The organism is Herbaspirillum sp. RV1423 (genome assembly GCF_000577615.1).
Classification (GTDB): domain Bacteria; phylum Pseudomonadota; class Gammaproteobacteria; order Burkholderiales; family Burkholderiaceae_D; genus Herbaspirillum.
In genome coordinates, this window is sequence record NZ_CBXX010000006.1 from 112,640 (window position 1) to 167,207 (window position 54,568).

Genomic DNA, 54,568 nt, shown 5'->3' on the forward strand with positions numbered 1-54,568 from the left:
CCGGGTTGCTGGATCGATGCCGATCCGACCAATGGCATCTTTCCCGACATCAGCCACATCACGCTGGGTTGGGGACGCGATTTTCTCGACGTTTCGCCGCTGCGCGGCGTGCTGATCGGCGGCGGCCAGCAAACCATGCAGGTGGCCGTGACGGTCATGCCCAAAGACGAAAAGCAGGAGCCTTTATTGACAGGCCAGTAGCCTGATCTGGCGGGAAGGACTGGATCGGCAAACAAATAAGCCCACCCGCGCCAAGGCGGATGGGCTTCGCCCCGAACGGGCGATCACCGGTTACAGGTAAACCACTTCCAATGTGGCGGAGCCATCGAGCGGGATGTTGTTGCCCGTAGGCAGATTGGAGGATTTGTCGAGTACGGCTTGCACGCTCAGGTCACCGGTAATTGTTTTGTAAGCTGCAGGAGTATTCGAGAGCCAACCCCATGATTTCATATCGCCGGCAAAATAGCTGCCGCTTCCTACCGCCGCACCGTTGGAGGCGACGGACCAGTTGTCAGTGTTTTTTTGCTTATAAAAAATAAGGGAGGCACGCTTGCTGTCGCCACGGACATTGTCCAGCTTGACGCTATAGATGCCGAGGTTTTTGCCGTCGAATTTTCCCAGACCAAAAGCGCCGGTATCGGTCAGACGCGAACTGATATTCTTGACAATGCCGGTAACGACGGAGCTTGAACGGTTGTCGGTCAGCCTGATCGCAATCTGAGTAGCCGCATCGCAGTTGAGGGAAAACGACAGCGTTTTCTCAGACAGGACAGTGGGGTTGGTGGCGTTAAGTTGGGACGCTGGAATGTTGCCGTAATCGACAATGCCGGCGCCGGCAAGCGAGGCGGTACAAGCCGCCGGTTTGATGACGCCCTTGACCTTCAGTTCGGCGGTGTCGGCGGCCCGGGCGCCAAAAGAAGCGGTCAGGGCAACGGTCAGCGTGGACAACAGAGCAATATTTTTCATGATCAAATCCTTGGATTGATGAAAGATTGTTGCCGTCACGTCTCGTCGTATGTGTGTAGGCAATGACGCTATTTTGAAGATTTATATCATTGATTGACATAAGAAAAGTCTCAAAAATAGCGGGCGGTTGCAAGAAAAAAACAAAAAAACTATAAAAATATTCTAGATGCGTTTGTGCCAATGCTAGAGAACAAGCCCCCGCGCTACCGATGCCAACATCATAAAGACCCGCGAGCCGTTGGCGACGCCTACGCACATAAGCGACCTGCGGCGAGCGAGGCGGACGTGCTGCCCGTGCTGAAAGGCATGGTCCAGTCTGTGTTCAGCGGCACCGATACGCCGCCGTAAGCGCATCTTGCCGTCTTGAAGAAAAGCCCGCCTTTTCTCAAAAGACGGGCTTTTCTCTGGTTGTACCGGGCCGGCGGATCAGAGATAGATGACTTCGATAGTGCTGGAGCCGTCCAATGGGACGTCATTGCTCAGATTCAGGTTTTCCGGCTTGTTCAGGACCGTGTCGATGTTGATCTTCGCGGTCAGTTGCTTGAACGCCACCGGCAGGTTGTTTGTGTCGCCGAACGAGAAGTATTCGCCGTCATGCTGGATGTTGACTGCGCCGCCGTACCAGGATTTGCCGCCGTCGGGCGAAAAAATATTGCGCACACTATTGCCGTCGGTCATGGTCGAGGCGTCGAATGACAAGGAATAGCCGCCGACCTGTTTCCCATTCACGGTGCCCAGGCCGTAGTTATACGGATCTGTCGCAGCACCGGTAATGCCCGGCACGCGCGAGGAGGCACGATTGTCGGTCAACTTGATCGCCATCTTTGTGGCGGCGTCGCAGTCGATTCGGAAATCGACTTGTTTGGTGACGAGTTTTTTGTATTGGCCTGCGGTCAATGACGCGGCCGGGATATCGCCGTAATCGACCACGCCGCCGCTGGAGAAATTCGGCTTGCAGGCGGCCGGCTTGATGACGCCCTTGACCTTCAGTTCGGCGGTGTCGGCGGCTTGGGCGCCAAAAGAAACTGTCAGGGCAAGAGCCAGCGTGGACAACAGAGCAATTTTTTTCATGATCGGATCCTTAAATTGATGAAAGATTGTTGCCGTCACGTCTCGTTGTGTGTGTGCAGGCAATGACGTTATTCTGAAGATTCGGAGTCTTGATTTATATGGGAAAATTCTCAAAAAAATGAGAATAAACTGCGTTCTGTTGGCCGCGTACAATCTCCGGGCATGAAAAAGGCCCGCTCTCAAGTACGAGAACAGGCCTTGGCCGACGGCGGTAAAAATTACAAATACTTGACTTCAATAGTGGTGGAGCCGTCCAGAGGGATATCTTGCGTCGTGGGCAAGTTTTCCGGCTTGTTGATCACCGCCTGCACGTTCAGGGCGACGGTGAATACCTTGCCGGCGCTCGGCGTGGTGCCGGAAGTGGCAAACGACATATAAGTCCCGGTGGTGTCGGCATAGGCTGTGTTGGTGCTCCATGTCGCGCCGGCATCTGTCGAGTGCAGGTTGGCTACCGTCACGCCGTCTATGGTGGTCGACGAATCGAACTTGATGGTGTATCCGCCGATATTCTTGCCGGCGACGCTGCCCAGGCCGAAGTTAAAACGTTCGGTGGAGCCCACGATTCCGGTTACCCGCGTTGCCGCGCGGTTGTCGGTGAACAGCAAAGCCACCTTCGTGTGTGCGTCGCAGGTCACGGTCATGGAGACCTGTTTCTCCGGCAGCGTGGTGTAGATGCCGGGCTTCAAGGTGGAGGCGGTCATTGTGCCGTAGTCGACCACGCCGCTGGCGGTCAATGTCGGCGTGCAGGCCGATGGCTTGATGACACCCTTGACCTTCAGTTCGGCGGTGTCGGCAGCCTGGGCGGCGGCGGAAAGCAGCAAGGAGGCAGCCAGGGCGGAAAGCAGGGTGATGTGTTTGTTCATGATCGTCCTCTCAAAAAGTTAAAAAAATGAATTTAAAACCTCTTGCTTCAGCGTCCTGTGTTTGCCTAGGCGGTAACGACATGTTCATATTTTGAATCTCAAATAAATATGAGGAAATACTTAAAAAAATTATTGTTGCGAAAGTGTTGAAATGCCTGCCATCAATTTCTATTTGGAAATTTCTTGCGTTCGACCGATGGAGGTGCGGCGGGGACGCAGGCGCGATGCCCGGACCGCCGGCATGCCGATGTCGCGACATATTCGTCGCCGTCAGTGACATGGAGGGCGAATGCATGCTCGGATGATGGCTGGGAATTTGATGCGCTTTCCTTGGGCAACGGTGCGGGAACCTGTTTGAGAGTTTTCTTATGGACCGGGGCGGGGGAACGGCGGCACAATTTGCGCCTTGCTATTCTTCATAACCTGACGACGCTCCCATGTTCCGATCTCTGCCCAGTACGATATTTTCTTTTTCCCGCGCCAAGGCAATGCGCGCCGTGGCGAAGCTGTTTGCCTTGCTGTTGTTGGCAGGGGCAAGTCATGTCGCGCTGGCGCAGTATTCTTGTTCAATCAATGGTCCGGGCTCGGTACAAGCCAATTTTCCTGCCACGGTCAGAGTCCCTCGGGATGCGCCTGTAGGGACGCTGTTGACGGGGTGGGTGGGAGTGTCGGCCGCGGATAACTGGCGTTGTTCTTTCCCACGAAACAACGCGGCGATTTTATGGTTGGATTTGGCCGTGGCCACCTCCAACAGAATCAATAATGGCGGTACAAACTATGCCTTGATCAACACCAATGTCGATGGAGTCGGCATTATTGTACGATTCACCGATACGACATCTTTGCAGGCTGGCACTCTTCCCTGGTCCACTCCTGGCACTCAGGAGACCTTCGTGGGGTCCGCCTTATATAACAATCAATCGCAACAGGGACGAGGTGTCTTTAGTGCCAATGCAGAGCCTAATACTCTCAACGCATCCAGGAGCGTGTCGTTGGCGCTGATTCGCAGCGGTACGCAATCCTTGGATGGAAAAAGCATGTCAAGCGGGACTGTCGGCCGATCAGGCATCCGGTTTCAGTTGTTGGTATCAAACAGTCCTATCGTTCCCGATGCCTCACAGCCTCTGAGATTTACCCACGACATTAACTATACCGGTGTTACTTTCATTGAAAGCACCTGCCAGACCCCAGACGTGACGTTCAACATGGGCTCGGTGCCGCTGAGCACCTTCCAGGGATCGGGCACACGTAACGGCAACTGGCAGAACCAGAATCTCAACATCAACAATTGCCCGGCCGGGCTGAACCGCGTCAGCGTCGTGCTGGCCACACCGTCCACCGGCTGGCTCGACAGCGTGAACAAAGTGTTCAAGCTGAATAATCCCAGCGATGTGGCCACGGCTCAGGGCATCGGCATCCAGTTGGGAATGGGCCCCACCCAGACCATTCCTTCCTACGACACGCAGATCCTCTTGAACAGCTATGGCTACAACAGCGCCACCGGCGGCAGCTTTGCGGTGCCGCTGTGGGCGCGCTACGTCAAGCCGGCGTCGTCGGCTACCGTCTCGCCGGGGCGTGCCAACGGGATGATGATCTTCACCATGGTGTACCAATAAGCTTGTCCCTGTAACTTCGCATAAGGAAGAGAGATGAAAGTGATCGCCGTATTGATCGCGGGCCTTGCTGCCGGCTTGTTGTCCAGCTTGGCATCGGCCGCCGATGTGACTGCTGTCCAGGCGTCGAAGCAAAGGCAGCATGTCGAGTTCCTGGACTCAGGTCGTTTCAGCGATTTGCCGTTTTCCGATGCGGTGCGCGTTGGCGGCCTGACTTATTTTTCCGGCGAGATCGGCGATGTCGGCGGCAACGGCAAGGTGGTCCCAGGAGGCATCCAGGCGGAAGCCAGGCAAGTCATGGAAAACCTCAAGGCATCGGTGGAAGCCAACGGCTACAAGATGAGCGACGTCGTCAAATGTACGGTTTTTCTTGCCGACATGGCGGAGTGGTCCGTCTTCAACGCCATTTATAAATCCTATTTCAGCAAGCCTTACCCGGCGCGCAGCGCTTTCGGCGCCAACGGCTTGGCGCTGGGCGCGCGTGTTGAAGTGGAATGCATCGCCGCGAAATAAAGTCAGGACGGAACAAACAGGGGAGGGGGACAGCATGGCAAAATCCCGCAGGCGTCAGGGTTGTCCGGGAAGGCTTGCGATTCAAGGCGTGCGGATGTGGTCGATCAACGCCATGGTTCTCTCATCCGGCGGCGGCGTCAGCAGGCTGACGATGATCAGCGCCACAATGCCTACCGGCACGCCGAACAGGCCGGCCGAGATCGGCGCGATGTGGAACCACTGGTTGGCCGCGTTGCCGCCGAAAGCCGGATGCGTGTGCAGCATGTAGTACACGCACATCACGAAGCCGGCGACGATACCGGCGATGGCGCCGGGCTGGTTGGCGCGCTTCCAGAAAATGCCGAACACCAGCGCCGGAAACAACGTTGACGCCGCCAGCGAAAACGCCACTCCCACCATCGACAGGATGTCGCCCGGTTTCAATGACGCCGCATAGGCCGCCAGCAGCGCCACCACCAGCAACAGCAGCTTGGAAATCGTCACGCGTTTTTGCGTCGATGCAGTCGGATCAATGACTTTGTAATACACGTCGTGCGAGAGCGCGTTGGAAATGGTCAGTAGCAAGCCGTCGGCGGTCGACAGCGCCGCCGCCAGTCCGCCAGCCGCCACCAGGCCCGAGATGAAATAGGGCAGGCCGGCGATTTCCGGCGTGGCCAGCACGATGATGTCGCCGTCGAGCGCGATCTCTCCGAGTTGCACCACGCTATCATGGTTCAGGTCGGTGATGCTGACCAGCGGATTGACCTTGTCGATGTTGGCCCAGTAGTAAACCCAATCGGGCAGGTGCGAATACGTGCTGCCGACCAGCGAGGTGTAGATGTCGTACTTCACCAGGATCGCCAGCGCCGGCACCGTGATGTAGATCAGCATGATGAAAAACAGCGTCCAGAACACCGACTTGCGCGCTTCATGCACCGACGGTGTGGTGTAGTAGCGCATCAGGATGTGCGGCAGCGCGGCGGTGCCGATCATCAGGCAAAACACCAGCGCAAGGAAATTGTTGCGCTTGATGTTGGCGGCGTCCTCGTCCTTGCCGGGGAAGGGTTCGGTCTGCGACACCGGCGGTTGCGCGCGAGCGAGGTTGTGGGCCTTGGCGTCGTTCCATTTGCGTTCGGCTTCTTCCACCGTCTTGGGATAGGCGCTCAGCGCGCGGCTGGCGCTCTTGATGTCGGCCAGCGAGGCGTGGACGTTGCGTTTGATTTCCTCGATGTGATGCTGGGCGTCGATGCGGCCTTCTTCCCATGATTGCGGCAGATTTTTCAGTTTCTTGTCGTAGTCGTCGGCGCGCGCCTGGAAGATGGCGCTGACTTCCTTTTCCTTGGGATCGTCGGCGATGCGTTTTTCGGCGGCGTGCAGCTTGGGCAGCACCGAGCCGTAGGCCACTTGCGGCACCGGCACGCTGGTGTGCTTGGCCGACAGCCATATCACTGGAATCAGATAGGCGAACAGGATGATGATGTACTGCGCCACCTGGGTCCAGGTGATCGCGCGCATGCCGCCGAGGAAGGAGCAGACCAGAATGCTCGCCAGCCCGAGGAAAATGCCGATCGAAAAATCGATGCCGGTAAAGCGCGATGTGATCAGCCCGACGCCATAGATTTGCGCCACCACATACGTGAACGAAATGATGATGGTGGCGATCACCGCCAGGATGCGCACGATGTTGCCGCTGTAGCGTCCGGCATAGCGCTCGGCGAGGAAATCGGCGATCGTGTATTGCCCGAACTTGCGCAGATAGGGCGCGATCAGCAGCGCCACCAGGCAATAGCCGCCGGTCCACCCCATGATGTAAGCGAGGCCGTCGAAGCCTTGCAGGTACAAGCCGCCGGCCAGGCTGATGAAGGTCGCCGCCGAAATCCAGTCGGCCGCCGTCGCCATGCCGTTGAACAGCGCCGGTACGCGCCGTCCGGCGACATAGTATTCCGGCACGTCGGAGGTGCGGCTGACCACGCCGATGCCGGCATACAGCGCGATCGTCACGAACATGAACAGGTAGCCGATCCAGGCGCGCGGCATGCCCTCGTGCTCGAGCACGGCCAGCACCAGCAGGAACAGGATGAAGCCGACCGTGTACCAGGAATAGTAGCGCGTCAGGCGCCGGGAAAAATTCTTGTTACTCTCCATGCGCCTGCTCGCCGGTCTGATGTTGAAATTGTCGTTCCGCGCGGCCCATCCATATCGTGTAGACCGTCACGATGGCGAGATAAACCAGCATGATTCCCTGCGCCGCCATGTAGAACGAGAGCGGCCAGCCGAACAGGTGGACGTGGTTCAGCTCGCGCGCGAAGAATACCGCGCCGAAGGTCACCACAAACCACAGGCCCAGCAGCGCCAACGTCAGGCGGCGTGTCTTGTCCCAGTAGCTGGATGGCGAGGGCGGGGTTGCGGATGCTGTCTTGTGTTCCATATCAGCCAATATCGTCGATGAAAATCTGGCGCGGGGTCATGTGCAGCGTCACACGGAACAGGCAGCCCGGCGCTTTGGGATCCATGCTGCGCGGATTGTTCAGTATCTCGACCGTGGCTTCGTGCTGTTGCGCGATCTCGCGCACGATGGCCAGTCCCAGGCCGCTGCCCGCGGTATGTGTGCCGAGGATGCGGTAAAAGCGTTCAAAGACGTGGCTGCGCTCGGTCGGCGCGATGCCCGGGCCGGTGTCTTCGACTTCCAGGAACGCTTGTCCGGTCTCTTCATCGGCGCGCGCGCGCACGGTCACGCTGCCCAGCGCGGGTGTGTAGTGCAGGGCGTTGTCGAGCAGATTGCTGAGCAGTTCGCGCAGCATGACAGGATTGCCCGAGATCATGATCGGATGGCCGGGTTGCTCGAAGCCGAGATCGATGCGCTGCGTGAACGACATCGGTACCCAGTCTTGCACCACGTTGCGTGCCAGTTCGGACAGTTCGATCGGCTGGAATGGCGACATCTCCGGCGTCTGGTTCTCGGCGCGCGCCAGCGACAGCAACTGATTGACCAGCCGCGTGGCTGATTCGGAACTCTTGGCGAGCTGTTCCAGCGAACGATGCACGTCGGCCTTGTCGGTCTGGCGCAAGGCCAGTTCGGATTGCATGCGCATGCCGGCCAGCGGCGTTTTCATCTGGTGCGCGGCGTCGGCGATGAAGCGTTTTTGCAGCGCGATGGTTTGCGACAGCCGCGCCAGCATGTCGTTGAGCGAACGCACCAGCGGCGAGATTTCTTCCGGCACCTGGCCGGAATCGATAGGACTGAGATCGTCCGGGCGGCGCGCGCGAATGCGCTGCTGCAATTCGGACAGCGGCGACAGGCCGCGCGACAGGGCGAACCAGACCAGCGCCAACGCCACCGGCAGGATCACGAACTGCGGCAGGATCACGCCCTTGATGATTTCATTGGCGAGCTGGGCGCGTTTTTCAAGCGTTTCGCCGACCTGCACCGTCGCCAGGCGCGGCTCGCGCGAAGAAGCCGCGCGCTGCTCGGAGGTGCGCCGCAGGTCGACTTGCGTATAGGCGATGCGTACGTCGTTGCCATGCAGGATGTCGTTGCGGAACTGTACCGCACCGATGGGCTTGTCTTCCTCGACCGGCGGTTGCGGCATGTCGCGATCGCCTTCGACGAACTCGCCGCGCGGACCGGTGATCTGGAAGTAGATATTGTCGATGTCGTCGGCGCGCAGCAGATCGCGCGCCGATACCGGCAGACGCGCCACCGTTTTGCCGTTGACTTCGGAGACTTGCTGGGCTAGCACGGTCACGCTGTCTTCCAGCGCACGGTCGAACGGCTGGTTGGCGATCGACTGCGCGATCAGATAAGTGATGGCGATGCTCATCGGCCACAGCAGCAGCAGCGGCGCCAGCATCCAGTCGAGGATCTCGCCGAACAGCGAGCGCTGGATCCGTTCTTCCGGCTGGGTGGCGATGGCGGCGCGGCGCTTGCCTTTGGCGGAGACTGCCGGCGCTTGCGGGGCGGCGGCATCGCCGACGTTGCCTGAGTTGTTTGTATCGCGTGCGTCAGGCATGGAAACCCCCCGTGCCCGCGCCAAGGAAACGCTCAAGCGTTGCTGGCAATGCCGACGCTCGCGATGGAGTCGGGCAGTTTTTCGAGGCAATAACCGAGGCCGCGCACGGTGGCGATGCGGATGCCGCCGACTTCGATTTTCTTGCGCAGGCGGTGGACATAGACTTCGATCGCATTATTGCTGACTTCCTCGCCCCATTCGCATAAATGATCCACTAGCTGTTCCTTGGAAACCAGCCGCCCGGTACGCTGCAATAATACTTCGAGCAGTCCCAGTTCGCGTGCGGAAAGATCGAGCATCTGCTCGCCGATGTAGGCGATGCGGCCGACCTGGTCGTAGCTCAGCGAGCCGTGGCGGATCACGGTCGGACCGCCGCCGGCGCCGCGCCGGGTCAGGGCACGCACGCGCGCTTCCAGTTCCGACAGCGCAAACGGCTTGGCCATGTAGTCGTCGGCGCCCAGGTCCAGGCCCTGTACGCGCTGTTCGACCGAATCGGCGGCGGTGAGGATCAATACCGGCAGGCGCGAGTTGCGCGCACGCAGGCGGCGCAGCACTTCCAGCCCGGACATCTTGGGCAGGCCGAGGTCGAGAATCAGCAGATCGAAGTCTTGCGTCGACAAGGCCGAATCAGCCTCGACGCCATTCTTGACGCAATCGGTGGCATATCCCGAATGACGCAACGAGCGCGTCAAACCATCGGCCAGGACACTGTCATCTTCTGCAAGCAGGATACGCATGGTTTATGATCCGCACGGGTAGGCGGCGCTGTCTCAAATTATTGTAGGAATATTGCGATATTTTTCTGCATATTCTACTAAATCGATCGCTATTGCAATGCATAATCAAGACTGCCTTGCGCTAACGCAAAATTCCGTCATATTGCCGATAAGCCCTTGATAAATCAGCGAAACGCCCGCATGTTGCCTAACTCTTGGTATAATTTTTCGAGTTGATTGTCTGAAAACTGCGATGACGCGCCTGTTTGCCCTATTGCTGATCTGTTTGCTGCCCGTGCAAGTCTTTGCAGGGATGCTGACGTACAAGACCGGCATCGATTCGGCAGCGCTGGAGTTGCAGGTGCAACAGGCCCAGCAACAGCAACTGCAACAACTCCTGGCGGAAGTTGCCGGTACCGATGCCGCCACTGCGGCAGCCGACGAGCAGCAAACCTTACCCGACCAGGCCGACCGCGACGACGACACCTCGTATGCGGACAGTGAAGATTTTTCCAATCACGCCGGCGTCGGCGATGAAACCGTGCTTAATCCGGCGCTGGTGTTTGTCGTCGATTCGGCCACCTTGGCGCCGGCGCTGCGTAGCGACGCCGCCAGTCAACCGCCTTTCCTTCCCCCCGCCGGCCGTCCGCCGCGGGTCTGATCCCTTCCTTGCCGTTCGCGGCAATTCCCGGTTCTCGCCCGTATTGCGGCGATAGCTGACGACGTGTGTGCTGTGCGCGTCTTGCTCATCGTCCCCGATCCGCGTGCCTGAACCGGCGCAGGCAGGAACACATATTTTCCATTGTTTTACGGCCGATGCGACCACCTTCGCATCACATTCCATCTCAGGAGATAGCATGAAAAAAGTATTTGTCGCGCTGATAGTGGCTGCGATGACCCTATCGGTTGGCATCAGCAGCGTCGAGGCCAAGCGTCTCGGCGGCGGCGGCTCGTTCGGCAAGCAGTCGTCGGGCGCCAGCCGTCAGGCGCAAAGCCCGATGCAGCAGAACCAGGCTGCGCCGGCCAAACCGGCGGCACCCGCAGCGGCGCCGGCCGCCACCGCACCGAAGCCTAGTCCATGGAAGGGCATTCTCGGCGGCGCATTGCTGGGTCTGGGTCTGGGCGCGTTGCTGTCGCACTTCGGTCTGGGCAGCGCCATGGCCAGCATGATCAGCACCATTCTGATGGTCGCGTTGCTGGCATTTGCCGCGATGTTCATCTACCGCATGTTCCGCCGCAAATCGGAAGGCAACAGCAATGAGCGTCCGGTCTACGCCGCCGCGCATGGCGCCGACCAGGGCAACGCCGGCAACCAGACTCCTGCCATCGGCTCGCTGCTGGAACCGGCGCAACCGCCGAAGGCGCTGCAAGGCGCGTCGTTTGGCGGCGGTGCTGCCGTGGCGGAACAATCGTCTTACGGCATTCCTGCGGACTTCGATACGGTCGGTTTTGTACGCAACGCCAAGACTTACTTCATCCGTTTGCAGGCCGCCTGGGACAAGGGCGACGCCAACGACATCCGCGAATTCACGACGCCGGAAATGTTCGGCGAACTGAAGCTGCAATTGCATGAACGCGGCGCCTCGGCCAATCACACCGATGTGGTCTCGCTGGATGCGGAGATGTTGGGCGTGGAAACCGTCGGCAACGACTACCTGGCAAGCGTGAAGTTCTTCGGCTTCATCAAGGAAGATCAGAATGCGTCGCCGACTCAGTTCAGCGAAATCTGGAACTTGTCGAAACCGGTCTCCGGCAACGGCGGCTGGGTATTGGCAGGCATTCAGCAATTGTCCTGATCGGCTGTTTGATTGAATTGGAAGCCGCTCTTCGGAGCGGCTTTTTTTACGTCTCCGGAACTCTTACGTCGGGTTGCGCGCTTGTCCTATGCCGCACGGCGGGCGATGGTCGCATGATGATGTTTTGTGTCAAGGAGAATGCCATGCAACGACAAGCTTCCGCCGTCTGGAACGGCAGCCTGAAGGACGGTAGCGGCGCGCTGAGCACCGAGAGCAAGACGCTGGACGCGACGCAATATTCGTTTACCGCGCGCTTTGAAAATGGCGTCGGCACCAATCCGGAAGAATTGATCGCCGCCGCGCATGCGGGCTGTTTCTCGATGGATCTGTCGAGCCGGCTCGGCAAGGCCGGCCTCGGGCCGGAGCGCATCGACACCAACGCCACGCTGACGCTGGAAAAAGTCGAAAACGGTTTTGCCATTACGGCCATCGTGCTGGAGGTCAAGGCCAAATTGCAGAATCCCGACCAGGCCAAGTTCGACGAAGCCGTCGATCAGGCCAAAAAGGGATGTCCGGTATCGAAAGTGTTGAAGGCCGACATCAGCGTACGGGCCAGCCTGGCATAGTCAGGAACGGAGTTGCCGCTCTTGCGGCGGCTCTTCCGCCCGAGGAATCGTTTGCTCCTCGCCGGCGCAGCCGCACGAGGTTTCGCCGCCTTGCCCCCGCAAGGGATAACGCAAGGCCAGCGGCACGGCGGCAATCGCCAATATCGCTGTGGTTGCGTCAAGCCAGTCCATGATCTGTACTCCGGTTATGCCGGCTTCCAGATCGCAACGTCGGTTGCGTTGACTTTCCTTGGCAACAAACCGGCGGCGAAAAACGTGTCGGCGATGCGCTGCTGTTCGCCCAATGCGTTCACCACTACCGCACGCACCTCATAGCTGCGGCGGCTGTTCGCCAGTTCGATCGTCGGTGCATCGAGCCCCCAGATTGGGGCCAGGAAAGCAGCCGCTTCCTTCGGGTTCTGGCGCACCCACAATCCGGTCTTTTTCAATTCGTCGAACACGATCGCCAACACTTCCGGATGCGCTTCCGCAAACGGCGTCGAGGCCAGGTAATAGCGTTGATAGTCGGCGATATTGCGGCCGTCGGAGAGGATGCGCACCGGCGTCTGCTTTTGCACGCCGGCGAGGAAAGGATCCCAGGTGACCCAGGCATCGACGCTGCCGCGTTCGAAGGCGGCACGGCCATCTGCGGGCGTGAGATAGGCGACGTCGATGTCGCTGAATTTCAGGCCGGCTTTTTCGAGTGTCGCGATCAACAGGTAATGTACGCCGGCGGCCTTGGTCACGGCAATTTTCTTGCGCTTCAGATCGGCGATCGTCTTGATCGGTGAATCATTGCGCACGATGACGGCTTGCGCCGACGGCGAGGGTGCTTCCTGCGCCAGATAAGTCAGTTTGGCGCCGGCGGCCTGGGCGAACACCGGGACGGTGTCGGCCACGTCGGCGCTGAGGTCGACGCCGCCGACGTTGAGCGCTTCCAGCAGTGGCAGGCCGCTGGAAAATTCGTGCCAGCCAATCTTGATGTTGAGCGGCGTCAGCCGCTTTTCCAGCGCGCCGTTGGCCTTGATGACGGTGAGCAGCGTGGAGGATTTCTGATAGCCGATGCGCACTTGCGCCGGTTTGCCGGTTTGCGCCTGGGCGGGTAGGCTCAATGCTGCTGCGGCGGCAGCGGTCAGGCGGAGAAAATGTCGGCGTTGCATGATGTCCTTTTCTTGTTCGTGTCCCGGCAGGACGCGCGCATAAACAAAGGCGCGGCGGTCCCCTTCGGGTCACACTCTACGGACGAAGTCCGGGAAAAAGAACGATTTTTTTCGCGCTAGCTTATTTGCCTGGCGCATGTGCGCGTATCGACGTCGTTGGCGTGCGTGATCGCGTCAAGGCAGGTGAAGTTCGAACTGGGCGCCGCCATCGGGATGATTGGCGAGCAGGGCTTCGCCCTTCTTGTCGCCCTTGTGATGCGCGCCGGCAATCGCCTTGCACAGATCCATGCCGAGGCCAGTGGAGGGTTTGGCTTCCTGCGTGCCGATGCCGGGGCCGTCGTCGCGCACGCTGAAAACGATACCGTTGCCGTCCTTGCGGCAGGCCAGTTCGATGCGTGAACGTGCGAAACGCGTGGCGTTTTGCAGTGCGGCTTCGAGCGCCAGGCCGACCAGGTTCTCATCGAAGAAGGCGACCAGCGGCATGTCGTTTTCATTGATGACGACATCCAGGCCTGACTGGTTGATTGTCAGATGGCGCAGCAAGCCCCGCAGGAAATCTTGCGGCGACAGCGCTTCGATCTGCGCTGTCAGGCCTTGCGAGGACGCTTTGTACAAGGTCAGGAAACCGATGAGTTTTTCTTGCAGGGTGAGGCAGGTCAGATGCGCGTGGCCGGCGCGCTCATCGGCGGAATCGGCCGCCAGCGCGCGCAGTTCGCCTTCGAGCACGCCGAGCGAATTCTTGATGTCGTGAACGATGATGGCGGCGAGTTTGGCGTCCATATTGTCAGTTTTTTTGAGCGGCTTTGGCCACTGTGTCGCGCAGGAATTTATGCATTTTGCTGACGCGGTCGTTGCCCGGGATCAGGCGGTCCAGGGTATTCAGGTAACGGTTGACGCGCTTGACATATTCCTGATTGATGCCGCGCTGGCTCATCCACAGCAGGTGCAACTGCGCAGCGGCCATCAGCACGCCGGTATTTTCCGGCATGCTGTGCAGGGCTTCTTCCAGTTTGACCAGCGATTCGTCCGGTTTGGCGCTGCGCATCAGGGCATTGGCTTCGGCGATGATCGTCATGCACTGCTTGACGGCGCCGTCCACCAGCGTGTCGGTCATCTCTTCCTTGCCGCAATCGGCCAGCACTTTGCGCGCCAGAGCCAGCAAGGTCTTGTTCTCGTGGTCGGATTTCACCGCTTCCGAAATCAGTTGCGCGCCTTCTTCGTCCCGGCCCATCGAGAAGGCGGCTTTGGCCAGCGCCAGTGTGGCCATTTCGGAGGGCGCGCCCTCGGCGGCGATTTTTGACGCTTCGAAAGCTTTCTCCGCGGCGTCGAGATTGCCGAGTTTGACGTGCGCTTGCGCGGCGACGGCCGATTGCGCCGAATTGAACATCTTCGATTCGGCATAGCGCCTCGGCGCAGTCGACAGCAACTGCAGCGCGGCGGCGGCGTCGCCGGTGTCGACATGGACCTGGGCCAGCGTCAGCAGGTCGCCGGGCTGGGCCGTCAACGAACCCTTGGTGTGCTTGAGCACCTTGTCGAAGGCTTCCTTGGCCTGTTCCAGGTCACCCACACGGTAAGCGGCATCGCCTACCATGCGGCTGCGTCGCGCCGAAGGGATGATGGCGGAGGAGCGCGACAAGGCTTCCAGCGCTTCGGCCTGGTTGCCTTTGGCTTCCTCGATCTGTGCCAGCAGGTCATAGGCTTCGATGTATTGCGAATTCTGCGCCAGCACGTTTTGCACCAGCACCTTGGCGGCGTCGAACTGACCCGCCGCGATATCGCAGCGCGCCATGCCGATCTTGGCCCATACCAGGTCGTCGCGCATCTCAAGCGCTTGCCCATAGACGGCGCGGGCTTCTTCGATGCGGCGCAATTCGATCAGCAGGTTGCCCTTGATCTTGAGGATGTCCACAATCCATTTTGGGGCGCTCTTGAGCACGTTGTCGCATTCGACAATGGCGCCGGCCTCATCTTTGCGCTTGAGCTTGTCGTTGATGGGCAGCAGGATATTCTGCTTTTCCAGCAGGCGGTCGATGCGTTCGGCCAGCTTGGACGCGGTCAGCGGCTTGAGCATGTAGGCGTCGGGCTGGAATTCGGCGGCGCTGGCAACCAGGTTGTAACCGCTTTCGGCAGTCACCATGACGAACATGGTCGTCGGCGGCAACAGGTTTTTCGTACGGAAAAACTCGAGCAACTGCTGGCCGTTGGTTTCCTTGTTCAGGTTGTAGTCGCACACGATCAGGTCGTAGGCGCTGGCCTCCACAAAGCGGATCGCTTCGTCGGGCGTGCCGGCCTGGTCGACTTTTGTGATGCCGAGTTGGCCCAGATGCATGCGGATGTTTTGGCGCATCGCGGGCATGTCATCGATGATGAGCGAACGCAGGCTGCTGATGCGGCTGAATGGAACCAAGGTCATAAAGGGAAGCAGAAAACTCGTAATATTACTAGATGGCAATGTATACCAGATACGCGGAATATCCGCCGGAAATCCTAGATATTCCACACAATGCGGCGATTACCGTTTCGACCCGCTGCTCCCCCGAAGGGGCGGGGCTCTCCGTTTGCCAGCAGGATTCGTACCTGCAACATCGTTATAATTGGCGCGGATACTAACAGAGTATTGTGAAAAGCTTGTTTGGATGTGCGATTCTTCCGTCATTGCTTGCATTTCCGACCACGACTTTGCCGCAAAAGCACAACAGACAAAAAAGAGCTTGCACGAACAACTGTTTTTTTATACAGTACTGTCTAGTTGATCTCTGCCTGACTCAAACGACCCCTTTGCTGAAAGAACCCTATGGACGACAAAAAACCCGCCAATAATTCCGAAAAGAGCAAAGCGCTTGCCGCTGCCCTTGCGCAGATCGAGAAGCAGTTCGGCAAAGGTTCGGTCATGCGTATGGAAGACGGTGCCGTCATCGAGGAAATCCAGGTTGTCTCGACCGGTTCCCTTGGCCTCGATATCGCGCTGGGCGTTGGCGGTTTGCCGCGCGGCCGCGTGATCGAAATCTACGGCCCCGAATCCTCCGGTAAAACCACGCTGACGCTGCAAGCTATTGCCGAAATGCAAAAACTCGGCGGCACGTGCGCCTTCATTGACGCGGAACATGCGCTGGATGTGACTTACGCGCAAAAGCTCGGCGTCAACCTGTCCGACTTGTTGATTTCCCAGCCAGATACTGGTGAACAGGCACTGGAAATCACCGATGCGCTGGTGCGTTCCGGCGGCGTAGACCTGATTGTAGTCGACTCGGTAGCAGCCTTGACCCCGCGCGCTGAAATCGAAGGCGACATGGGCGACTCCCTGCCCGGCCTGCAAGCCCGTCTGATGTCGCAAGCCCTGCGCAAGCTGACCGGCAGCATCAATCGCACCAACACGATGGTCATCTTCATTAACCAGATTCGCATGAAGATTGGCGTCATGTTCGGCAATCCGGAAACCACGACCGGTGGCAATGCGCTGAAATTCTACGCTTCCGTGCGTCTGGATATCCGTCGCACCGGTTCGATCAAGTCCGGTGACGAAGTCATCGGCAGCGAAACCAAGGTCAAGGTCGTCAAGAACAAGGTGGCGCCGCCATTCCGCGAAGCGCACTTCGATATTCTTTATGGAGAAGGCACGTCGCGCGAAGGTGAAATCCTCGATCTGGGCTCCGAAGCGAAGATCGTCGAGAAGTCTGGCGCCTGGTATAGCTACAACGGCGAACGCATCGGCCAGGGCAAGGATAATGCGCGTAATTTCCTGAAGGAGCGTCCGGAACTGGCACGCGAAATCGAAAACAAGGTGCGTGCTTCGCTAGGCGTGCCGGAACTGGTTGGCGCGCCTACCGCTGAAGCATCCTGATGTCGAACGTCCTCGCTTGCGCCGTATTTGTTGTACCGGCTTAAACCATGCCCAGGCCGCAACTCAGCCTGAAGGCGCGAGCGCTCAAATATCTCTCTTCACGTGAGCATAGTCGTCTGGAACTTGCGCGTAAGCTAACCCCTTACGCGCAAGATGACGACGATATCGAAGCCCTGCTCAATTGGCTGCAAGAATCCAAATTCCTTTCACAAGAGCGTTTTTCGGAATCGCTGGTGCATCGTCGCGCCGGACGTTACGGTAATAACCGCATCCTGTCCGAGTTGCAAAGCCACGGCATCAATGGCGAGGCGCTGGGCGACGTCAGGCAGGAACTGACGCAAGGCGAATCCGCACGTGCGCGCGAGGTGTTGCGGCGCAAATTCTCCGAGGCGCCGGCGGATCCGGCCACGCGCGCCAAGTGCATGCGCTTTCTTCAGCAGCGTGGTTTTTCCCATCGCGCGATCCAGGTAGCGGTCAAAACTGCCTGGAGCGATGAACATGATGGCCTCGACTGATCGGGGCCGATTCTTTGCCGGGTAACGTTCGGAAAAGCCATTCTCCTCAAAATAGTTGGTAGTCGGCGCTACTGCTGCCTAGCCGAGGCGAGCTGTGCTAAAATCTCGGGGTTTTTGCTGCGCCGCATTAGCGGCTGTCATGGTAATTTTTGCGATGACGACACGCAATGCGACAACGATTAATGTTGATCAAATGGCATTCTTTATGCCCAATGCACTTTCTGCACCTTCTACTAAGCAATTTGCCCGGTCGTACAGGCCATGCGCGTTCTCGTTCGGGGAAAACGCACAGCGGCGGATTCTTGTCTCCATTCGCGCCGTGCGGTATTGCCGCCAGCCGGATTTCAATCCAGTAAGTTTTATTTAATAGTGTCTTAAAGGGAAGCTCCCATGAAAATCCATGAGTATCAGGGCAAAGAAATCCTCCGCCAATTCGGCGTGACCGTTCCACGCGGCATTCCATGCCAGTCCGTTGAAGACGCTGTCAAGGCGGCTGAAACCCTGGGCGGTCCGGTCTGGGTCGTCAAGGCACAAATCCACGCGGGCGGCCGCGGCAAGGGCGGCGGCGTGAAAGTCGCCAAATCCCTGGAGCAAGTCAAGGAATATGCGAACCAGATCCTTGGTATGCAATTGATCACGCACCAAACCGGCCCTGAAGGCCAAAAAGTGCGTCGCTTGCTGATCGAAGAAGGCGCAGATATCAAGAAAGAACTGTACGTCAGTATGGTGACCGACCGCGTCAGCCAACGCGTGGTCCTGATGGCTTCCAGCGAAGGCGGCATGGACATCGAAGAAGTTGCGGAAAGCCACCCTGAACTGATCCACCAAATCGCCATCGATCCGGCCACCGGCCTGACCGACGCCGACGCCGACAGCATCGCCGCCAAGATCGGCGTACCAGCCGGTTCCATCGCCGATGCGCGCAAGCAACTGCAAGGCCTGTACAAGGCTTACTGGGAAACCGACGCATCGCTGGCCGAAATCAACCCCCTGATCCTGACCGGCGACGGCAAGGTCATCGCACTGGACGCCAAGTTCAACTTCGACTCCAACGCGCTGTTCCGCCATCCTGAAATCGTCGCTTACCGCGATCTGGACGAAGAAGACCCAGCCGAAATCGAAGCTTCCAAATTCGACCTGGCCTACATCTCTCTCGACGGCAACATCGGCTGTCTGGTCAACGGCGCCGGTCTGGCCATGGCGACCATGGACACCATCAAATTGTTCGGCGGCGAACCTGCCAACTTCCTGGATGTCGGCGGCGGCGCCACCACCGAGAAGGTTACCGAAGCATTCAAGATCATGCTGAAGAACCCTGAACTGAAAGCCATCCTGGTCAACATCTTCGGCGGCATCATGCGCTGCGACGTGATCGCTGAAGGCGTTATTGCTGCGTCCAAAGCCGTTTCCCTGAAAGTGCCGCTGGTCGTGCGCATGAAGGGCACCAACGAAGAGATCGGCAAGAAGCTGCTGGCCGACTCCGGCCTGCCGATCATTTCGGCGGACAGCATGGAAGAAGCTGCGCAAAAAGTTGTTGCTGCAGCCAACGGTAAATAATAGGACAAGGAATAGCTATGTCGATTCTGATCAATAAAGACACCAAAGTCATCACCCAGGGCATCACCGGCAAAACCGGCCAATTTCACACACGCATGTGCCGCGACTACGCGAATGGCAAGAACGCATTCGTTGCTGGCGTGAATCCGAAAAAGGCCGGTGAAGATTTCGAAGGCATTCCGATTTTCGCGAATGTTTCCGAAGCCAAGAAGGCAACCGGCGCCACCGTTTCCGTGATTTACGTTCCGCCTGCAGGCGCTGCTGCCGCAATCTGGGAAGCCGTTGAAGCCGACCTGGATCTGGCCATCTGCATCACCGAAGGCATTCCGGTCCGCGATATGCTGGAACTGAAAAACCGTATGGCCAAGGCCGGCAGCAAGACCTTGCTGCTGGGCCCTAACTGCCCGGGTCTGATTACACCGGACGAAATCAAGATCGGCATCATGCCTGGCCACATCCACAAAAAGGGCCGCATCGGCGTGGTGTCCCGTTCGGGCACACTGACCTACGAAGCCGTCGGTCAATTGACTGCACTGGGCCTGGGGCAATCGACGGCAGTCGGTATCGGCGGCGACCCGATCAACGGTCTGAAGCACATCGACATCATGAAGGCATTCAATGATGATCCTGATACCGACGCCGTCATCATGATCGGTGAAATCGGTGGTCCCGACGAAGCAAACGCTTCCTACTGGATCAAGGACAACATGAAGAAGCCGGTGGTCGGTTTCATCGCCGGCGTGACTGCGCCTCCAGGCAAGCGCATGGGCCACGCCGGTGCGCTGATTTCCGGCGGCGCCGACACGGCGGAAGCCAAGCTGGCGATCATGGAAGAGTGTGGCATCAAGGTCACTCGCAACCCCTCCGAAATGGGGCGTTTGCTGAAGTCGGTGCTGTAATTCATCTGTCGCAACAGCAATACAGCAACACGAGCGGCAGGATGGGAAGTTATTTGTCCGGACATCGGCAGAACTTCCCTGCCTGACCGGTGACATAACAATATGGGGAGCTCCGGCTCCCCATATTGCTTTAGAGGCTGTTGCAAAATTAACCTGGCGTTGTTGTGCCTCCTTGCCGTACTCCTCCTTGTACCGTCTGCGTCGGCATCCCTGCCGAACTTAATTTTGTAAAAGCCTCTTGGTGTCCATCAATCACGGGGGAAATAAATGGATTTTCTGATGGAATTGAACTGGCTGGCTGTCGGCCAGATCATCCTGATCGATATTTTACTCGGCGGCGACAATGCCATCGTCATCGCATTGGCATGCCGCAATTTGCCCGATAACCTGCGCATGCGCGGCATCCTGTGGGGTACTTTCGGCGCCATCGGCATTCGCATTGTGCTGATCGCCTTTGCCGTGACCTTGCTGCAGATGCCATTCATCAAGCTGGCCGGCGGCGTGCTGCTGTTCTGGATCGGCACCAAGCTGCTCAGCGACAATGACGAACACGGCGATATCAGCGGCAGCGACAAGCTGTTGTCGGCGATCAAGACCATCATTGTCGCCGACCTGGTGATGAGCCTGGACAACGTCATCGCCATTGCCAGCGCGGCCGAGCAGGCTGGAGAGCATCAACTGCTGCTGGTGATTTTCGGCATCCTGGTCAGCATTCCGATCATCGTCTGGGGCAGCACGCTGGTGCTCAGGCTGATGGAAAAAGTCCCTATGATCATCACGCTGGGTGCGGCCTTGCTCGGTTACCTGGCAGGCGGCATGTTGATTTCGGATGTTGCGATCCGGGACTGGGTGCAAACCTATCTGCCGTATCATGAATTCGTCGTGCCAGGCATGCAGTTGCATCTCAGTTTGCCGGGCGTGGTCGGCGCTGTGGGCGTTGTCATCGTCGGTACTTGGGTTGCGCGTAAGGCGCAAAAACAGGAGGCTTGAAGGACGATGGTGCAGGCAAGGCGGCAAAAGCAATCAGCGCCTTCCTGCAACTTATAAAAATGTTCACAAATTCGTCATTGGCGAATATGATCTCAGCGGGGAGTCCGGCGTTGCCTACGAGAAAATAGCAGTCATGGCCAGATAACCAGGCAACGCGCCCGAAAACGCGATTTTTTTGTAATAGGAAAACAATATGCAAGCAACAAGGCTGGTATGTAAGACACAAAGCGCTCAGCGCGGCTTTACCCTGATCGAACTGATGATCGTGCTTGCCATTGTCGGCGTTCTGGCAATGGTGGCTGTTCCCCAGTATCGGGATTACCTGATTCGCACCAAGGTGGCCGAGGGGCTGAACCTGGCGACGCCGGCCAAGATGGCAGTGTCAGAGACGATTGCGGCGAAGGGCGGTACAGAGTTTAACCAAGCTGCTACCGGCTATCAGTTTACGCCTTCCGCGGAGCTCAAGACGGTGTCGGATATCCAGATCGCGCAAGGCGGGGCCATCACCATCACTTTCGGTCAGATCGGCGGCGATGTCGGCGGCAAGACCTTGAAACTGATCCCTTCGGCGACCAATCCCAGCGCGATAACCTGGCTTTGCCAGAGTGCGCCGGCGACAGCGGTTGACGGCGCGGCAACGCTGCCTGCGAAGTATGCTCCGGAGAACTGCCGCTGATACTCGTGGTGCGAAGGTAAATAAAAAGCGTGCAAGGCTGACTTGCATGCTTTTTTTACATCCGCGCCAAGACGTTGAGGCGGTTGATCGATATCAGGCCTGCGACCACGACCCCGATTTGCCGCCATGCTTTTCCTGCACGCGAATATCGGTCATCACCATACCGCGGTCGATCGCCTTGGACATGTCGTAAATCGTCAGCAAGCCGACCTGCACCGCGGTGAGCGCTTCCATTTCGACGCCGGTCTTGCCCTGCGTTTCGACGCGCACGGTGCAACTGATGCTGGAGTTCTCCTGATCAATGGCGAAATCGACCGACACATGCGTCAGCGCCAGCGGATGGCACAAGGGAATCAGGTCGCTGGTGCGTTTGGACGCCATGATGGCGGCAACGCGCGCGATGCCGAGGACGTCGCCCTTTTTTGCCGTGCCGGACTGGATGACTGCCAGCGTTTCCGGCTTCATCCTGATGACGCCGCTGGCGATCGCCACGCGGTGGGTTTCCTGCTTGCCGCTGACATCCACCATGTGCGCCTGGCCGCCCTGGTCGAAATGGGTGAGTCCCTGATTGGCGTCGGCAGTGAAATGTTGGGTCTTGGAATCGGTCATGGCAACGGAATATGAGAAGCAGTGATTACTGCGAGTATCATAGCAGGCATTGCAAGCAACCCAAGCAACCTATCACCCATGCCAGTCTATGCGTCAGTCTGTCTTTCCTGATCGAAAAAGCAGCACCGTTTCGCTGTTGCGTCCCACATTGCGTTCCCTGCTCGTCGCCTTTGTCCTGACGGTCGCTGCCTTGCCCCTTGCCGTTGCGCCGAACGCCAGCACAGCGCAGACGTTGCCGACGCTGGGCGACACCGAACGCGAAGGCTTGTCGCCGTTAATGGAACGCAAGCTGGGTGAGCAGATCATGCGCGACATCCGCCACGATCCAGACTATCTTGACGACGGCCCTCTACTGGAATACCTGAACAATTTCGGTTCCAACCTGGTGTCGGTGCGTCCCGATGTGCGCGGCGAGGCTGGTTACGATTTCTTTTTCTTCGCGGTGCGCGATCCGGTGCTGAACGCCTTTGCCTTGCCCGGCGGATTCATCGCGGTCCACTCCGGTCTGTTGCTGGCGGCGCAAAGCGAATCCGAACTGGCTTCCGTGCTGGCGCATGAAATCGGGCACGTGGCGCAACGCCATATCGCGCGCATGATCGGCCAGCAAAAGCAGAATTCCATGATCCAACTGGCATCCATCGTGCTCGGCGCATTGGCCGGCGTGTCCAAGGTAGGCGGCGATGCCGCCATGGCGACTATGATGGGCGGCACCGGCGTAGCGATACAGCGGCAACTGAACTTCAGCCGCGACGCCGAGCGCGAAGCCGATCGCGTTGGCCTGCAAATTCTGCGCGACGGCGGTTTCGATACCTCGGGCATGGTGGCGTTTTTTGGTCGTCTGCAAAGTGCGTCGCGCAACTTCGGCGATGCGGTGCCGCCGTATCTGCTGACGCACCCGCTGACTACCGAGCGCATTGCCGACATCCAGGCGCGCATCCGCGACCAGCGCTACAAGCAGCGCGCCGACAACCCCGACTTCCAGTTGATCCGCGCGCGGGTGCGGATCCTGCAGGACAGTTCGGCGCAAGGCATACGCACTGCCCAGGTATATTTCGAATCTCAATTGCGCCAGAACACCAAGATGCAGATCATGGTGTCCAAGTACGGACTCGCCTATGCCGCCTATCTGCAGCGCTCCTATGACAAGGCGGAAAGCCTGTTGCAGGAAGCGCGCGCGGCATCGCAGCCGATGGTGCCGAGCATTCTGTTCGCCAATCTCGAGATCGACATCAAGATCGCCAAAAAACAGGGCGCCCAGGCGCTCCAGTTGGCCGATGCGACGCGCAAGCAATTTCCCTTGTCACGTGTGGCGGCGCACCAGTATGCCGATGCCTTGATCGAGAGCCAGCGTTACGACCAGGCCGTGGCTTACTTGCGCGACCAGGCGCAACTGTACCGGCACGAGGTCGCCGTCCAGGATCTGCTCGCCAAGGCCTATGCCGGCCAAGGAAAGCAAGCCTTGCAGCACATGGCGCTGGCCGAATCCTATGTGTTGTCGGGCAGTTTGCCGGCGGCACTGGAACAGTTGGGAATCGCGCGCAAGGCGCCGGATGCCACCTTCTACGATCAGGCCATGATCGACGCGCGCGAGCGTGAACTGAAAGAGCAGTGGAAGGATGAAATGGCCGACAGCAAGGGCCGCAGCTAAGAGCCGCCAGCAAAACGCCGCTGGCTCCGTTGCATCTCTCCTTGCCATCGGCGTTTTGTTGCCGGCTCAGAATTTTTGGGGCGTCAGTCCGGCGCCTCGGCGCGCGGCCGGGTGACGAAGCCGAATTGTGCGGCAAGCTTGCCGGCGTCGATATGTTGCAGCGGCAGGTTCCGGCCGGCGCACGGCAGGTTCAACTCGGCCGAATCTTCTTTTTCCAGCCAATCCATGATCATCTCATCGCTGGCCGTTGCGCCGCCGCTGGTCAGCGTCGCCAGCACCGCTGCGACATCCCTGTCGTCGAGTGTCGCGACCACATCTCCCGCTTGCAGCAGCAATCTGCCTTCTGTCGTCAGCCAGGCGTTCGTTGGTGCGGCAAGCGACTCGCCGGTTTGCAAAACAAAGCCGGCCGACGGATCGGTGCGTATGACATAGGGTGTCAATTCCAGGTCGACGTAGACGCGCTGCGGACCGTTCTGGAAATACCAGCGGCCTTGCGCGTCATGGGTGTAATTGCGATTGATGAAACCAAGCAGCGCCGGATGGTCGATCTTGTCGCCGGGCAGATCCAGATGCTGGGCGCGTTCGTCGCGCATGCGCCAGCCGCCACGCGCGTCGAGCATCAGCCAGCCGAAGCAATGCGGCACGTTCGGCCATTTGGCCATGGCTTGCCTGACGACGTCATCCATTGCCTGTCCCTTCCAAAAAATGCAGCAGGCGCTGCGGCAGCCAGCCGAGGTCGCCGGGCGGCGCGCCGGTGGCAAAGCCGACATGGCCGCCTTCTTCAGGGTATTCCAGTTTGACGCAGGTTGCCGCGCTTTGCGGCAGGTAGCGTGCCGGCAGGAAGGGATCGTTTTGCGCATTGAGCACCAGTGTCGGCACGGTGATGTCGTGCAGGATGTGTTTGGCGCTGGCGCGGTCCCAATAATCGTCGGTGTTGCGGTAGCCGTGCAGCGGTGCGGTGACGATATTGTCGAAGGTGTGGAGGTCGCGCGCCTGCAGCAGCGCATCGCGGCTGAACAGACCGGGAAACTGTTCGAGCTTGATCAGGCACTTGGGACGCATGGTGCGCAGGAATACGTGCGAATAAATCCGGTTGAAGCCGCGCGCCAACGCCGCGCCGCCAGCGGCCAGGTCGAGCGGTGCCGAGACCGAGCAGGCGGCGTCGACGAATTCCGCCTGATGCTGCGATTCGCCGAGCCAGCGCAGCAAGGCATTGGCGCCCAGCGAGACGCCGGCAGCGTAGAACTTGCCCGCACCGAGGGCGGTGCGGTGCGTGATCAGGCGGCGCAGAATCCAGTCGAGTTCGGCACTGTCGCCGGAATGATAGAAGCGCGGCGCCAGATTGATTTCACCTGAGCATCCGCGGAAATGCGGCACCGCGCCCGACCAGCCGCGCGCGGCGACCGCCGCCATGAGCGAGCGACAATAGTGGCTGTCGGAAGAACCTTCGAGTCCGTGAAACAGCACCACCAGCGGCCGGCCTGGCTGGCCGTCGACGAAGTCGACATCGATGAAGTCGTCGTCGGGCGTATTCCAGCGCTCGCGTCGGAAACGCACCTGCGGTCTGGCGATGAAGGCGGAGGGGTAAATTGTTTGCAGGTTGCCGCCGGGAAGCCAGCGGGGGGCGGAATAGTGCATCGGCTTGTGCGAATTTCGATAAGCGTGCCACAACGGCTTTTCACTGTAGCACGGGAGGCGTACATCAATGCAGCATGGTCTCGGCGATCGGTTCCGACGGCGCCGGTCCGGGGGCGACGGAAGCATGGTGTACGACGATGCGCCAGCCTTGGACGGTCTTCATGTAGATGTTGGTGGCGATGACGTGCACATCCGGCTGGGCGTTGTCGGGGTGGCGGATCTCTTCAATCACACTGTGTACCGCGGTCGTGATGCTGTGCGCCGCATGCAATTGACGCGGCTGGATATGCAGTCCGCCGCGTGCCAGGATGTCTTCCCAGGTGCTGCGGATTGCCGCGTGGCCGACCAGGCGCGGCGCCCCGGGATGGATGCAGACGATCTCCTCATCGTCGGCCCACAGCGCCATCAATGCTTCCAGATCTGCCCTGGCGAGCGCATCGTAATATGCCGCTTCGATTTCATCGGGTGAACCTTGTATCAGTTTGGCGCGCGACATGTTTTCTCCTGAGGGGAAAAGCAAAGAGGGCCGGTCATTTCTTGCGGCCCTCTTCATTGGCGTTGCTTCGGCGTGCAGTGATCGCTGGGTAGTTGGTTAGTGCGCCTTGACCACGGCGCCCGGTTTCAATTGGTACTGGGTGCCGCAATAGGGGCACTTGGCGGCGCCGTGGTCATCCAGTTCCAGGAACACGCGCGGGTGCGACGACCACTGCGGCATATTGGGGTTGGGACAATGGGCTGGAAGGTCTTTGCCGTCGAGCAGTACTGGTTGGGTTTGTGTAACTTGGCTCATGATTTTCTCCGTTGCGATTGTATTAGACCAGTGTCAGCCAATGCTGATATTGAGGGGCCTTGCCCGACACGACGTCGAAGAACAAGGTTTGCAGTTTTTCGGTGATCGGTCCGCGCGCGCCGTTGCCGATGGTGCGGTTGTCGAGTTCGCGGATCGGCGTGATTTCTGCTGCGGTGCCGGTGAAGAAGGCTTCGTCGCAGCAATACATTTCGTCGCGCGTGATGCGTTTTTCGATGACCTCGATGCCCAGGTCGCGCGCCATGGTCAGCACGGCGTCGCGCGTGATGCCGTCGAGGCAGGAGGCAAGGTCGGGAGTATAGAGTTTGCCGTTCTTGACGATGAAGACGTTTTCGCCGGAGCCTTCCGACACATAGCCGTCTGTGTCCAGCAGCAGGGCTTCGTCGTAGCCGTCGGCCAGCGCTTCCTGGTTGGCCAGGATGGAATTGATGTAGTAGCCCGACGCCTTGGCGCGCACCAGCGACACGTTGACGTGATGGCGGCTGAACGACGAGGTCTTGACGCGGATGCCCTTGGTGATGCCGTCTTCGCCGAGATAGGCGCCCCAAGGCCAGGCAGCGATGGCGACGTGGATCTTGTTGCCCTTGGCGGAGACGCCGAGCTTCTCGGAACCGATCCAGATCAGCGGACGGATGTAGCAGGAGTCGAGCTTGTTTTCACGCACGACCTGGCGCTGCGCTTCCAGGATAGTGGCCTGGTCGAACGGCACTTCCATCTGGAAAATCTTGGCCGAATTGAACAGGCGCTGGGTATGCTCCTTCAGACGGAAAATCGCCGTGCCCTGCGGTGTCTTGTAAGCGCGCACGCCTTCGAATACGCCCATGCCGTAATGCAGCGTGTGGGTCAGTACGTGGATGGTGGCGTCGCGCCAATCGATCAATGCGCCGTCTTTCCAGATTTTTCCGTCGCGGTCAGCCATGGACATGGTGAAAGTCTCCGATCAAATACAAGGTGGAATAAGCAAAGTCCACATTTTAACGGAACAAGCGCGCAAAAAGTTTCATCTGTAAAATGTCCGGACTGCGTAAAAATGCCGCGCAGCAAGATAAAAACGGATAAAGGCAATGACGAAGGAGACGAACCCCGCGCAAACCGCCGCTCCTGCCGAGGATGCGGCAACCCGGGCGCGACGCATCGAAAAGGATGCCTTTCAGGAAGGATGGCGCGCCAGCGCCTCGACCATTCCGGCAGTGCTGGCCTGGGGCGTGGTTTCCGGGATGGCGATGGTGAAATCCGGCATGACCCTCTGGCAATCGCTGGGAATGACGCTGACGGTCTATGCCGGTTCCGCCCAGTTCGCTGTGTTGCCGCTGCTGGCGGCGCACACGCCGCTGATCGTGATTTTCCTTACGGCCATGATCGTCAATCTGCGCTTCGTCATTTTTTCCGCCGCCGTCGCGCCGCATTTCGCCCATCTGCCGTGGTATCGCCGAGTCTGGTACGGTTACTTCAACGGCGATATCTCGATGGGATTCTTCCCGCAACGCTTTCCCGCCCATACCGCGCATCAGCCGGCCGGCAAGATCGGCTTTTTCGAGGCGGTCTGCTATCCAGGGTGGTTCGCCTGGCAGATCGGTGCGATCGTCGGCATTCTGCTGGCCAGCCAGATACCGGAAAGCTGGAATATCGGCTTCGCCGGCACGCTGGCGCTGATCGCCATCATGATTCCGATGATCATCAATCGCGCGGCGCTGGCCGGCGTCATCGTCTCCGGCGGCGTTGCCGTGGCGGCAATCAATCTTCCGTACCGCTTGGGCCTGCTGCTGGCAGTCATGATCGGCATGGCCGCGGCCATGCTGGCGGACAAATTTATCGACAAGGAAAAAGAATGAACGCCTTCGACGTTTGGGTTTCTATAGTGTTATTGACCCTGTCGACGTTGATCACGCGCAGCGGTTTTTTCCTGTTCGGACACGCGGTCAAATTGCCGCCGAAGCTGCGGCATGCCCTCGGCTATGCGCCGGCGGCGGCCATGGCGGCGATCATCATGCCGGACCTGGTGACGTCGGGCAGCGCGGTCGATATCAACTGGGCTAACCCCAAGTTGCTGGCGGGGATCGGCGGCGCCGTGTTTTTTTTGGCAACCCGGCATCTGTTGGGAACCATTGTTGCCGGGATGACACTGTTTACCGTGCTGCGGCTGACGCTGTAGCGCGTGCATCTGAGTGGCTGTTGCCGTCCGGGACGGCGACACGGGCGGGAACGAAGTCCGGCAGCCGCAATTACCTCCGAAAACCATGCTGGGAGCAGGGCGGGTAGAGTAAAATAACGCCTTTTTGCCCCACCTTAGATTCTGCGAAAAATGAAATTCAACCGACTCAGCGATCTCATCTCCGCCAACCAACTGCAAGGCAAGCGCGTCTTTATCCGCGCTGATCTGAATGTGCCGCAGGACGATGCCGGCAATATTACCGAAGATACGCGCATCCGCGCTTCGGTGCCGGCGATTCGCCAGGCGCGCGACGCCGGCGCGGCGGTAATGGTGACCTCCCACCTGGGGCGTCCGGTCGAGGGCGAATTCAAGCCGGAAGATTCGCTGGCGCCGGTCGCCAGGCGCTTGTCCGAATTATTGGGAGTCGAAGTCAAGCTGATCTCTAACTGGACCGATGGCGTCGACGTTGCGCCGGGTCAGGTCGTGTTGCTGGAAAATTGCCGCCTGAACAAGGGCGAAAAGAAGAATAGCGACGAATTGGCGCAAAAGATCGCCAAATTGTGCGATATCTACGTCAACGACGCCTTCGGCACTGCGCACCGTGCGGAAGCGACCACTTACGGCGTTGCCAGATTTGCCCCCATCGCTTGCGCCGGTCCGTTGCTGGCAGCCGAACTGGATGCGTTGGGCAAAGCCCTGAACCAGCCGGCGCGACCGCTGGTGGCGATCGTCGCTGGTTCGAAAGTTTCCAGCAAATTGACTATCCTGAAAGCATTGGCCGACAAGGTCGACAACCTGATCGTCGGCGGCGGCATTGCCAACACCTTCATGCTGGCCTCCGGTCTGAAGATCGGCAAGTCGCTGGTCGAAGCCGATCTGGTCGATGAAGCCAAGGCCATCATCGAGATGATGGCCAAGCGTGGCGCGTCGGTGCCGATCCCGGTTGACGTGGTGTGCGGCAAAGAGTTTTCGCCGACCGCGGCGGCGACCGTCAAGGACGCCAGGGACGTGGCGGACGATGACATGATTTTCGACATCGGTCCGAAGACCGCCGCGATCCTGGCGGTGCAACTGGCCAAGGCCGGCACGATTGTCTGGAACGGTCCGGTCGGCGTGTTCGAGTTCGATCAGTTCGGCGCCGGCACCAAGGCGCTGGCGCAGGCGATCGCCGATTCCGACGGCTTTTCGATCGCCGGCGGCGGCGATACGCTGGCGGCCATCGCCAAGTACGGCATTACCGACAAGATTGGCTATATTTCCACCGGCGGTGGCGCTTTCCTGGAGTTCCTGGAAGGCAAGACCTTGCCGGCGGTTGAGATCCTGATACAGCGCGCGCAGTAAAAAAACAACGAGACAACGAGCTTTTCAACCAGGTCAGAGAAAGATTTTCATGCAAAGAGCCACCAAGATTGTTGCCACCATCGGCCCCGCTTCCAGCGACAGGGATACTCTGACGCGCATGATCAAGGCCGGCGTCAATGTGGTGCGCCTGAATTTCTCTCACGGCAAGGCGCAGGACCATATCGACCGCGCGACGCTGGTGCGTGAAGTGGCCGACGCTTGCGGCGTCAAGGTCGCCATCATGGCCGACCTGCAAGGTCCGAAGATCCGCGTCGGCAAGTTTGAAAATGGCAAGATCCAACTCAACAACGGCGACAAGTTCATTCTCGATGCCGATTGCGAACTGGGCAACCAGGAGCGTATCGGTCTCGACTACAAGGCGTTGCCGCGCGACCTCAAGGGCGACGACGTGCTGTTGCTCAACGACGGCCTGATCGTGCTGGTGGTCGAGCGCGTGCTCGGCAACGAGATCCATACCGTCGTCAGGATCGGCGGCGAGCTGTCCAACAACAAGGGTATCAACCGTCAGGGCGGCGGGTTGTCGGCACCGGCGCTGACCGCCAAGGACATGGATGATATCAAGACCGCGATGAGCTTCCAGGCCGATTATGTTGCTGTGTCTTTCCCCAAGAATGCGACGGACATGGAAATGGCGCGCCAGCTCGGCAACGTGGCCGCCGAACCATACGGCCACAAGCCGCTGATGATTGCCAAGATCGAGCGCGCCGAAGCGATTCCGTTACTGCAGGAAATCCTTGATGCGTCCGACGGCATCATGGTAGCGCGCGGCGACCTCGCCGTGGAAGTCGGCAATGCCGCCGTGCCCGGCCTGCAAAAACGCATGATCAAGATGGCGCGCGCTTCCAACAAGCTGACCATCACCGCGACGCAGATGATGGAATCGATGATCGTCAACGCGGTGCCGACGCGCGCCGAAGTATCCGATGTCGCCAACGCCGTGCTGGACGGCACCGATGCCGTGATGACCTCGGCTGAAACGGCATCCGGCAAGTATCCGGTGGAAACCGTCGAAGCCATGTCGGCGATCTGCTTGGCGGCGGAGAAATCCGAAGACTGCAAGCTCGACGCCGATTTCCTGAATTTACAGTTCACCCGCGTCGACCAGTCGATCGCTTACGGTGCGCTGTTCACGGCGCATCACTTGCGCGTGAAGGCGATTGCCGCATTGACCGAGTCCGGTTCCACTGCCTTGTGGATGAGCCGGCACAACATCGACATCCCGATTTTTGCCATTACCCCCAATGTGGCGACGCGCCAGAAGGCCGCGCTGTTCCGCAACGTACGCACTTTCGAACTGGAGCAGTCAACCGACACCGAAGTGGTGTTGAAGGCCGTGCAGGACTTGCTGCTGGCGAAAGGCGTCGTGCAGAAGGGGGATTTGATCGTCGTGACCTGGGGCGAGCCGATTGGACAAGTCGGCGGCACCAATGCCTTGAAAATCCTCAAGGTCGGCGAGTACTGATTTTTTTATCGTTCTGGAGTTTTATCATGCCTCTCGTATCCATGCGTCAATTGCTGGACCACGCCGCCGAAAACGGCTACGGTTTGCCGGCTTTCAACGTCAACAACCTCGAACAAGTCACAGCGATCATGCAGGCTGCAGACGAAGTCGGCGCGCCAGTCATCATGCAAGCCTCCGCCGGCGCCCGCAAGTACGCCGGCGAAGCGTTCCTGCGTCACTTGATCGAAGCGGCGGTCGAAGCCTATCCGCACGTTCCGGTCGTCATGCATCAGGACCACGGCCAGTCGCCGGCAGTCTGCATGGCCGCGATCAAGTCCGGTTTCACCTCGGTGATGATGGACGGTTCGCTGATGGAAGACGGCAAGTCGGTCGCCAGCTACGAATACAACGTCGAAGTGTCGCGCAAGGTGGTCGAGTTCTCGCACGCCATCGGCGTCACGGTTGAAGCCGAACTGGGCGTGCTCGGTTCGCTGGAAACCATGATGGGCGACAAGGAAGACGGCCACGGCGCCGACGGCAAGATGACGCGTGAGCAATTGCTGACCGACGTCGCGCAAGCCGCGGATTTCGTCAAGCAAACGCAATGCGACGCGCTGGCCATCGCCATTGGTACTTCGCATGGCGCCTACAAGTTCTCGCGCAAGCCGACTGGCGACATCCTCGCCATCGACCGTATCAAGGAAATCCACGCGCGCATTCCCAACACCCATCTGGTGATGCACGGTTCGTCTTCCGTCCCGCAGGAACTGCTGGCGGAAATTCGCCAGTTCGGCGGCGACATGAAGGAAACGTATGGCGTGCCTGTGGAAGAAATCCAGGAAGGCATCAAACACGGCGTGCGCAAGATCAACATCGACACCGACATCCGCCTTGCGATGACCGGCGCTATCCGTCGCTACCTGGCCGAGAATCCATCCAAGTTCGACCCGCGCGATTACCTGAAGCCGGCGCGCGAAGCCGCCAAGCTGGTGTGCAAGGCGCGCTATCTGGCGTTCGGCTGCGAAGGCCAGGCCGGCAAGATCAAGGCGATCCCGCTGGAAAAAATCGCAGAGAAATACAAGAAGGGCGAGCTCTCGCAAATCGTGCAATAAGGCGCAAGAGCTGACCAAGCGACCGACCGGGACTAAGCATCAGCAGTCCCGGTTTTTTGACTTTAAAGGTGGACGGAATAAGCGGCAGTCTCGCCGCTCTCCCACAGTCCACAGAACGACCGGAATCAACATGACCAGCCTCTATAAAACTTCCATCACTTCACTGCCTCTGCTGGGCAACGGCAAGGTGCGCGACAACTATGCCGTCGGCGACGACAAATTGCTGATCGTGACAACCGACCGCCTGTCCGCGTTCGACGTCATCATGAACGAACCGATTCCGGGCAAGGGCAAAGTGTTGAACCAGATGTCGGATTTTTGGTTCGAGAAGCTGGGCAACATCGTGCCGAATCATTTGACCGGCATTGCTCCGGAGACCGTGGTCGCCGCCAATGAAGTCGAGCAGGTGCGCGGCCGGGCCGTCGTCGCCAAGCGCCTCAAACCCATCCTGGTCGAGGCGGTGGTGCGCGGCTACATCATCGGTTCCGGCTGGAAGGATTATCAGGCGATCGGTTCGATCTGCGGCATCAAGTTACCGGAAGGTTTGCAACAAGCCGCCAAGCTGGCCGAGCCGATCTTCACGCCGGCGGCCAAAGCCGATTTGGGCGAGCACGACGAAAACATCAGCTTCGCCGAAATGGAAAAGCGCATCGGCAGCGAACTGGCCAACAAGATGCGCGACATCAGCATCAAGCTGTACAAGACAGCCGCCGACTACGCCGCGACGCGCGGCATCATCATCGCCGACACCAAGTTTGAATTCGGCCTGGACGACAACGGCGTGCTGCATCTGATGGACGAAGTACTGACCGCGGACTCGTCGCGCTTCTGGCCTGCGGACAGCTATAAGGTCGGCATCTCGCCGCCATCGTTCGACAAGCAATTCGTGCGCGATTATCTGGAAACTGTCGACGGCTGGAAGAAAACGCCGCCGGCGCCGGCGCTGCCTGCCGATGTGATCGAAAAGACCGGCGCCAAATACCGTGAAGCGCTGGAGCGACTGACCGGCAACCCGCTAAAGGACTGACATGAGCCAGAACAATGCGCAAGCGCCGCTGGTCGGCGTGGTCATGGGATCGTCGTCCGACTGGGACGTGATGCAGCATGCGGTGGCCATCCTCAAGGAGTTCGGCATTCCGCATGAGGCGCAAGTGGTTTCGGCCCATCGCATGCCGGACCAGATGTTCGCCTATGCGGAAAAGGCGCGCGAGCGCGGCCTGCGCGCCATCATCGCCGGCGCCGGTGGCGCTGCGCACTTGCCGGGCATGATCGCCGCCAAGACCATCGTGCCCGTGCTGGGTGTACCGGTGCCGTCCAAATATCTGCGCGGCGAAGATTCGCTGCTGTCTATCGTGCAAATGCCCAAGGGCATTCCGGTCGCGACTTACGCCATCGGCGAAGCCGGCGCCGCCAACGCGGCCTTGTCGGCCATCGCCATGCTGGCCACCACCGACGATGCGTTGGCCGCCAAGCTGGAAGCTTTCCGCGTCAAGCAGACGCAAGTCGCCCTGGATATGAAGTTGCCCTTATGAGCCTGAAGCAGTCCCCGTTGAACAAAGTGTCGATTCCCACCACCACGCCGGCCACCTGGTTGGGTGTGATGGGCGGCGGCCAGCTCGGTCGCATGTTTGCCCATGCCGCGCAGGCCATGGGTTTCAAGGTCGCCGTGCTGGAGCAGGAAGAGGATTGTCCCGCCGGGCAAGTTGCCGATCGCCTGATCCGCACGTCTTATACCGATTCCCAAGGCTTGGATGAACTGGCCTCCTTGTGCAGCGCCGTCACCACCGAATTTGAAAATGTTTCCGCCGCCAGTCTGGCTGCATTGGCCGAGAAGACCTATGTTGCACCGTCGGCGTCGGGTGTCTCGATTGCGCAGGACCGCATCGCCGAAAAACGGTTCTTCGTCGATTGCAGCGCGACATCCGGCGTGCAGCCGGCGCCGCACAGGACGATTGCATCCGAAGCCGATATCGATGCAATACCGGCCGATCTGTTGCCGGGCATCTTGAAGACGGTACGCATGGGGTACGATGGCAAGGGCCAGGTGCGCGTGCGCAGCATTGCCGACGTCAAGGCCGCATTTGCAGAGATGCAGGGCGTGACCTGTCTGCTGGAGAAGATGCTGCCGCTGGCGTATGAAGTTTCCGTACTGGTGGCGCGCGGCGCAGATGGCGCTGCGGTGGTGTATCCGATCGCGGAGAATGTGCATCGCGACGGCATCCTCTTTACGACCACCGTACCGTCGGATCATGTATCGCACAGCGTGGCGAAGAAGGCGCAGGATGCGGCGCTGTCGATCATCGCCAAGCTCGATTATGTCGGCGTGCTGTGCATTGAATTTTTCGTACTGACGGACGGATCCCTGGTCGTCAACGAAATGGCGCCGCGGCCGCACAACAGCGGCCACTACACCATCGACGCCTGCATCACCAGCCAGTTTGAGCAACAGGCGCGCGCAATGGCGCGTTTGCCGCTGGGCGACGTGTGCCAGCATTCCGCTGCGGTGATGCTGAATATCCTCGGCGACGTCTGGTATGAAGGTGACAGCGGCAGTGGCAACGACAGTATGCGCGAGCCGGCCTGGGACAAGATCCTGGCGCTGCCCGGCGCGCACTTGCATCTGTACGGCAAGGCGCAGGCCCGCCGCGCGCGCAAGATGGGGCACATTACTTTCGTCGCGCCGACTATGTCCCAAGCACAGGCGCAATTGGCTGCCGCCTGCGCCATTCTCGGCATCGCGCTGTAAAGGTTGCATCGACGATGGCAATCGACATGGATGCAGTGCGGCTGGCGGCTCGCAAGCTCGAAGCGGGCAAGCTGGTGGCGTTCCCGACCGAGACAGTTTACGGCCTCGGCGGCGATGCCGAGAATGCCGCGGCGATTGCCGACATTTATACCGCCAAGGGGCGACCGGCCAATCACCCCGTGATTGTTCATGTTGCCCCCGAGGCGGATATTACTTACTGGGCGTCTGACGTGCCGCCGCAAGCGCGGGCCCTGATAGCCGCCTTCTGGCCCGGCCCGTTGACGCTGATCCTGAAACGCGCTGCGCATGTTCCTGCGGCCGCTTCAGGCGGGCAGGATTCAATCGGCGTGCGCTGTCCTTCCCATCCCGTTGCGCAAGCCTTGCTGCGTGAATTCAAGGGCGGCAAGGGCGGCGTTGCCGGACCGTCAGCCAACAAATTCGGACATGTCAGTCCGACCACCGCTCAGCACGTGCGTGAAGAATTCAGCGAACCCGGCAGTCTGCTCGATTATGTTTTGGATGGCGGGCAGAGCGAAGTCGGAATCGAATCGACGATTCTCGATTTGTCGCGCGTGGCGACCCATGGCGCAGTACTGTTGCGTCCCGGGCAGATCAGCGCGGACCAGATTGCCGCCGTGCTTGGCGTGGCTCCCACGGCTCCCGATGCTGCCGCACCGCGCGCTTCGGGGACGCTCGATGCGCATTACGCGCCGCATACGCCGGTGGCGCAGGTGTCCGCGGACGAACTTGCCGGTGTGTTGCAACAACTTGTCGCACACAAATATAAGGTGGCGTTGATTCATCGCACGACCGATGCGCCGGCCGTATATGCTCACGTAGCGATGCCTTCGGATTCCGATCGGTATGCGCATGATTTGTATGCCGCGCTGCGCGACATGGATCATCAGGGCGCGGACGTGATTGTGGTGGAGGCCTTACCGCAGACTTCCGAATGGCAAGGCATCAATGATCGCCTGCGCCGCGCGGCGTTCGATTCAACGGGAATCCTGTCTCGACTGCTCGCGCCCTGACGTAATTTTTCATTCTTCCTTAGCACTGGTGTAATCGGGAAATCATTCCCAGTTGCCAAAAAAATACACGTCTATACAAAGCCAATTAAAGCTGGCATAGTATCGCAAAAGAATAGCACGCACGTTCTTTTTATTTGATGGGTGTAAAGGAGAGATGGTTATTTTCCCCTGCGCATTCGACAAGAACAGGTGACGAACAACGTTGCTGTCTGTCAGTTCCGGACGAGAGCCGGGATTAATTTATAAAACAGGGCGCAGCCCTTCACATTTGGAGACGACACATGAAGCAACAATTTTCCCTTTTGCCAAAAATCGCTGCGCTGTCCATTGCTGCTGCTTTCGCTGCGCCAGCCATGGCACAGAGCGCCGGCAGCAATATCGTGAACCTTGGCTGGTTTCATTTCACCCCGCAGGATTCCAGCGAAGGCCTGACCAAACTGAATGGACCTGGGGCCGGTTATTCTCCCAATAGCCATTCTTCGGTGGGCGACGCCGACACGGTCGGGATCGCATTTACCCATTTCTTTACGGATAACTTCGGATTGACTACGGATCTCGGCATTCCGCCGAAATTCAAACTGACGGGCCAGGGCGATCTGGCGCGATACGGTGAGCTGGGCAACGCGAAACAATGGAGCCCTGCCATCGTCGCCAAATACTATTTCGGCGATGCCACCAGCAAATTCCGTCCGTTTGTCGGTGCTGGTGTGACTTATGTCTGGTATTCGGATGTGAAGTTGTCCAACACTTTCCAGAACGTCGCTTCGCTCGGTAGCGGTGGTACGGCCACCGCTTCGTTGAGTTCGTCATGGGCGCCGGTGCTGAATGTTGGTGCAACCTATAATTTCGATGACCGTTGGTCGCTGAGTTTGTCTGTTTCCTATATTCCTTTGAAGACGGATGCGGATATTACCGCCAATCCGGCCGGGCCGGCAGCAGCCTTGGGGCCGCAACGGTACAAGACAAGCCTCACAATTGATCCGGTCGTGAGTTTCCTGTCGGTCGGCTACAAGTTCTGATTCTTGTCTCGCACAATAAAAAAGCGCCCTCGAGGCGCTTTTTTTATTGATGGCAGCGATTCTCATGTGGTTCTGACAAATCGTCCATCATGGAACACGAGTGCCGCTTGGGGCGAGACCTCGCAGTGCTCTACCTCGCCGACAAAAATAACATGGTCGCCTTCCGGATAGCGGCTACGGTTGTGGCACTCGAACCAGGCTGACACTCCCTTCAAGACAGGCTGCCCTGTGCGCGACAGGGTGTATTCGACGCCTTCAAAACGATCTGTGGACTTGCTTGCGAATTGCTCCGCCAACGCCACCTGATCGGCGCTGAGGATGTTGATCACGTAATGCGAATTGCCGGAAAAAACAGGCATGCTGCTGGCCTGATCCGACAGGCTCCACAAGACCAGCGGCGGATTTAGCGATACCGAGTTGAATGAACTCGCGGTCAGTCCGAGCAAAGTGCCGTCAGCCAGGCGCGTGGTGATGACGGTGACTCCGGTCGCGAATTGGGACAATGCCTTGCGGAAATGCGCGGCGTCGAAGGCGCGCGTGGTGGCGCGCGGAGAGCGAGAATGCATCTAAGACCTGTGGAAAGCGGTTCTGAGAAATGGGACATTATGCCCAAAAAATCCCAAGGCGTAATCCGAAGCATGACATTGTTTGTTGCGATGGCAAGGCCGGCAACGTCGCGAGGGACTCACCATATTTGAATATTAAGTACGTAATTTATGTAACTATTGCTTCAATCAGGGAATACGCTTGAACATGTCTTGGTCAAGCGAACCTTGGCGATATAGGTCAAATTCTGGTTTTTTGTCCAGGAGCAATGGTATAAACATAAGTGCGCAGACACAAACCGGTGCTGCTGCATATCAGAATCAGGACGTGGGAGTGAGTGATCGTGAGTACTTCAACAGAAACGGCAGTTCTTGGCGGCGGGTGCTTTTGGTGCCTGGAGGCGGTGTACCAGCAGCTCAAGGGCGTGCAGCATGTGGAATCTGGTTATACCGGCGGCCATGTCAAGAATCCGAGTTACGAACAAGTCTGCAATGGCGACACCGGCCATGCGGAAGTGGTGAAACTGACTTTCGACCCATCGGCCATCAGTTTCAGGGAGATTCTGGAAGTTTTCTTCACCATCCACGATCCGACTACGCTGAACCGCCAAGGCAACGATGTCGGCACCCAGTATCGGTCGGTGATTTATTACGATTCTCCAGCGCAACACGAGACCGCAAAGCACATCATCGCCGAAATGGCGCTGGTGTGGGATGCGCCGATCGTCACGGAACTCAGCCCTGCGGAAACCTATTACAAGGCTGAGGATTATCATCAAAACTACTTCCAGCAGCACCCTTTCCAAGGATATTGCGCGTTTGTCGTCGCACCCAAGCTCGCCAAGTTCCGCGAAGTTTTCGCTGAAAAAAGCAAGGAAGAATAAGCCGGCGCCGGGCCGCCTGTTGCAAGCTAGTGCGGAGCGTCGTAGATGTAGCGACGCGATTGCGGCAGGACTTCCGCCGGACGGTTGGCTTTGCCGCAGATGACCTGATACAGTGAAATCCAGTCCTTATCGAAACCATGCGCGCTGCCGGCCAGATAGACGCGCCAGATGCGGTAGCGTTTTTCGTCGGTCAACTTCTTGATCTCCTGGGCCTTGGCTTCGAAATTGTCGGCCCAGATGGCGCAGGTCTTGGCGTAATGACGGCGCAGGTTTTCCACATCGAACACTTCCAGCCCGCCCTGCTGCATGGTTTTCAGCACCAAGCTGATGTGCGGCAGTTCGCCGGCAGGGAAGACGTACTTGTCGACGAACTCGCCGCCGCCGTAGGGTGATTCGCCGTTCTCGATGTCGGTGGTGGTGATGCCGTGGTTCATCGCCAGACCGTCGTCGGCGAGCAAGCTGTTGATCCGAGTAAAGTACATCGGCAGATTTTTCAGGCCCACGTGCTCGAACATGCCGACGCTGGTAATACGATCGAACGTGCCGGTGACGTCGCGATAATCCTGCAAACGGATTTCAATGCGATCGCTCAGGCCGGCTTTTTCGACACGTTCTTTGGCCAGCGCATATTGGTTTTCCGAGAGTGTCACGCCCACGCAATTGGCACCGAATTTCTGCGCCGCGCGCAATACCAGCGCACCCCAGCCGCAGCCGATGTCGAGCAATTTGTCGCCGGGACGTACCTTGATTTTAGTGAGGATGTGATCGATCTTCTTGATCTGGGCCGTTGCCAGGTCTTCATCGCCATTTTCGAAATAGGCGCAGGAATAGACCATGTTTTCATCGAGGAACAGCTTGTAGAACTCATTTGAGACATCGTAATGATAACGAATGGCTTCGGCATCCCGCTCCTTGCTATGGCGTGCCGTGCGTACGATGCGGGCGAACTTGCCTTCCGCTTTCAGGGTTTTGGCGGCGAGCGTGTTGGCGACGTTGATGATGCTGGAGACCGGACCATCGACATCGATCTTGCCTTCCACATAAGCTTCGCCGAGGCTGGAGAGCGAGGGTTGGAACAGATAGGGCAACGCTGACACATGCGGCACGCGCAAGGTGACTTGCGGTGCGCTGTCGCTGAAGTCAAACCGGCTCCCGTTCCATAATTCCAGGCGCAACGGCAGTGCGGTTGCGCGGCGGACTTCCTCTACCCAAGCTGCTAGCTTCTTTTCCCAGAACACGATGCTTTCCTCCGTTCGAGTAACGATGCTGTCGCGCAGCCCCGTAGGCGATCTAGGGCTGCAGGCGCTGCCGACTCCAGGAGCCGTCTGCTGCGCGTGCATAAACGACGCGGTCATGCAGGCGCGATGGGCGGCCTTGCCAAAATTCTATTCTCTCCGGTATAACGCGATAACCGCCCCAATGCGATGGGCGAATCGGATGAGCGCCATATTTTTGTTCCGCAGCGGCGAACTGTATTTCGAGCGTTTCGCGTTTGTCAACCGGTTCGCTTTGGGTGGAAGCAATCGCACCCAGTTGGCTATTCAGCGGGCGGCTGGAAAAATAGGCATCGCTTTCGGCGGCGGTCACTTGCTCGATCTTTCCTTCGATGCGCACTTGCCGCTCCAGTTCCACCCAGTGGAACAAGAGCGCCACATATGGATGTTGCTGGATTTCCAGCCCTTTGCGGCTGCGATAGTTGGTGAACCAGGCGAAGCCATCTGTATCGACCTGCTTGAGCAGTACGATGCGCGACGACGGCTTGCCGTTGGCGCCGACGGTGGCGACGCTCATGGCAGTGGGTTCGGGAATCTCCGCTTTGATCGCTTCATCAAGCCAGGTTGAAAACTGGACGATGGGATCGGAGGCGACCTCCAGTTCAGACAAGCTGGCGCGGCTGTAATCCTTGCGAAGATCTGCTATCGACATGTTGCATTATCCTTAACCGGAACTGCGCTAGGGTAGCGCGTTTTCACAAAATTTGCATAAAGGCAGCATCGGCATGGCCTTGGCCTTGCCGACCGGAACTTGCCTTCAACGCGAGTCATTATGCGGCAGAATATTTGCATCGCAAATGACATAGAACAAAAAAAGGCCAATGCACATGACATGCATCGGCCTTTTTACGCGCTGCCGGGAGATCAGTTGGTCTTGATCGCTTCGACCTGGATGGCCAGTCGCACTTCCGGGGCAAAAGGAGGAACGGCATAGTTAATGCCGAAGTCGGCGCGGTTGAAGGTCGCGGAGGCATCGGCGCCGCAGACTTCACGCTTGAGCATCGGATGTTGGATGCAAGTGAATTTGTTGATCTTCAATTGCACCGGCTTGGTTACGCCATGCAGGGTCAGTTGGCCGTCGACGGCTACAGGCTTATCGCCGTCGAACTTGATGGAGGAGCCTTTGTAGGTGGCAGTCGGGAATTTCTGCACGTCAAAGACTTCCGCGCCTTTGACGTGACCGTTCAGTTTGGCGTTGCCGAAGTCGATCGATGACGCATCGATGGTGATGTCGACGGTGCCAGTCTTGGCGACGCGGTCCAGTGTGACGGCGCCGGTGGTCTTGGTGAACTTGCCGCGCCAGACCGAAATGCCCATGTGGTCGGCTTCAAAACTCGGGTAGGTGTGGTTCGGGTCGATGGTGTAGGTATCGGCAGCGAGGGCCGAAGTTGAAGCCGCGCCGGCGGCCAGCAAGGAAATCAGGGCGAATTTCAATTTCATGGGAGTCCTTTGCAATGATCTGTTGGTGTTGAAACGGGATGGTTCTCAGGGACTATGGTGCGGTGACGACATGGAATTTGATCGTGACTTCGTCGGCGACCATACCGGTATCTTTCCATTCGCCTTCGCCGACGTTGAACGCCAGGCGCTTGATGGGCAAGGTACCGTCGAAGGTCTGGCCGGTGCCGTCTTTCTTGACCGCCAGAGGGAACTGGACGTCGGCGGTCTTGCCCTTGATCGTCAGTTTACCGGCAACGTCATATCTGGTGCCGGCCGGAGCGCCTGCGGCAGCCTTGATCGAACTGGCGACGAACGTGGCTTTGGGGAATTGGGCCGCATTGAACCATTCCTTCTTCAACACTTCCTTGTTGTATTCGGCTTCGCCCAGGTCGAAGCTGGAAATGTCGATGTCGACGCTGGCTTTGGCTGTTGCCGGCTTGGCGCTGTCGAAGTCGATCTGCGCGGTGAATTTCTTGAACTTGGCTTCGACCGGAACATTTAACTGCTTGAATACGGCGCTGACGGTGCTCTTCGCGGCATCAGCCTTGAGCGGGGCAGCGACGGCAGTCGAGACCATACTGAGGACGGCAATGCTGCCGACGACAGCGCTGACCAATGTGGAACGCAGGATCATAGGTTTTTCCTTGGAAAAAGAGATCAGGGGAGAATGCGCCTGAACACGCCGTCGCGATCGATGAACTGATGCTTCAGCGCGGCTAGTACGTGCAGGCAGAACGCGGCCAGCAAGACCATGTTCAGCCAGTAGTGCGCAAGTTTGAGTAAAGGTTTGAGTTCGGGGTTGGGCCCGATGAAAACCGGCAGTGGGAACAGGCCCAGATATACGATCGGCACGCCTGCCGCCAGGCTATAGAAATATCCAGAAATCGGAATTGCAAAAATCAGGACATAGAGCAGGAAATGCAAAGCATGCGCGGCGTTCCGTTGCCACTGCGGCATTTGCGTCGGGTAGGCGGGTGCCGCGTGCGTCAGGCGCCACAGCAGGCGCAGGCAAGCCAGTCCGAAGACGGTGACGCCCAGCCATTTGTGCCAGGAAAAATACTTGAGCTTGGTGGGCGTCAGACCGGGAATGTCGACCATGGTCAGGCCGAGGGAAAATGCCGCGATGATCAGCAGAGCAATTAACCAGTGCATCAGAATGGCGGGTTTGGTGTAGCGTTGCATGGCGGTTGCGTATGCTGGGAATTGGACGGCGCGGCTGATTTTTTCTGAGTTCACAAGGGGGATTGAGCAGTTTTCCTTCATTCGAGAAACGAGCAGTGAAGAAGCATAAAGGCTTTCCAATAATGACAATAGATGGCAGGATTTGATTTCACCAATCCATTTGTGGAATGAATGATGTTTATTGTCGGGCATTGGAGTGGATTAAGAGGGTTTGGTTTCCCCTTAATCCAATATTGCTATTAAATATTTTTAGCCAGTGCAACTGCTGTCCCAATATAGTTCGCCGGCGTCATCGCAAGCAACTGATCCTTGGCGCTTTGCGGGATGGCAAGGCCGTTGATGAAGTCGCGCAACGCCTCCTTGGAAATACCCTTGCCGCGGGTCAGTTCTTTCAGTTGTTCATACGGATTCTCGATGCCGTAGCGGCGCATCACGGTTTGCACCGGCTCGGCCAAGACTTCCCAGGTGGCGTCGAGGTCTTCGGCCAGACGGGCCGGATTGACTTCCAGTTTGTTCAGGCCGCGCAGGCAACTGTCGTAGGCGAGTATGGCGTAGCCGAACGCCACGCCGATGTTGCGCAGTACGGTCGAATCGGTCAGATCGCGCTGCCAGCGCGAAAGAGGCAGTTTCTCGGACAAGTGCTTGAGTACCGCGTTGGCCATGCCGAGATTGCCTTCGGAGTTTTCGAAATCGATCGGATTGACCTTGTGCGGCATGGTCGACGAGCCGATTTCGCCGGCCTTGGTGCGCTGCTTGAAGTAGCCGAGCGAGATATAGCCCCAGACGTCGCGGTTCAGGTCCAGCAGGATGGTATTGGTGCGCGCCACAGCGTCGAACAGTTCTGCCATGTAATCGTGCGGCTCGATCTGGATGGTGTAGGGATTGAACACCAGGCCCAGGCGTTGTTCGATAACGCTCTTGGAGAATGCCGCCCAGTCGGTTTCCGGGTAAGCGGACAAGTGGGCGTTATAGTTGCCGACCGCGCCGTTCATCTTGCCGAGGATTTCGACCGTGGCGATACGCTTGACGGCACGCTGCAGACGGGCGACGACGTTGGCGATTTCCTTGCCGAGCGTAGTTGGGCTGGCTGGCTGGCCGTGGGTGCGCGACAGCATCGGCAGGGCCGCATGCTCATGCGCCAGCTCGGTCAATCTGGCAATCAGGCCCTGCAGCGCGGGCAGGACTACAGTGTCGCGCGCCGCCTTGAGCATCATGCCGTGCGAAGTATTGTTGATATCTTCCGAGGTGCAGGCGAAATGGATGAATTCGGATGCTGCGACCAGTTCCGGCACATCTTTGACTTTTTCCTTCAGCCAATACTCGACAGCCTTGACGTCGTGGTTGGTGACGGCCTCGATTTCCTTGATGCGGGAGGCGTCGGCTTCGGTGAAGTCGGCGGCCAGCTTGTCCAGCAAGGCGCCGGCGTTGGCCGAGAATGGTTTGATTTCGGCAAAGCCGGCAGCAGACAAGGCTTGCAGCCAGGCAATTTCCACTTTCACCCGATGGTGCATGAAGCCGGCCTCGGACAGGATCGGGCGCAACTTGTCGGTTTTGGAGGCGTAACGGCCGTCGAGCGGGGAGAGAGCGGAAAGTGCGGAAAGAGACATGATGATATGCGGGTGAAAACGGCGTTGAAAAATAAGGCTAGCGGTTCGTGACCAGATGGGATATACCGGCGCGAACCTGCATTGACTTGCGATTTTACCATTCCGGAGAAGCAGCACGAAGGAACGTTGCCGCTTGTCGTCCGGACAGGCGATTCGGACGTTGATACGAAATACCCGATGCTATAATCGGACCGGATTATTACAAAAAATGCTATGAAACTGATCGCCTCACTGTTAAGCCCCTTCGCTCGCAAAGTCCGCATTGTCATGGCGGAGAAAAAAATTGACTATGAATTGGTGCTGGAGGATGTGTGGAGTGAGATGACCACGATCCAGCAATTCAATCCGCTTGGCAAAGTACCTTGTCTGATGATGGATGACGGCGGCGCCATGTTCGATTCCCGCGTCATTGCAGAATACCTCGATATCCTCACTCCGGTCGGTAAGCTGATGCCTGCCGGCGGCCGCGAACGTGCCGAAGTCAAGTGCTGGGAAGCGCTGGCTGACGGGCTGCTCGATGCGGCCATCCTGGTCCGGCTCGAAAAGAAGCGCCCGACCAGGCAGCAAAGCCCGGAATGGATCAAGCGGCAGTGGGGCAAGGTCGAGGCGGCGCTCAAGGCGATGTCGGTCGGCCTGGGCGAAAAAGCCTATTGCGTCGGCAACCACTATTCGCTTGCTGATGTTTCAGTGGGCTGTGCATTGGGCTGGCTGGATTTTCGCTTTCCCGAAACGGACTGGAAGGAGAATTATCCGGAATTGCTGCGTCTGTTCGAGAAATTGTCTGAGCGGCAGTCCTTCAAGGACACTTTCCCGCAGTAGGACAGAGGCAAGCTAAAACGCAAACAAAAAGCGCGATCTGCAGAGATCGCGCTTTTTTTTTCGCTGCGGGCTTGCTGAGGCCGTTGTCGAATACGCTTTATTCTTCGATGATCTGCGCCTGCAGATAATTCTGAATGCCGATTTTCTCGATGATGTCGAGCTGGGTTTCCAGCCAGTCGATATGTTCTTCGGTGTCGTCGAGGATCAGTTGGAACAGCTCGCGTGACACGTAGTCGCCTTGCTGTTCGCATGTGGCGATGCCTTCCTTGACGGTCTTCTGCGCGGCTTTTTCAAGTTTGAGGTCGCATTGCAACATCTCGGCGGTATTCTCACCGATCATCAGCTTGTGCAGCGCTTGCAGATTCGGCAGGCCGTCCAGCATCAGGATGCGGTCGATCAGCTTGTCGGCGTGTTTCATTTCACCGATGGATTCCGCGTACTCCTTTTTGGCAATTTTTTCAAAGCCCCAATGTTTGTACATGCGGGCGTGCAAAAAATATTGGTTGATCGCCGTCAGTTCGTTGGTCAACTGTGCATTGAGCAGTTTGAGGACTGCTGGATCGCCTTTCATAGGGAACCTCTGAGGATAGTGGGGATCGGGAGACGGATGTCGCATCCGCAGGAATGGAGCAACCGTGTGAGCGGACGCATCATAGCCCAGCCTGTTCGGAACTTCATTATAAATTAGCGCGAATCATTCTTACTTTATTTCGAGCGCATGCAGCGATTATGGCTTGAGGAAGATGGTGGCATTCAAAAAACAAAGCCCTCCCGTTAGGGGAGGGCTTTGAGGGGGAAAACCAGTGAATCTTATTTCGCTTGAGGATCAGTAACGAATCCAATCTTCGACAACCCTCCCGATTGGGCTGCTGCCATGACTTGCGCAACCTTCTCGTATTGCGTCGTACGCTCGGCGCGCAAGTGCAGTTCCGGTTGCGGCTGCTTCTTTGCTGCTTCAGCGATGCGCAGGCTCAACTGATTATTGTCGATAAGCTGGTCGTTCCAGAATACCCTGCCGGTTGCATCGATCGACAGATCGATGTTTTGCGGCTTGGGTTCATCAGGCTGATTGGTGGCGCGCGGCAGATCGATCTTGACAGCATGGTTCATCACCGGGATGGTGATGATGAAGATGATCAGCAAGACCAGCATTACGTCAACCAGCGGCGTGGTATTGATCTCCGGATTGAAGTCGTCGTCCGAATCGGACAAGGAACCCATTGCCATTACGTTCTCCCGACAGCAGTCAGCTTGGTGCTTCTGGTCGTGCCTGTTGCGGCATCTTCAGTCGCGGCGCGTGCGCCGGTGACGAACAGGGCGTGCAGATCAAAACCGAATTTGTTGAGCTTGGCGATCGTCGTCTTGTTGCCGCGAACCAAAGCGTTATAGCCGAAGGTTGCCGGAATCGCCACCGCCAGGCCCAGCGCGGTCATGATCAGCGCTTCGCCGACAGGGCCGGCAACCTTGTCGATGCTGGCTTGCCCGGAGGTGCCAATCGACACCAGTGCGTGATAGATGCCCCAGACAGTGCCGAACAAGCCGACGAAGGGCGCCGTGGAACCGACCGATGCCAACACCGCCATGCCGGTTTGCAGCTTGCCGGAGGCTTCGTCGATGGCTTGGCGCAGGGACAGGGTGACCCAGTCGCTGACCGACAGTTGATCGTGCAGGTGACCTTTATGGGCGGTATGGTGGCTCATCGAAGTGACACCGGCTTTGGCGACTTCGGCGAACGGGTTGTCGGTGCCTAGCGTGGCGACCCCATCGGGCAGGCTGGTGGTGTCCCAGAATGCGTGACCGGCGGCGTCCGAGGCGCGACGGAAGCGTAGCAATTGCAACGCTTTGGTCACGATGACATACCAGGACGCAATCGACATGGCGACCAGCAATACAGCGACGCCCTTCGTGACAAAATCTCCCTGCGCCCACAGGCTTTCCAATCCGTACGGACTAACTTCCATGATGACTTCCTTTGTTTTGTAATGACGGTAAGGTATTAATGATCGAGCTTGAAATTGATGACGCCTGTTGCCGACACCATGATCGGCTTGCCGTCTTCGATATAGGGTTTGAAGACGGCGCGCATCACGGCGCGCCTTGCTTCATCGTCCAGGCGGGAAGAGCCTGAACCTTTGATGATATCGACTTTTTCGGCTTTGCCGCTGGTATTGACCAGTACGCGGAATTGTACGACGCCTTCTTCGCCCATGCGTTTGGAGGCGGCAGGATAAGCGACGCGCGGAGCTTCGATGTATTCGATGCCCGACGTGATTTGCTTGATCGGCGGCGGGCCCGGTGGCGACGCCGGTGCTGGTGCCGGAGCGGCAGCTAAAGGTTCAACCGATTGTGGTGGGTTTGGCGGCGCACTGATGGCTGTCGGCGCAGGCGCTTGAGTCACCGGAATGGGCGGAGGCGGCGTCACCGATTTCTTGACCACCGGAACGACCTTGGGCGGTGCCGGCGGCGCTTTCGGGGGAGCAGGTTCAGGAGCGCGTTCAGGTGTAATGAACGTCGCGATGACTTCTTTGGGAATGGCGTCAGCGACCTGATGGATCAGTCCGCTTTGCAGTGCATAAAAGAAGGCAATGTGCAGCAGGACGATGAAGCCGAGCGGGCCGATTTTTCTCACTTGCCGCCAGACTGCACCGGCAGGGTTGGATGGGATGCTGCTCATAGGAGGCGATAAGGCGTTCATGAATGATCTTCAGGCAATCATGGCATTCGCATGGAATACCAGCGCTTGCACAGTGTTGCGTGTTTGGTTGGAGTTGCTCAGACATTCGCGCAGGACATGCTTGGCACAGGTGTGACATTTGCCGCAAGAAGTACCAACACCGAGCTCCTTGCGAAGCTCGGACATGGTGGATATCCCTGCATTCACTGCCTGATGAATCTTGCCTTCGGAAATGTTGTTACAAACACATACGATCATTTTACGCCTTGCCGCCTGGGTATATAGGCTCTTAAATAGATCTCGCTCCTGAAACGATGCGAGCAAACAGGTTGAACTTCTCGGGTTGTGGCATCGTCCGTTCCACCACGGTTGCCCACTGTTCCGACAGTTGCTGGCAGGTTGCCCGCAATACCGGCGCCAGATTCGGCAAATCCGCCAGGGCTTTCAGGTGTCTTTCAATCACTGACGCCAGTTTGACGCAGCTTTTGGTTTCCTGATTGCTGGCAGTGTAATGAGACATCAAATGCAGCACTGCTGAGACCAGCAGCTCTGGCTGTGCCGGCGCGCTATTTGGTTCCATGAAAGCAGAATCCATTTTGTCGGTAACCATCAAACTCTCCTTAATCGGCTAGCTTGGCTGGCTAACGCGTAACGCTGCGACATCATCGTTGGCTGGCTGGTTTTCACATCATTCCATGACAAATCCCGGGATGATTTCTTGTCCGGCTAAGCCGTCAAAATAAGCTTGTTCAACTGCGTCAGGCGCAGTTTGTAAATACGGCCGCCGTGGTCAATCTCCAGCTCGCGCATTTGCCGGAACAGATCCTGGCTCTTGATGCGAGTAATGGGTGAGCCATTTGCTGCTGTGGCCGGCTTGTTGCGACGCTCGGTTCCGTGCTCGATCAGTTGGTTCATGGTGACCTCCTATTAAATGCGAACAATTCTTATTTAGATTATTCGTCATTTAATCCAAGATTGCAAGCTCTTTTGTGATTTGTTGCAGCTTTCTTTCTTATTGGAAATTTGACGGCTGATTTTTATTGCCAAAAAAGAAAAACGCCCCGCTGCACAGGGCAAGCGGAGCGTTTCGGAAGGGTGAAATATACTCAGACCGATTCGATGATTCCGCCTCCCAGGCACACGTCGCCCTGATACAGCACGGCAGACTGGCCGGGCGTGACGGCCCATTGCGGATCAGCGAAGCGCAGGTCGAAACGTTCGCCGGCGTCGCTGAACATGCAGGGTACATCTGCCTGACGGTAGCGCGTCTTGGCGCTGAGCGCGGTCGCTTCCGGCGCCGCGCCGGCGACCCAACTGATCTGGCTGGCGCCAAGTTGCGACGACAGCAGCCAAGGATGGTCGTGGCCTTGCACGATATACAACGTATTGTTGTCGACGTCCTTGCGGGCGACGTACCAGGCATCGCTGTTGCCGTCGGCGTTCTGGTGCGCCTTGATGCCGCCCAAGCCGATGCCTTTGCGTTGGCCCAGCGTGTAGAAGCTCAGGCCGACGTGTTCGCCGACGATGTCGCCTTCGGGTGTTTTCATCGGGCCGGGTTGGTACGACAGGTAACGGTTCAGGAACTCGCGGAAAGGCCGTTCGCCGATGAAGCAGATACCAGTCGAATCCTTCTTGGCGGCATTCGGCAGTTTCAGTTGTTCGGCGATCTTGCGCACCTCGGTCTTGTGGATTTCACCAAGCGGGAAGAGGGTTTTCGACAACTGCGCCTGGTTCAGCCGGTGCAGGAAATAGCTCTGATCCTTGCTGGCGTCGACCGCTTTCAGGAGTTCGAATTTGCCTGCCGCATTTTCGCGCACGCGCGCGTAGTGGCCGGTGGCGATCAGGTCGGCTCCCAGCAACATGGCGTGGTCGAGGAAGGCCTTGAATTTGATTTCAGCGTTGCACAACACATCGGGATTGGGCGTGCGTCCGGCCTGGTATTCGCGCAAGAATTCAGCGAACACGCGGTCCTTGTACTCGGCCGCGAAATTGACTGCTTCGATGTCCACGCCGACCACGTCGGCCACGCTGGCCGCGTCGATCCAGTCCTGACGGGTCGAACAATATTCGGAATCGTCGTCGTCCTCCCAGTTTTTCATGAACAGGCCGATGACTTCGTAGCCCCGTTCCTTCAGCAGCCAGGCCGATACCGACGAGTCGACGCCGCCGGACATGCCAATCACTACTCTTTTCTTAGCCATGAAGCGCTCCGTTGGCAACGTGAACGCTGGCGTCGGTATACAGCAACGACAACGGCGCGCGCTGGCCGCTCAGATAGTCGTCCACACAGCGCAGGGCCAGCGGGCTGCGGTGGCGCTCGCAGCAGGCTGCGATTTCGTCGCGCGTCATCCACAGCGTGCGCAGGATGCCGGCATCCAATGGACGGTCGTGCTGCGCTCCCAGTTTGCCGGCAAAGGCAAAACGCAAGTAGGTCGTGTCGATGCCGCCGCGCATGGACGAAACATTGCGCGACATATACATGCCGACCAGTGCGGTCGGTTCGAAATCGTGCGCGGATTCTTCCAGCGTTTCCCGGATGACCGCGTGCGTAAGCGCTTCGCCTTCATCAAGGTGGCCGGCCGGTTGGTTCAGGCGCACACCGTCGCCGGCCTGCTCTTCAATCATCAAAAAACGGCCCTCGCGCTCGATAATCGCCGCGACTGTGACGGAGGGCTTCCAGACTTCAGTCATAATTTTCCTTACAAGAAGCGACATTTTACCGTGGCCAGGCAAAGCCTTCAGGGACGCGGCAGGATATGCGAGTTGCAACGCGGAGAACGGCTTTTGCGCAAAGTTGTTGATGTTTAAATTTTACGTGTAAGATTCCGGTAAGAATCAACAACTACAGGAGTTCTGAATGAGGCTAGGCATCCCCGTCGAAAGTCGGGACGGAGAAACGCGCGTTGCGGCAACACCGGAAACGGTCAAGAAACTGGTTGCCGCCAAACATGAGGTGTTGGTGGAGTCGGGGGCCGGCATCAAATCCAGCATTACAGATGAGGCCTATGCCGCTGCCGGTGCGCACATTGTGTCGGCAAGCGATGTTTACGGCGCCGATGCCATCCTCAGGGTGCGCTCGCCCAGCGCGGACGAACGCGCCCGCCTGAAGTCCGGCACGGTCGTGGTCGGCATGCTCAATCCTTTCGACGCGGACAATATCGCCGCCATGGCGGCTGCCGGACTGACCGCCTTCGCGCTGGAAGCCGCGCCGCGCACCACGCGAGCACAGTCGATGGACGTGCTGTCTTCGCAAGCCAACATTGCTGGTTACAAGGCCGTGCTGATGGCTGCCAATACTTATCAGCGCTTCATGCCGATGCTGATGACCGCGGCCGGCACCGTCAAGGCCGCGCGCATGCTGATCATGGGTGCCGGCGTGGCCGGTTTGCAGGCGATTGCGACGGCCAAGCGCCTCGGCGCGGTGATCGAAGCCTCCGATGTGCGACCCGCCGTCAAGGAGCAGATCGAATCGCTGGGCGCCAAATTCCTCGACGTACCCTTCATCACCGATGAAGAAAAGGAAATCGCCCAGGGTGTCGGCGGCTATGCCCGTCCGATGCCGGCCGACTGGATGCGCCGTCAGGCGGAGCTGGTGCATGAGCGCGCCAGGCAGGCCGACATCATCATCACCACCGCATTGATTCCGGGCCGCAAGGCGCCGGTGCTCATCAGCGAAGAGACCGTCAAGGCCATGAAGCCCGGTTCGGTCATCCTCGACATGGCGGTCGACCAGGGCGGCAACTGTCCGTTGTCCGAGCCGGGCAAGACAGTGATCAAACACGGCGTGTACATCATCGGCGAAGGCAACCTGGCGGCGCTGGTCGCAGCCGATGCGTCGGCGCTGTATGCACGCAACGTGCTCGACTTCCTCAAGCTGATCGTCGACGCTGAAGGCAAGCTGGTCATCAATCGCGAAGACGACATCGTCGCGGCGACCTTGCTGTGCAGCGGCGGCGAAGTGCTGCGCAAATAAAACATCATCCAATCCATGCCGGTTCGCGTAAGCGATTCGGGCCAGAGTAAAAAGAGTAAAGCCTTATGCAACGTATCATGCTGCGCGCGAAGATCCACCGCGCGACTGTAACCGAATGCGACCTGAACTACGAAGGTTCCTGCGGTATCGACGAAGACCTGCTGGAAGCCGCCGATATCCGTGAATTCGAAAAGATCGAGCTGTACAACGTCAACAACGGCGAACGCTTCTCCACCTACGCTATCCGCGGCAAGCGTGGCAGCGGCGAGATTTCCCTCAATGGCGCGGCGGCCCGTCGCGCGCATCTGGGCGATCTGCTGATCATCTGCACCTATGCACCCATGACGGATGCAGAAATCGCCAGCTATGTACCCAAGATCGTATTCGTCGACGACAAGAATCACATCACCAGCCTGAAGACCATATAAAACCAAGCAGGTCGCGGCATGAACGGATGCCGCCACCACAGAAAGGAATGACATCATGGAAGTCAGCCACACCATCATCAACCTGATCATCTTTGTGCTGGCGATTTACGTCGGCTACCACGTGGTCTGGACCGTCACGCCCGCCTTGCACACGCCGCTGATGGCGGTCACCAATGCGATTTCGGCGATCATCATCATCGGTGCCATGCTGGCGGCGGGCCTGACCGAAGGACCAATTGGCCGCATTGCCGGCACGCTGGCCGTGGCGCTGGCGGCAGTCAACGTCTTCGGCGGTTTCATGGTCACGCAGCGCATGCTGGAGATGTTCAAGAAAAAAGAACCCAAGATCAAGACAGACAAGGCGGGGGCATAAGCATGAGCATGAATCTGGTAACCCTGCTGTACCTGGTGGCCTCGGTCTGCTTCATCCAGGCGTTGAAAGGTTTGTCGCATCCGTCGACGGCACGCCGCGGCAATGCCTTCGGTATCGCCGGCATGACGATTGCCGTCGTCACGACATTGGCCTTGATCATCAAGCTCAAGGGCGACATGCCGACATCAGGCATTGGCCTCTGGCTGGTCGCCGGCGGCGTGGTGGTGGGCGGCGGCATTGGCGCGTATCTGGCCAAGAGCGTCGAGATGACCAAGATGCCGGAGCTGGTCGCGGCGATGCACTCGCTGATCGGCCTGGCGGCGGTCTGTATCGCGGTTGCGGCCGTTGCCGAACCGTGGGCGTTCAACATCGCCGCGCACGGCGAGGCAATTCCGTTGGGAAATCGTGTTGAATTGTTCATCGGCACCTTCGTCGGCGCGATCACCTTCTCCGGTTCGGTGATTGCGTTCGGCAAGCTGTCGGGCAAATACAAGTTCCGCCTGTTCCAGGGCGCGCCGGTGAGCTTCTCCGGCCAGCACATGCTGAACCTGCTGCTGGCGGTGGCGATGATCGGCTTCGGCATCATCTTCGTGCTGACGCAACATTGGCTGCCGTTCGTCATCATGGCGGCAATCGCTTTCGTGCTGGGCGTGCTGATCATTATCCCCATCGGCGGCGCCGACATGCCGGTGGTGGTGTCGATGTTGAACAGCTATTCCGGCTGGGCGGCGGCAGGCATCGGCTTCTCGCTGAACAATGCGATGCTGATCATCGCCGGTTCGCTGGTCGGTTCCTCCGGCGCGATCCTGTCCTACATCATGTGCAAGGCGATGAACCGTTCGTTCTTCAATGTGATTCTGGGTGGTTTCGGCGGCGACGCGGCAGCGGCCACGGCTGGCGGCGCGCAGGCGCAACGCAACGTCAAGTCCGGTTCGGCTGACGATGCCGCCTTCCTGATGGGCAATGCGGAAACCGTGATCATCGTCCCCGGCTACGGCCTGGCAGTGGCGCGCGCGCAGCATGCGCTGAAGGAACTGACGGAGAAGCTGACCCACAAGGGCGTGATCGTCAAGTACGCGATCCACCCGGTGGCCGGACGTATGCCGGGACACATGAACGTGCTGCTGGCTGAAGCCGAAGTGCCTTACGACCAGGTCTTCGAAATGGAAGACATCAACAGCGAGTTCGGCCAGGCCGACGTGGTGCTGGTGCTGGGCGCCAACGACGTGGTCAACCCGGCGGCGAAAGATCCGAAGTCGCCGATCGCCGGCATGCCGATTCTGGAGGCGTACAAGGCCAAGACCGTCATCGTCAACAAGCGTTCGATGGCCGCCGGCTACGCCGGTCTGGACAATGAACTGTTCTACATGGACAAGACCATGATGGTGTTTGGCGATGCCAAGAAGGTCATCGAGGATATGGTCAAGGCTGTCGAGTAGTCGCTGTCCCGACAAATTGACAAAAAAGCCGCTGGAGTCGAACCCAGCGGCTTTTTTCATCTTCGGCGGGAATTACTTGGTGCCGAAAATCCTGTCCCCAGCATCCCCCAGGCCCGGCACGATGTAAGCGTGATCGTCCAGATGGGAATCCAGCGAGGCGACGTATAGTTTGACGTCCGGATGCGCGTCTTGAAACGTCTTGACGCCTTCCGGCGCCGCCACCAGCGCAACGAAGATGATCTGTTCGGCGGGCACGCCGCGTTTTTTCAGCGCATCGACGGCATGGACCGCCGAGTTGCCGGTGGCGACCATCGGATCGCACAGGATCATGGTGCGATCCTGTAGATCCGGCAGGCGCACGAGATATTCCACCGGTTGATGCTGTTCGTTGCGATACACGCCGATGTGGCCGACGCGCGCCGACGGGATCAATTCCAGCAGACCGTCGCTCATGCCGACGCCGGCGCGCAGCACCGGCACGATCGCCAGCTTCTTGCCGGCGATCACCGGGGCTTCGTAAGTCACCAGAGGCGTTTCGATGGATTCGGTGGTCAGCGGCAGATCGCGCGTGATTTCGTAGCCCATCAGCAAGGTGATCTCGCGCAGCAGTTCGCGGAAGGTGCGCGTCGACGTGCGTTTGTCGCGCATATGCGA

The 54,568-nt window shown here is 58.5% G+C and carries 63 protein-coding genes (2 of these 63 cut by a window edge); 29 read left to right on the top strand and 34 right to left on the bottom strand.

Annotated elements, in window-relative coordinates; all coding sequences use genetic code 11:
- Positions 1-201, top strand: partial view of a transglutaminase family protein gene (locus RV1423_RS08565; protein WP_034295409.1) — the end only. It extends 738 nt beyond the left edge of the window; only the last 201 of its 939 coding nucleotides appear in the window; the start codon falls outside the window, past its left edge; the stop codon is at positions 199-201.
- Positions 202-291: 90 nt separating this feature from the next.
- Here the strand turns inward: RV1423_RS08565 and RV1423_RS08570 are convergent, their stop codons facing one another.
- The 3 genes from RV1423_RS08570 to RV1423_RS08580 all read right to left on the bottom strand — a co-directional run bounded on the left by RV1423_RS08570 (position 292) and on the right by RV1423_RS08580 (position 2,900).
- Positions 292-1,005 (bottom strand): DUF1120 domain-containing protein, encoded by a 714-nt coding sequence (locus RV1423_RS08570; RefSeq protein ID WP_155835053.1) that lies wholly within the window; start codon positions 1,003-1,005, stop codon positions 292-294.
- Positions 1,006-1,392: 387 nt separating this feature from the next.
- Positions 1,393-2,037, bottom strand: a complete 645-nt coding sequence (locus RV1423_RS08575) for a DUF1120 domain-containing protein (RefSeq protein ID WP_034295412.1) — start codon at positions 2,035-2,037, stop codon at positions 1,393-1,395.
- A gap of 218 nt (positions 2,038-2,255) precedes the next feature.
- Positions 2,256-2,900 (bottom strand): DUF1120 domain-containing protein, encoded by a 645-nt coding sequence (locus tag RV1423_RS08580; protein ID WP_034295414.1) that lies wholly within the window; start codon positions 2,898-2,900, stop codon positions 2,256-2,258.
- Between the two features lie 437 nt (positions 2,901-3,337).
- Between RV1423_RS08580 and RV1423_RS29750 the strand changes: the two genes are divergently transcribed.
- Both RV1423_RS29750 and RV1423_RS08590 read left to right on the top strand, forming a co-directional pair.
- The gene (locus tag RV1423_RS29750) at positions 3,338-4,516 is read left to right on the top strand and encodes a fimbrial protein (RefSeq protein ID WP_155835054.1); all 1,179 of its coding nucleotides are present in this window, start codon (positions 3,338-3,340) and stop codon (positions 4,514-4,516) included.
- A 33-nt stretch (positions 4,517-4,549) separates the two neighbouring features.
- Positions 4,550-5,026 carry a Rid family detoxifying hydrolase gene (locus RV1423_RS08590; RefSeq protein ID WP_034295418.1) on the top strand — a complete coding sequence of 159 codons (477 nt, stop codon included), beginning with the start codon at positions 4,550-4,552 and terminating at the stop codon, positions 5,024-5,026.
- An 81-nt stretch (positions 5,027-5,107) separates the two neighbouring features.
- On the opposite strand, the gene RV1423_RS08595 is transcribed toward RV1423_RS08590, so the two are convergent.
- The 4 genes from RV1423_RS08595 to RV1423_RS08610 are packed head-to-tail and all read right to left on the bottom strand — an operon-like array spanning position 5,108 to position 9,752.
- Positions 5,108-7,150: a sodium:solute symporter family protein gene (locus tag RV1423_RS08595; protein WP_034295420.1), complete on the bottom strand. Its 2,043-nt coding sequence runs from the start codon at positions 7,148-7,150 to the stop codon at positions 5,108-5,110.
- Positions 7,140-7,433, bottom strand: coding sequence for a DUF4212 domain-containing protein (locus RV1423_RS08600; protein ID WP_034295422.1), 294 nt, complete (start codon positions 7,431-7,433; stop codon positions 7,140-7,142). Before RV1423_RS08600 ends, RV1423_RS08595 begins: the two co-directional genes overlap by 11 nt.
- Before the next feature lies 1 nt (position 7,434).
- Positions 7,435-9,015 carry a sensor histidine kinase gene (locus RV1423_RS08605; protein ID WP_034295424.1) on the bottom strand — a complete coding sequence of 527 codons (1,581 nt, stop codon included), beginning with the start codon at positions 9,013-9,015 and terminating at the stop codon, positions 7,435-7,437.
- A 32-nt stretch (positions 9,016-9,047) separates the two neighbouring features.
- Positions 9,048-9,752, bottom strand: a complete 705-nt coding sequence (locus RV1423_RS08610; RefSeq protein WP_034295426.1) for a response regulator transcription factor — start codon at positions 9,750-9,752, stop codon at positions 9,048-9,050.
- A 232-nt stretch (positions 9,753-9,984) separates the two neighbouring features.
- Here RV1423_RS08610 and RV1423_RS08615 point away from each other — a divergent pair, with 232 nt between their 5' ends.
- The 3 genes from RV1423_RS08615 to RV1423_RS08625 all read left to right on the top strand — a co-directional run bounded on the left by RV1423_RS08615 (position 9,985) and on the right by RV1423_RS08625 (position 12,093).
- Positions 9,985-10,392, top strand: coding sequence for a hypothetical protein (locus RV1423_RS08615; RefSeq protein WP_034295428.1), 408 nt, complete (start codon positions 9,985-9,987; stop codon positions 10,390-10,392).
- Between the two features lie 196 nt (positions 10,393-10,588).
- The gene (locus RV1423_RS08620; RefSeq protein ID WP_034295429.1) at positions 10,589-11,527 is read left to right on the top strand and encodes a Tim44 domain-containing protein; all 939 of its coding nucleotides are present in this window, start codon (positions 10,589-10,591) and stop codon (positions 11,525-11,527) included.
- A gap of 143 nt (positions 11,528-11,670) precedes the next feature.
- On the top strand, positions 11,671-12,093 hold the full coding sequence (locus RV1423_RS08625; RefSeq protein WP_034295431.1) for an OsmC family protein: 423 nt from the start codon (positions 11,671-11,673) through the stop codon (positions 12,091-12,093).
- Here the strand turns inward: RV1423_RS08625 and RV1423_RS29755 are convergent, their stop codons facing one another.
- From RV1423_RS29755 to RV1423_RS08640, 4 genes are all read right to left on the bottom strand, one after another.
- Entirely contained in the window at positions 12,094-12,264 is a 171-nt protein-coding gene (locus RV1423_RS29755; RefSeq protein ID WP_155835055.1) for a hypothetical protein, read from the bottom strand. It abuts the gene before it with no gap.
- Between the two features lie 14 nt (positions 12,265-12,278).
- Entirely contained in the window at positions 12,279-13,232 is a 954-nt protein-coding gene (locus RV1423_RS08630) for an aliphatic sulfonate ABC transporter substrate-binding protein (protein ID WP_034295433.1), read from the bottom strand.
- A gap of 174 nt (positions 13,233-13,406) precedes the next feature.
- Positions 13,407-14,012: a sensor histidine kinase KdpD gene (locus RV1423_RS08635; RefSeq protein ID WP_034295435.1), complete on the bottom strand. Its 606-nt coding sequence runs from the start codon at positions 14,010-14,012 to the stop codon at positions 13,407-13,409.
- 4 nt (positions 14,013-14,016) lie between these two features.
- Entirely contained in the window at positions 14,017-15,645 is a 1,629-nt protein-coding gene (locus RV1423_RS08640; protein WP_034295437.1) for a tetratricopeptide repeat-containing response regulator, read from the bottom strand.
- A gap of 381 nt (positions 15,646-16,026) precedes the next feature.
- Here RV1423_RS08640 and recA point away from each other — a divergent pair, with 381 nt between their 5' ends.
- The 6 genes from recA (at position 16,027) to RV1423_RS08670 (ending at position 21,710) form a co-directional block, all read left to right on the top strand.
- Entirely contained in the window at positions 16,027-17,073 is a 1,047-nt protein-coding gene (recA, locus tag RV1423_RS08645) for a recombinase RecA (protein WP_034295439.1), read from the top strand.
- Positions 17,074-17,120: 47 nt separating this feature from the next.
- Positions 17,121-17,588, top strand: a complete 468-nt coding sequence (recX, locus tag RV1423_RS08650; RefSeq protein ID WP_034295441.1) for a recombination regulator RecX — start codon at positions 17,121-17,123, stop codon at positions 17,586-17,588.
- Between the two features lie 390 nt (positions 17,589-17,978).
- On the top strand, positions 17,979-19,145 hold the full coding sequence (sucC, locus tag RV1423_RS08655; RefSeq protein WP_034295443.1) for an ADP-forming succinate--CoA ligase subunit beta: 1,167 nt from the start codon (positions 17,979-17,981) through the stop codon (positions 19,143-19,145).
- 17 nt (positions 19,146-19,162) lie between these two features.
- Positions 19,163-20,044, top strand: a complete 882-nt coding sequence (gene sucD / locus RV1423_RS08660) for a succinate--CoA ligase subunit alpha (RefSeq protein WP_034295445.1) — start codon at positions 19,163-19,165, stop codon at positions 20,042-20,044.
- 267 nt (positions 20,045-20,311) lie between these two features.
- Positions 20,312-21,034: a TerC family protein gene (locus tag RV1423_RS08665; RefSeq protein WP_034295447.1), complete on the top strand. Its 723-nt coding sequence runs from the start codon at positions 20,312-20,314 to the stop codon at positions 21,032-21,034.
- Between the two features lie 193 nt (positions 21,035-21,227).
- Entirely contained in the window at positions 21,228-21,710 is a 483-nt protein-coding gene (locus tag RV1423_RS08670) for a pilin (protein ID WP_034295449.1), read from the top strand.
- A 93-nt stretch (positions 21,711-21,803) separates the two neighbouring features.
- On the opposite strand, the gene moaC is transcribed toward RV1423_RS08670, so the two are convergent.
- The gene (gene moaC / locus RV1423_RS08675) at positions 21,804-22,319 is read right to left on the bottom strand and encodes a cyclic pyranopterin monophosphate synthase MoaC (RefSeq protein WP_034295451.1); all 516 of its coding nucleotides are present in this window, start codon (positions 22,317-22,319) and stop codon (positions 21,804-21,806) included.
- An 88-nt stretch (positions 22,320-22,407) separates the two neighbouring features.
- Here moaC and RV1423_RS08680 point away from each other — a divergent pair, with 88 nt between their 5' ends.
- Positions 22,408-23,967, top strand: coding sequence for a M48 family metalloprotease (locus RV1423_RS08680; protein WP_034295452.1), 1,560 nt, complete (start codon positions 22,408-22,410; stop codon positions 23,965-23,967).
- An 83-nt stretch (positions 23,968-24,050) separates the two neighbouring features.
- Here the strand turns inward: RV1423_RS08680 and RV1423_RS08685 are convergent, their stop codons facing one another.
- From RV1423_RS08685 to RV1423_RS08705, 5 genes are all read right to left on the bottom strand, one after another.
- A complete protein-coding gene (locus RV1423_RS08685; RefSeq protein WP_034295453.1) occupies positions 24,051-24,653 on the bottom strand; it encodes a DUF2946 family protein in 603 nt (200 codons plus the stop codon).
- Complete coding sequence (locus RV1423_RS08690; RefSeq protein WP_034295455.1) at positions 24,646-25,605, bottom strand: YheT family hydrolase; 960 nt, start codon at positions 25,603-25,605, stop codon at positions 24,646-24,648. Before RV1423_RS08690 ends, RV1423_RS08685 begins: the two co-directional genes overlap by 8 nt.
- A gap of 64 nt (positions 25,606-25,669) precedes the next feature.
- Positions 25,670-26,101 carry a nuclear transport factor 2 family protein gene (locus tag RV1423_RS08695; RefSeq protein WP_034295457.1) on the bottom strand — a complete coding sequence of 144 codons (432 nt, stop codon included), beginning with the start codon at positions 26,099-26,101 and terminating at the stop codon, positions 25,670-25,672.
- A 96-nt stretch (positions 26,102-26,197) separates the two neighbouring features.
- On the bottom strand, positions 26,198-26,395 hold the full coding sequence (locus tag RV1423_RS08700) for a zinc-finger domain-containing protein (protein WP_034295459.1): 198 nt from the start codon (positions 26,393-26,395) through the stop codon (positions 26,198-26,200).
- A gap of 22 nt (positions 26,396-26,417) precedes the next feature.
- Positions 26,418-27,338: a branched-chain amino acid transaminase gene (locus RV1423_RS08705; RefSeq protein WP_034295460.1), complete on the bottom strand. Its 921-nt coding sequence runs from the start codon at positions 27,336-27,338 to the stop codon at positions 26,418-26,420.
- Positions 27,339-27,477: 139 nt separating this feature from the next.
- On the opposite strand from RV1423_RS08705, the gene RV1423_RS08710 reads away from it, so the two are divergent.
- From RV1423_RS08710 to RV1423_RS08755, 10 genes are all read left to right on the top strand, one after another.
- Complete coding sequence (locus RV1423_RS08710; protein WP_034295462.1) at positions 27,478-28,245, top strand: AzlC family ABC transporter permease; 768 nt, start codon at positions 27,478-27,480, stop codon at positions 28,243-28,245.
- On the top strand, positions 28,242-28,565 hold the full coding sequence (locus RV1423_RS08715) for an AzlD domain-containing protein (RefSeq protein ID WP_034295464.1): 324 nt from the start codon (positions 28,242-28,244) through the stop codon (positions 28,563-28,565). The genes RV1423_RS08710 and RV1423_RS08715 overlap by 4 nt, the downstream gene beginning before the upstream one ends.
- A gap of 150 nt (positions 28,566-28,715) precedes the next feature.
- Complete coding sequence (locus tag RV1423_RS08720) at positions 28,716-29,906, top strand: phosphoglycerate kinase (protein WP_034295466.1); 1,191 nt, start codon at positions 28,716-28,718, stop codon at positions 29,904-29,906.
- A gap of 49 nt (positions 29,907-29,955) precedes the next feature.
- Positions 29,956-31,389, top strand: a complete 1,434-nt coding sequence (gene pyk, locus RV1423_RS08725; protein ID WP_034295468.1) for a pyruvate kinase — start codon at positions 29,956-29,958, stop codon at positions 31,387-31,389.
- A 26-nt stretch (positions 31,390-31,415) separates the two neighbouring features.
- The gene (gene fba, locus RV1423_RS08730; protein WP_081768755.1) at positions 31,416-32,480 is read left to right on the top strand and encodes a class II fructose-bisphosphate aldolase; all 1,065 of its coding nucleotides are present in this window, start codon (positions 31,416-31,418) and stop codon (positions 32,478-32,480) included.
- A 130-nt stretch (positions 32,481-32,610) separates the two neighbouring features.
- Positions 32,611-33,507, top strand: coding sequence for a phosphoribosylaminoimidazolesuccinocarboxamide synthase (locus RV1423_RS08735; protein WP_034295471.1), 897 nt, complete (start codon positions 32,611-32,613; stop codon positions 33,505-33,507).
- Position 33,508: 1 nt separating this feature from the next.
- Positions 33,509-34,012 (top strand): 5-(carboxyamino)imidazole ribonucleotide mutase, encoded by a 504-nt coding sequence (gene purE / locus RV1423_RS08740; protein ID WP_034295472.1) that lies wholly within the window; start codon positions 33,509-33,511, stop codon positions 34,010-34,012.
- On the top strand, positions 34,009-35,226 hold the full coding sequence (locus tag RV1423_RS08745; protein ID WP_034295474.1) for a 5-(carboxyamino)imidazole ribonucleotide synthase: 1,218 nt from the start codon (positions 34,009-34,011) through the stop codon (positions 35,224-35,226). Before purE ends, RV1423_RS08745 begins: the two co-directional genes overlap by 4 nt.
- A 14-nt stretch (positions 35,227-35,240) precedes the next feature.
- A complete protein-coding gene (locus RV1423_RS08750; RefSeq protein ID WP_034295476.1) occupies positions 35,241-36,257 on the top strand; it encodes an L-threonylcarbamoyladenylate synthase in 1,017 nt (338 codons plus the stop codon).
- A 281-nt stretch (positions 36,258-36,538) separates the two neighbouring features.
- Positions 36,539-37,276 carry an OmpW family protein gene (locus tag RV1423_RS08755; RefSeq protein WP_034295478.1) on the top strand — a complete coding sequence of 246 codons (738 nt, stop codon included), beginning with the start codon at positions 36,539-36,541 and terminating at the stop codon, positions 37,274-37,276.
- 62 nt (positions 37,277-37,338) lie between these two features.
- Here the strand turns inward: RV1423_RS08755 and RV1423_RS08760 are convergent, their stop codons facing one another.
- Positions 37,339-37,842 carry a flavin reductase family protein gene (locus RV1423_RS08760; RefSeq protein ID WP_034295480.1) on the bottom strand — a complete coding sequence of 168 codons (504 nt, stop codon included), beginning with the start codon at positions 37,840-37,842 and terminating at the stop codon, positions 37,339-37,341.
- Between the two features lie 323 nt (positions 37,843-38,165).
- On the opposite strand from RV1423_RS08760, the gene msrA reads away from it, so the two are divergent.
- Positions 38,166-38,705, top strand: a complete 540-nt coding sequence (gene msrA, locus RV1423_RS08765) for a peptide-methionine (S)-S-oxide reductase MsrA (protein ID WP_034295694.1) — start codon at positions 38,166-38,168, stop codon at positions 38,703-38,705.
- A gap of 26 nt (positions 38,706-38,731) precedes the next feature.
- Here the strand turns inward: msrA and RV1423_RS08770 are convergent, their stop codons facing one another.
- The 6 genes from RV1423_RS08770 to purB form a co-directional block, all read right to left on the bottom strand.
- Entirely contained in the window at positions 38,732-39,943 is a 1,212-nt protein-coding gene (locus tag RV1423_RS08770; RefSeq protein ID WP_034295482.1) for a cyclopropane-fatty-acyl-phospholipid synthase family protein, read from the bottom strand.
- Positions 39,944-39,995: 52 nt separating this feature from the next.
- Positions 39,996-40,631, bottom strand: a complete 636-nt coding sequence (gene pdxH / locus RV1423_RS08775) for a pyridoxamine 5'-phosphate oxidase (protein WP_034295484.1) — start codon at positions 40,629-40,631, stop codon at positions 39,996-39,998.
- A gap of 212 nt (positions 40,632-40,843) precedes the next feature.
- The gene (locus RV1423_RS08780; protein WP_034295486.1) at positions 40,844-41,419 is read right to left on the bottom strand and encodes a YceI family protein; all 576 of its coding nucleotides are present in this window, start codon (positions 41,417-41,419) and stop codon (positions 40,844-40,846) included.
- A 52-nt stretch (positions 41,420-41,471) separates the two neighbouring features.
- On the bottom strand, positions 41,472-41,996 hold the full coding sequence (locus RV1423_RS08785) for a YceI family protein (RefSeq protein WP_231502125.1): 525 nt from the start codon (positions 41,994-41,996) through the stop codon (positions 41,472-41,474).
- 80 nt (positions 41,997-42,076) lie between these two features.
- Positions 42,077-42,601, bottom strand: coding sequence for a cytochrome b (locus RV1423_RS08790; protein ID WP_034295696.1), 525 nt, complete (start codon positions 42,599-42,601; stop codon positions 42,077-42,079).
- A 239-nt stretch (positions 42,602-42,840) separates the two neighbouring features.
- The gene (gene purB, locus RV1423_RS08795; RefSeq protein ID WP_034295489.1) at positions 42,841-44,208 is read right to left on the bottom strand and encodes an adenylosuccinate lyase; all 1,368 of its coding nucleotides are present in this window, start codon (positions 44,206-44,208) and stop codon (positions 42,841-42,843) included.
- A 213-nt stretch (positions 44,209-44,421) separates the two neighbouring features.
- Here purB and RV1423_RS08800 point away from each other — a divergent pair, with 213 nt between their 5' ends.
- Positions 44,422-45,027, top strand: coding sequence for a glutathione S-transferase family protein (locus tag RV1423_RS08800; RefSeq protein ID WP_034295490.1), 606 nt, complete (start codon positions 44,422-44,424; stop codon positions 45,025-45,027).
- A gap of 97 nt (positions 45,028-45,124) precedes the next feature.
- Here the strand turns inward: RV1423_RS08800 and bfr are convergent, their stop codons facing one another.
- The 9 genes from bfr to RV1423_RS08845 form a co-directional block, all read right to left on the bottom strand.
- Positions 45,125-45,598: a bacterioferritin gene (bfr, locus tag RV1423_RS08805; RefSeq protein WP_034295492.1), complete on the bottom strand. Its 474-nt coding sequence runs from the start codon at positions 45,596-45,598 to the stop codon at positions 45,125-45,127.
- Between the two features lie 239 nt (positions 45,599-45,837).
- Positions 45,838-46,254 carry a biopolymer transporter ExbD gene (locus RV1423_RS08810; RefSeq protein WP_034295494.1) on the bottom strand — a complete coding sequence of 139 codons (417 nt, stop codon included), beginning with the start codon at positions 46,252-46,254 and terminating at the stop codon, positions 45,838-45,840.
- The gene (locus RV1423_RS08815) at positions 46,254-46,988 is read right to left on the bottom strand and encodes a MotA/TolQ/ExbB proton channel family protein (RefSeq protein ID WP_034295496.1); all 735 of its coding nucleotides are present in this window, start codon (positions 46,986-46,988) and stop codon (positions 46,254-46,256) included. The genes RV1423_RS08810 and RV1423_RS08815 overlap by 1 nt, the downstream gene beginning before the upstream one ends.
- A 35-nt stretch (positions 46,989-47,023) precedes the next feature.
- The gene (locus tag RV1423_RS08820; protein WP_034295498.1) at positions 47,024-47,722 is read right to left on the bottom strand and encodes an energy transducer TonB; all 699 of its coding nucleotides are present in this window, start codon (positions 47,720-47,722) and stop codon (positions 47,024-47,026) included.
- A 9-nt stretch (positions 47,723-47,731) separates the two neighbouring features.
- Complete coding sequence (locus RV1423_RS08825; RefSeq protein WP_034295500.1) at positions 47,732-47,959, bottom strand: bacterioferritin-associated ferredoxin; 228 nt, start codon at positions 47,957-47,959, stop codon at positions 47,732-47,734.
- A 31-nt stretch (positions 47,960-47,990) separates the two neighbouring features.
- Entirely contained in the window at positions 47,991-48,311 is a 321-nt protein-coding gene (locus RV1423_RS08830; protein WP_034295502.1) for a hypothetical protein, read from the bottom strand.
- Positions 48,312-48,427: 116 nt separating this feature from the next.
- The gene (gene hemP / locus RV1423_RS08835; RefSeq protein ID WP_016832155.1) at positions 48,428-48,616 is read right to left on the bottom strand and encodes a hemin uptake protein HemP; all 189 of its coding nucleotides are present in this window, start codon (positions 48,614-48,616) and stop codon (positions 48,428-48,430) included.
- A 191-nt stretch (positions 48,617-48,807) separates the two neighbouring features.
- A complete protein-coding gene (gene mnmA, locus RV1423_RS08840) occupies positions 48,808-49,902 on the bottom strand; it encodes a tRNA 2-thiouridine(34) synthase MnmA (protein WP_034295505.1) in 1,095 nt (364 codons plus the stop codon).
- Positions 49,895-50,392 (bottom strand): NUDIX hydrolase, encoded by a 498-nt coding sequence (locus RV1423_RS08845; protein ID WP_034295506.1) that lies wholly within the window; start codon positions 50,390-50,392, stop codon positions 49,895-49,897. Before RV1423_RS08845 ends, mnmA begins: the two co-directional genes overlap by 8 nt.
- 166 nt (positions 50,393-50,558) lie before the next feature.
- Between RV1423_RS08845 and RV1423_RS08850 the strand changes: the two genes are divergently transcribed.
- The 4 genes from RV1423_RS08850 to RV1423_RS08865 all read left to right on the top strand — a co-directional run bounded on the left by RV1423_RS08850 (position 50,559) and on the right by RV1423_RS08865 (position 53,914).
- A complete protein-coding gene (locus tag RV1423_RS08850; RefSeq protein WP_034295508.1) occupies positions 50,559-51,674 on the top strand; it encodes a Re/Si-specific NAD(P)(+) transhydrogenase subunit alpha in 1,116 nt (371 codons plus the stop codon).
- 65 nt (positions 51,675-51,739) lie between these two features.
- Positions 51,740-52,102 (top strand): aspartate 1-decarboxylase, encoded by a 363-nt coding sequence (panD, locus tag RV1423_RS08855; protein WP_034295510.1) that lies wholly within the window; start codon positions 51,740-51,742, stop codon positions 52,100-52,102.
- Between the two features lie 55 nt (positions 52,103-52,157).
- Positions 52,158-52,475, top strand: coding sequence for an NAD(P) transhydrogenase subunit alpha (locus RV1423_RS08860; protein WP_034295513.1), 318 nt, complete (start codon positions 52,158-52,160; stop codon positions 52,473-52,475).
- Between the two features lie 2 nt (positions 52,476-52,477).
- Positions 52,478-53,914 (top strand): NAD(P)(+) transhydrogenase (Re/Si-specific) subunit beta, encoded by a 1,437-nt coding sequence (locus RV1423_RS08865; RefSeq protein ID WP_034295515.1) that lies wholly within the window; start codon positions 52,478-52,480, stop codon positions 53,912-53,914.
- Between the two features lie 72 nt (positions 53,915-53,986).
- Here RV1423_RS08865 and upp read toward each other — a convergent pair whose 3' ends face one another.
- On the bottom strand, positions 53,987-54,568 hold the 3' portion of the coding sequence (gene upp / locus RV1423_RS08870) for a uracil phosphoribosyltransferase (protein ID WP_034295517.1). It continues 66 nt past the right edge of the window; only the last 582 of its 648 coding nucleotides appear in the window; the start codon falls outside the window, past its right edge; its stop codon occupies positions 53,987-53,989.

Bases quoted from the DNA above. Each gene is read 5' to 3' on its own strand.
- RV1423_RS08575 (WP_034295412.1), bottom strand. From the start codon at position 2,037: ATGAAAAAAATTGCTCTGTTGTCCACGCTGGCTCTTGCCCTGACAGTT.
- RV1423_RS08580 (WP_034295414.1), bottom strand. From the start codon at position 2,900: ATGAACAAACACATCACCCTGCTTTCCGCCCTGGCTGCCTCCTTGCTG.
- RV1423_RS29750 (WP_155835054.1), top strand. From the start codon at position 3,338: ATGTTCCGATCTCTGCCCAGTACGATATTTTCTTTTTCCCGCGCCAAG.
- RV1423_RS08590 (WP_034295418.1), top strand. From the start codon at position 4,550: ATGAAAGTGATCGCCGTATTGATCGCGGGCCTTGCTGCCGGCTTGTTG.
- RV1423_RS08595 (WP_034295420.1), bottom strand. From the start codon at position 7,150: ATGGAGAGTAACAAGAATTTTTCCCGGCGCCTGACGCGCTACTATTCC.
- RV1423_RS08600 (WP_034295422.1), bottom strand. From the start codon at position 7,433: ATGGAACACAAGACAGCATCCGCAACCCCGCCCTCGCCATCCAGCTAC.
- RV1423_RS08605 (WP_034295424.1), bottom strand. From the start codon at position 9,015: ATGCCTGACGCACGCGATACAAACAACTCAGGCAACGTCGGCGATGCC.
- RV1423_RS08610 (WP_034295426.1), bottom strand. From the start codon at position 9,752: ATGCGTATCCTGCTTGCAGAAGATGACAGTGTCCTGGCCGATGGTTTG.
- RV1423_RS08615 (WP_034295428.1), top strand. From the start codon at position 9,985: ATGACGCGCCTGTTTGCCCTATTGCTGATCTGTTTGCTGCCCGTGCAA.
- RV1423_RS08620 (WP_034295429.1), top strand. From the start codon at position 10,589: ATGAAAAAAGTATTTGTCGCGCTGATAGTGGCTGCGATGACCCTATCG.
- RV1423_RS08625 (WP_034295431.1), top strand. From the start codon at position 11,671: ATGCAACGACAAGCTTCCGCCGTCTGGAACGGCAGCCTGAAGGACGGT.
- RV1423_RS29755 (WP_155835055.1), bottom strand. From the start codon at position 12,264: ATGGACTGGCTTGACGCAACCACAGCGATATTGGCGATTGCCGCCGTG.
- RV1423_RS08630 (WP_034295433.1), bottom strand. From the start codon at position 13,232: ATGCAACGCCGACATTTTCTCCGCCTGACCGCTGCCGCCGCAGCAGCA.
- RV1423_RS08635 (WP_034295435.1), bottom strand. From the start codon at position 14,012: ATGGACGCCAAACTCGCCGCCATCATCGTTCACGACATCAAGAATTCG.
- RV1423_RS08640 (WP_034295437.1), bottom strand. From the start codon at position 15,645: ATGACCTTGGTTCCATTCAGCCGCATCAGCAGCCTGCGTTCGCTCATC.
- recA (WP_034295439.1), top strand. From the start codon at position 16,027: ATGGACGACAAAAAACCCGCCAATAATTCCGAAAAGAGCAAAGCGCTT.
- recX (WP_034295441.1), top strand. From the start codon at position 17,121: ATGCCCAGGCCGCAACTCAGCCTGAAGGCGCGAGCGCTCAAATATCTC.
- sucC (WP_034295443.1), top strand. From the start codon at position 17,979: ATGAAAATCCATGAGTATCAGGGCAAAGAAATCCTCCGCCAATTCGGC.
- sucD (WP_034295445.1), top strand. From the start codon at position 19,163: ATGTCGATTCTGATCAATAAAGACACCAAAGTCATCACCCAGGGCATC.
- RV1423_RS08665 (WP_034295447.1), top strand. From the start codon at position 20,312: ATGGATTTTCTGATGGAATTGAACTGGCTGGCTGTCGGCCAGATCATC.
- RV1423_RS08670 (WP_034295449.1), top strand. From the start codon at position 21,228: ATGCAAGCAACAAGGCTGGTATGTAAGACACAAAGCGCTCAGCGCGGC.
- moaC (WP_034295451.1), bottom strand. From the start codon at position 22,319: ATGACCGATTCCAAGACCCAACATTTCACTGCCGACGCCAATCAGGGA.
- RV1423_RS08680 (WP_034295452.1), top strand. From the start codon at position 22,408: ATGCGTCAGTCTGTCTTTCCTGATCGAAAAAGCAGCACCGTTTCGCTG.
- RV1423_RS08685 (WP_034295453.1), bottom strand. From the start codon at position 24,653: ATGGATGACGTCGTCAGGCAAGCCATGGCCAAATGGCCGAACGTGCCG.
- RV1423_RS08690 (WP_034295455.1), bottom strand. From the start codon at position 25,605: ATGCACTATTCCGCCCCCCGCTGGCTTCCCGGCGGCAACCTGCAAACA.
- RV1423_RS08695 (WP_034295457.1), bottom strand. From the start codon at position 26,101: ATGTCGCGCGCCAAACTGATACAAGGTTCACCCGATGAAATCGAAGCG.
- RV1423_RS08700 (WP_034295459.1), bottom strand. From the start codon at position 26,395: ATGAGCCAAGTTACACAAACCCAACCAGTACTGCTCGACGGCAAAGAC.
- RV1423_RS08705 (WP_034295460.1), bottom strand. From the start codon at position 27,338: ATGTCCATGGCTGACCGCGACGGAAAAATCTGGAAAGACGGCGCATTG.
- RV1423_RS08710 (WP_034295462.1), top strand. From the start codon at position 27,478: ATGACGAAGGAGACGAACCCCGCGCAAACCGCCGCTCCTGCCGAGGAT.
- RV1423_RS08715 (WP_034295464.1), top strand. From the start codon at position 28,242: ATGAACGCCTTCGACGTTTGGGTTTCTATAGTGTTATTGACCCTGTCG.
- RV1423_RS08720 (WP_034295466.1), top strand. From the start codon at position 28,716: ATGAAATTCAACCGACTCAGCGATCTCATCTCCGCCAACCAACTGCAA.
- pyk (WP_034295468.1), top strand. From the start codon at position 29,956: ATGCAAAGAGCCACCAAGATTGTTGCCACCATCGGCCCCGCTTCCAGC.
- fba (WP_081768755.1), top strand. From the start codon at position 31,416: ATGCCTCTCGTATCCATGCGTCAATTGCTGGACCACGCCGCCGAAAAC.
- RV1423_RS08735 (WP_034295471.1), top strand. From the start codon at position 32,611: ATGACCAGCCTCTATAAAACTTCCATCACTTCACTGCCTCTGCTGGGC.
- purE (WP_034295472.1), top strand. From the start codon at position 33,509: ATGAGCCAGAACAATGCGCAAGCGCCGCTGGTCGGCGTGGTCATGGGA.
- RV1423_RS08745 (WP_034295474.1), top strand. From the start codon at position 34,009: ATGAGCCTGAAGCAGTCCCCGTTGAACAAAGTGTCGATTCCCACCACC.
- RV1423_RS08750 (WP_034295476.1), top strand. From the start codon at position 35,241: ATGGCAATCGACATGGATGCAGTGCGGCTGGCGGCTCGCAAGCTCGAA.
- RV1423_RS08755 (WP_034295478.1), top strand. From the start codon at position 36,539: ATGAAGCAACAATTTTCCCTTTTGCCAAAAATCGCTGCGCTGTCCATT.
- RV1423_RS08760 (WP_034295480.1), bottom strand. From the start codon at position 37,842: ATGCATTCTCGCTCTCCGCGCGCCACCACGCGCGCCTTCGACGCCGCG.
- pdxH (WP_034295484.1), bottom strand. From the start codon at position 40,631: ATGTCGATAGCAGATCTTCGCAAGGATTACAGCCGCGCCAGCTTGTCT.
- RV1423_RS08780 (WP_034295486.1), bottom strand. From the start codon at position 41,419: ATGAAATTGAAATTCGCCCTGATTTCCTTGCTGGCCGCCGGCGCGGCT.
- RV1423_RS08785 (WP_231502125.1), bottom strand. From the start codon at position 41,996: ATGGTCTCGACTGCCGTCGCTGCCCCGCTCAAGGCTGATGCCGCGAAG.
- RV1423_RS08790 (WP_034295696.1), bottom strand. From the start codon at position 42,601: ATGCAACGCTACACCAAACCCGCCATTCTGATGCACTGGTTAATTGCT.
- purB (WP_034295489.1), bottom strand. From the start codon at position 44,208: ATGTCTCTTTCCGCACTTTCCGCTCTCTCCCCGCTCGACGGCCGTTAC.
- RV1423_RS08800 (WP_034295490.1), top strand. From the start codon at position 44,422: ATGAAACTGATCGCCTCACTGTTAAGCCCCTTCGCTCGCAAAGTCCGC.
- bfr (WP_034295492.1), bottom strand. From the start codon at position 45,598: ATGAAAGGCGATCCAGCAGTCCTCAAACTGCTCAATGCACAGTTGACC.
- RV1423_RS08810 (WP_034295494.1), bottom strand. From the start codon at position 46,254: ATGGCAATGGGTTCCTTGTCCGATTCGGACGACGACTTCAATCCGGAG.
- RV1423_RS08815 (WP_034295496.1), bottom strand. From the start codon at position 46,988: ATGGAAGTTAGTCCGTACGGATTGGAAAGCCTGTGGGCGCAGGGAGAT.
- RV1423_RS08820 (WP_034295498.1), bottom strand. From the start codon at position 47,722: ATGAACGCCTTATCGCCTCCTATGAGCAGCATCCCATCCAACCCTGCC.
- RV1423_RS08825 (WP_034295500.1), bottom strand. From the start codon at position 47,959: ATGATCGTATGTGTTTGTAACAACATTTCCGAAGGCAAGATTCATCAG.
- RV1423_RS08830 (WP_034295502.1), bottom strand. From the start codon at position 48,311: ATGGTTACCGACAAAATGGATTCTGCTTTCATGGAACCAAATAGCGCG.
- hemP (WP_016832155.1), bottom strand. From the start codon at position 48,616: ATGAACCAACTGATCGAGCACGGAACCGAGCGTCGCAACAAGCCGGCC.
- mnmA (WP_034295505.1), bottom strand. From the start codon at position 49,902: ATGGCTAAGAAAAGAGTAGTGATTGGCATGTCCGGCGGCGTCGACTCG.
- RV1423_RS08845 (WP_034295506.1), bottom strand. From the start codon at position 50,392: ATGACTGAAGTCTGGAAGCCCTCCGTCACAGTCGCGGCGATTATCGAG.
- RV1423_RS08850 (WP_034295508.1), top strand. From the start codon at position 50,559: ATGAGGCTAGGCATCCCCGTCGAAAGTCGGGACGGAGAAACGCGCGTT.
- panD (WP_034295510.1), top strand. From the start codon at position 51,740: ATGCAACGTATCATGCTGCGCGCGAAGATCCACCGCGCGACTGTAACC.
- RV1423_RS08860 (WP_034295513.1), top strand. From the start codon at position 52,158: ATGGAAGTCAGCCACACCATCATCAACCTGATCATCTTTGTGCTGGCG.
- RV1423_RS08865 (WP_034295515.1), top strand. From the start codon at position 52,478: ATGAGCATGAATCTGGTAACCCTGCTGTACCTGGTGGCCTCGGTCTGC.